Origin of the sequence: Sporosarcina sp. P19 (assembly GCF_002743165.1) — a bacterium.
Taxonomy (GTDB): domain Bacteria; phylum Bacillota; class Bacilli; order Bacillales_A; family Planococcaceae; genus Sporosarcina; species Sporosarcina ureae.
Window position 1 is genome coordinate 57,672 of sequence record NZ_PDYR01000007.1, and the last position, 57,671, is coordinate 115,342.

Consider the following 57,671-nt stretch of genomic DNA (forward strand, 5'->3'; position numbering starts at 1 on the left):
CATAACGATAGCATGGCAATAATTTGCTTCTCACTATACCATATTTATACACACAGTCTAATTATTTAAAGGAAATTAGAATGATATATGAAATTCTGCTTTTATGTAATATATTTACTATAGAAGGAATGCAGTAAATCACCTTGTATAATAATTTACAAATGAATATACTAACATGTATTGATCAGAGCGTAGAATCAGTTAGGAGGAACAGAACATGACAAATATAATTAAGAAGTTATCAGCAGAGCAACAAGAAAAACTACTCGAAACACTTCAATCACGTTTTGCTAGTAATATGGATCGTCACATAAATGTGGACTGGTCTTCGTTACATGACAGGCTATTAACAAACGTAGAAAAACTATGGACCCTCCATGAAATGGAAGTTACGGGAGGTGAGCCTGACGTGATAGACTATGATAAAACAACAGATCAATACATCTTTTTTGATTGTTCAGCAGAGAGTCCTGTGGGCCGCCGAAGTGTTTGCTATGACCGAGAAGCTTTGGAATCAAGAAAGAAGAACAAGCCGGAAAACAATGCGATGGATATGGCGAATGAGATGGGTATTGAATTATTGACAGAAGAACAATATAGGTGGCTTCAACAGTTTGGGGAATTTGACAAAAAAACATCGAGCTGGGTGCAGACTCCAGAGGAAATTAGGAAACGTGGTGGCGCTCTTTTTTGCGACCGTCGATACGATCAGGTATTTTTGTATCACAATGGAGCAGAGTCATATTATGCTGCAAGAGGATTTCGAGGGTTACTCAGACTGTGAAATACTAGGGTAATATAGTTTATGTAATTTCTATCACCATTCTATTTTCCTGTACATTCCATCTGTGGTAAGATGAGAGAAAAATGTGGTTTGATATGGGGACATAGTATGGGGTATAGAGGTAGAGTAGTGGCTGTTTGTGTTGTAATATTGTTTAATATCTTGCGTTATGGCTATTATCATATCTATTTAGGTTATCTGTTTGATAGGAGTTTCTTTGTCTTAACAGGGATATTCTTGCTAGTTGCCTGGACAGGTGGGAGACAATACGACGTAGCCAAGTTTTACGCAGAGAAAGATCCGCTAACCAATGCATATAACCGGCGTGCAATAGATAAAGTATTTAAGAAACAGATCTACCAATATAGAAGTCAAGGGAAGAAAATGGGCGTAGTCTTGATCGATCTTGATGAATTTAAAGATATAAACGATACATTCGGTCATCAAACAGGAGATGAATTATTACGTTGCGTTGCGGAACTTATTATGAACATCGCAAAAAAAGAGGACTATGTCGTGCGATGGGGTGGCGATGAATTTGTACATGTCATTCTCGATCTCAAAGAGGATACACTTTCAGACTATGTTCGGAATTTAAGAATTAAATTATCTAATTTAGACATGGAATTAGCCCAGACCGTCAGTGCTTCAATCGGAATCGCAGTTTATCCGGATGATGGAGAGACTTTTGAGGCGCTTATTCAGAAGGCAGATACATCTATGTATGAGATGAAAAAAGCATAAGAAATCCCGAATCCTTGTTAAATCTGCCAAGCAGACTTAGTGAGGATTTTTGAAACGGACGAATATCCCCATGCACCCGACAAATCTAAACTTGATTGAGTGCCGGGCATGTATAGGATAAATAGTATTTAGGCTGAAACTGCTCATGTTCTCTCAATAGTCGCCGTAATTTCCACACCTGTCAAAGCTTGCGTTGCTAGGCGGTCTGCTTCGCTGTTCTTTTTGCGTGAAATCAGTTCATACCGGGGCTGGAATCCTAAAGACTCCATCTTTTCTTCCACTTTATTCGCCCAGCTGTATAGTTCTTCTTCAATGACTGGCCATTGTTCACTTAAATGATTGATTACGACCCGGGAGTCACCCATAATTTCAATGGGTAGGTGGTGTGCTCCAAGAGTTTCGAGTTCTTGCAAGCACAGATGAAGTGCTGCATATTCAGCTTCGTTATTTGTGGATAAGTGAGTAGCCATGGCATTTTTTCGCAGTCTATAGGATTTACCATTTTGGTTATAATAGAGTACGCAACCGAGGCCAGCCAACTTGGTGTCCCAGTCAAATCCTCCATCAAAATATACAGTGATATTATGTGGCTCTGTCTCGATTCCTTTCAAATAGCCTTTTAATTCCTTAATAGTCCAGGAACTATCAAACTGATCTGTGAATAGTATTTGTTTTGTACGACCCGTTCTCTCTAAATCCTCAGCAATCAACAGCGCTTGTTCTGCAGGTAATTCCTCAGACTTGAAAACGGTTTGTACTCTTTTTTTTGATTTATAGATCCATTCAATTAGTACATTCAAAGTAATCCCTCCCATATTCAGTCTAACCAATAAAACTTTATAGAAACCTGTTATAAGTAAAATATATTTACATAAAGGAGATCACGAACATGACCCTATATAGTTGTTCGGAATGTAAGCAAGTATATCCTATTAAAGCAACGCGCTGGAAATGTGAATGTGGCGGTCTACTAAATTTATCACAAACAGAATCTGACACCCCATATGATAATTGGACGAGTCAACGATCCATTTGGAGATATGTTCCTTCGATGGCAGGTAAAGAGTATTTAAGTGGTTGGCGTTCTATTACGCTTGGGGAAGGTCAAACACCATTACTAGAATTAGATGAATCGGACCCAAACACTTTGGTCAAGCTAGACTTTATGATGCCTACACTTTCTTTTAAAGATCGAGGTGCAGCGGTACTTGTAACACTGGCAAAACAGTTGGGCGTGAACAAGGTGATTGCAGATAGTAGTGGTAATGCGGGAACAGCTATCGCTGCATACAGTGCCAAAGCAGGAATAGAGTGTGATGTTTATGTAAGTGCGGATACATCACCCAATAAATTGGCGCAAATTAAAGCGCATGGAGCAACTATTAAAACAGTGAGAGGAACAAGAGAAGATGTAGCGACTGCGGCTCAATTTGCAGTGGAAGAAGAGCAAGTGTTTTATGCAAGCCATGTTTACAATCCGTATTTTTACGAAGGTACGAAGACGTATGCTTTTGAAGTTTATGAACAATTAGGCAAAGCACCTAATACAGTGTTAATTCCAGTAGGAAATGGAACCTTGTTATTAGGGGCCTACTATGGGTTTAGAGAGTTACTGGAAGCGAAGAAAATTGAGTATATGCCGAAGATCATCGCTATTCAAGCAGAGAATTGTTCACCGATTGCTAAAGCATTTGAAGGTCAAGATTTCGAAGAAAAGCCGTTCGTGAATGAAGGAACTCTTGCAGAAGGTATTGCCATTGCATCACCAGCCAGATCCAAACAAATTGTAGAAGCTATTAGAGAGACAGAAGGTACGTTCATTACTGTTTCGGAAGATGAAATTTTGGAAGCACGTGAGATGCTTGCGGTAAAAGGTTTCTATGTAGAAATCACTTCGGCTGTTAATTATGCTGGGTACATGAAATATGCGAATTCTAGAGATGAAGTCATCGTGATCCCGCTATGCGGAGCGGGAATCAAGTCTCCAACATGAAAAAACCTGCACGGAGAGCGGTCATGTTTAGTAAACACGATAGTTTTCCGTACAGGAATTATTGAAGTTTACGCGATTTCCGTTTTCCCTTGAATCTCTTCAACATCTGGCTCGCCTAAAACATTTTCTGTTTTCGCAACGACAACCGCACATGCAGCATCACCGGTAATGTTGACGGCTGTACGCACCATATCAAGTAGACGATCTACTCCGAGAACGAGTGCGATTCCTTCAACTGGCAGACCGACTGACGTCAAAACCATAGCTAGCATAATTAGGCCAGCGCCTGGTACAGCAGCCGTTCCAATACTAGCCAGTACTGCAGTTAAAACAACAGTGAGTAACTGTCCAATAGTTAATTCAATACCATAAGCTTGTGCAATGAATATCACAGCTGCCCCTTGCATGATCGCGGTGCCGTCCATATTAATAGTGGCGCCAAGCGATTGAGTGAACGAACTGATAGACTCCGGTACTTTTAACTTCTCCTGTGCCGTTTTCATTGAAATAGGTAGTGTCGCAGCAGAACTGGCGGTACTGAATGCGACTACCTGAGCTGGAAAGAAGTTTTTGAAAAACCAAATGGGACTGCGCTTGCCGATCAATGCGACTGATCCACCATAGACGACAATCGTATGGATTAAAAGGGCTCCCAGAACAACTCCCATATACATACCCATTACCTTAAGTGCGTCCATACCCTGACTTCCTACAGCGGATGCAATCAAACCAAATGCTCCGTATGGCGCGAACTTCATCACAAATGTAATCAGATACATAATGAGTTCATTCGCTTGTTCGAATAACTCTTTCACTCTTTCAACTTTACTACCCATCATTGCCATTCCAAAGCCAACCAATGCTGCAAAGAAGATAATCTGCAACATATTACCTTCTGCCATCGCACTAATCGGGTTTGTAGGAATAATGCCTAATAGAGTTTCTGCTACTGGTGGAGCTTCTTGTGCTTCATATGTGGCGTTAGCTGTTTCGAAGTTACCTCCTTCACCAGGCTTTAGCAATAGACCGAGAGAAAGTGCGATGACAAGAGCGATGGCTGTTGTAATTAAGAAAAATCCGATCGTCTTCCCACCAATTCTACCTAATTTCTTCGGATCACCCATTCCAACCGTTCCGAGGACGATTGAAATGAATACCACGGGCACAACTAACATCTTCATCAGATTCAAGAAGATGGTACCGAGTGGTTTGAAAAGAAATGCGTCAGCTTGTGTAAAAATACTAGGTGTGAAAATATTCAATACTAAACCGACAGCTACCCCTGCAATAAGTGCAATAATAATATTTCTGGCCAACTTCATACAGATCCCTCCTTAACATAATGTATTCGATTATAAACATAAATATGAAAGCGCTTACTTACCATTATTCGATATATTTTGCAAAATGTCAACCTGTCTTGATACCTGCTTAGTAAATTATTAACTAGTTGAAGAGGATAAAGGTTAAACAAATAGATTAACTGCTTTTAAAATTCAATGTATTGTTTGGTTTTTTTAATATCTAGCTGTACAATTAGTTTATCTATTGATAATTCTTTATATTAAGATAGGAAGTGTTTTAACTGAAGAAAAGAGGGCGTCAAGTAGGAGCAGATGGCGAAAAAAGTCGTAAATTACTTTTAGAAATCTCAGCAATGCAATTCGCTATTCATGGTTTTCATAAAACAAAGATTAGTGAAATCGTGAAAGAAGCAAATGTCACGCAGCCAACGTTCTACTTATATTTTAAAAGCAAAGAAGCTGTATTCCAGGAATTAGTCAATGTATTCAAAGAGAAATTGTATCATCATGTAGCACAAAGCAAACTACCTGCAGATGTGGCCGAAGAAGGGTTAATGGAACGAATTGCTTATGGCTTGCGTGCCGTTTTTGAACTCTTCCAGCAAAATGAAGAAGTTGCCCGGATTGGTTTCGTCGTTTCCGAAGAAGCAACTACTATTAAAGCCCAAATGACTGCTCAAATAGAAAGTAATCTTACAGAAGAAGCTAGACTTGGATACTTTCATACTAATGTAAATTTCAGTGTGGTCGCTGCTGCCATGGTTGGAGCGATCGAATATCTGGCGATCACTAAACTTTGGACAGGCTCTCATACACCAGATGAGCTGGCCGAAGAGATCACACAATTATTTTTACATGGGTTGAAAATATAAGTATGATATACACAAGCGTAAGCTCACATATAGAGTTTATGCTTTTTACTTATGCAAGCCTTATTAAGATGTATTGTTAGGTATAGCATGGATAGTATCTTGGTTTTACACACACCGATGTTTGAAATAGTAGAAGTTCAAAAGATGTATAAAAACTGTTTAGTTGGAAGTGACGGGCAATGCTAAAATCAAAACTGCAAAAGAAAATATTGTTAATGGTTACTTCACTTATTTTATTTTTAATGACTCTTATGCTAATCGTTTTTGTCATCACAGACTATTTGAACTTACTTGATCGTAGTCATACAGTAGGCTTACAAACTGCAAAGATGCTTTCTCATATGAACACAGTTAAAGATGGTCTTGAGGAGAAAGGGGATGTGGAAAAGGCCGGCGATTTGGAAGCGGTAATTGAACGTTATTCCAATCAAGTGGATGCTACTTTTATTGTAGTTCAAGACAAAGCGGGGCATATTCTCGCTTCACCGGATGATAGTCAAATAGGCAAAGTGATACCATTTGAAGATGGCTATAAAGCGATTGTGTTTGGAGCGAATTATTCTATGCTGTCTAGCGAAATTATCGGTCCATCAGTCAGCAGTAAAGCACCAATTTATAATGAACAAGAAAATCAAATTATTGGTGTCGTAACAGTAGGGTATCTAATCTCAGATCTACGGGAAAATGTGCATAATCGTGTAGAAAAATTGATCTATATATCATTGCTGATCCTTGCCCTCGGAATATACATCAGTTTTCGATTGGCAAAATCCATTAGGAAAGATACATTTGGGCTGGAGCCAGAACAAATAGCAAACTTTTATATGGAAAGAAGAGCGATATTGGCATCAATCGATGAAGGAATTATTGCAGTAAATCAATCAGGTAAGATTACACTGATTAATACTGCGGCCCGTTCTATTTTAGGCATTCGTACGAATCGTAAGGGAGATGACATAGAGACAATATTTCCTAACTTGCCTTCTGTGGCAGAATTAAATGGGTCGGTCACTCAATCCTTTGAAATGGTCTATTCTGCAAAGAGACTGGTTGTCAGTGGGATGCCGCTTCAACTAGAAGGAGTACAAAAAGGCGCACTGATTACTTTCCGTGATACGACAGAGATGGTGGAAGTTGTGAACACGCTCTATGAAGTTAGGAAGTATTCGGATGACTTGAGAGCGCAAACGCATGAATTTACAAATAAACTCTATTTAATTTCAGGCTTATTGCAACTCGGCAAATATGAGGAAGCAGTTCGCACGATTCAAACCGAAATCAATGTTAGTGATAACACCAATCAATTTATCCTCGAAAACATTAAAGACGCACATGTACAAGCTATTCTGTTTGGAAAATTGGGAAAGGCATCTGAAATGAAAGTCGGATTTGAAATTGATGACAATAGCAGTTTGGAATCGTTACCAAAATGGTTGGGAACGGGTGCATTGACTGTAATTCTAGGGAATTTGATTGATAATGCGCTGGAAGTGACCGCAAACCATTCGGAAGGACATGTTTCATTTTTTGCTTTAGATTTTGGAGAAGATGTTATTTTTGAAGTGTCAGATAACGGACATGGTATTCAGACAGACCAAATTGATACGTTATTCCAAAAAGGTTACTCTACAAAATCGAAGACAGGAAGAGGTTTTGGCTTAGCGAATGTACAGCAAGCTGTACGTTCGCTAGGTGGAACAATTCAAGTGTCCAGTACAGAAGAAGGCACAATCATTTCTGTCTATATTCCGAAACATGCAGAACATGAGGAGCGTGAAGTGAAATGATTCATGTGGGAATTGTAGAAGATGATTTTCGTATTGCCTCCATACATCAGCAGTTTTTAGAAAGTGTAGATGGCGTGAAAGTAGTCTGGCAAGCGTTACGTGCAAAAGACACATGGGAAATGCTCGAAAAACAGCCGGTGGATTTGCTGTTGGTGGATGTTTACATGCCTGACCAATCAGGTATTGATTTGGTACGGGAGTTGAAAGTAGACTTCCCCTCATTGGATTTCATCATTATTACGGCAGCTACAGATCGTGAATTGGTCGCACAAAGTTTGTCGGCAGGTGCATTTCACTATTTAGTGAAACCTGTAGAATTAACCAAGTTACAAGAAGTCATTGAGCGCTATCAACAGCGACGGTTATTTCTTCAGGAAAGCCTTTACGCAGATCAAGAAGAGATTGATAAACTCTTCGTGCATGCCGCGGCAGTAAAAGAAGATGAAACAAATCTACCTAAGGGTATTCATCCTTTAACTTTGCAGAAAGTAATAGATATCGTCAATTCTTTGACCGAAGGAACGACAGCAGAAGAAGTAGGTGAAAGACTAGGTGCTTCACGTACGACGGCTCGAAGGTATTTAGAATATCTAATTGCAGAGGGGAAGATGAGGGCAGAGCTCGAATATGGAATTGTCGGAAGACCAGAACGTAAATACTTTGGATTATAAGTATATAAATGGAGTAATGGAGTATTTACTAAATAACCAATCTTTAGCATCCTTTCATAGGATGCTTTTCTTGTGAACATAATGAACAAAAAGTTGTTAAAGTCTTTTGAATTGTTAAATTTGTAAACGGTTACAATTTAGAATTGTTAAAGTACACTACATATAGATGATAAATCAGAAAGAAAAGGGGAGAACAGTATGAAAAAAATAGTAGGCGTAGCAGCACTTTCATTTGCACTTATTCTAGGCGCTTGTTCATCGGATAATGCAGGTGTAAAAGACGATTCAGATTTCCCAAAGAAGAATCTTGAGTTCATTGCACCAGCAACACCAGGAGGCGGTTGGGATGCTACAGCTCGTGCTATACAAAAGATTTTGAAAGAAGAAGACATTGTAGATCAGAGTATGACTGTCATCAACAAACCGGGTGGTAACGGTGAAGTAGGTTGGCAATATCTTTCTAAGAAAGATGCACATACAATGGCGATTGACTCTAGTCTATTGATTACAAATAACTTACTTGGACAAAGTGATCTCACATATGAGGAGTTCACGCCACTTGCTACATTAACAACAGAGTGGATTTCGGTAGCAGTCAAAAACGGTTCACCTTATGAAACAGCAACGGACTTAATGGAGCAGCTAAAAAAAGATCCAGCTTCCATAAAGATCGGTATTGCGCCTGGCCTTGGAAACAACGATCACTTGTCTTTCGTAAAAGCAGCTAAAACATTCGGAGTCGATGTTACAAAATTAAACTTCCTCGTATATGAGAGCGGCGGCGACGTTATGACCAGTTTGCTTGGCGGTCACGTAGACGTAGCAACGATGGCAGTGTCCGAATCCTCAGAACAGCACCTTGCAGGAAAATTTAAGATTGTTGCAATTTCTGCTGACGAGCGCCTTGAAGAATTGCCTGACGTACCGACATGGAAAGAAGAAGGCGTAGATATGGTCTTTCCTCACTGGCGCGGTATTCTCGGACCACCGGATATGACTGAAGATGAAATCGCGTATTGGAATGAAGCGTTCGGGGAAATGGTTGAGACGGACTCTTGGAAAGAATTGCTAGAGAACAATGGTTGGGAAGATTTCTATCAAGACAGTGCTGAAACAACTGAGTTCTTGAAAGAGCAAAAAGAAATGTATACAGAACTGATTGACGAGTCTGGTTTACAGAAGTAAGTACACATAAAAAGATTGAGTCCCGCTCAAGCGGGCTCGCTTTTTTAATTTTTCAACTAGAAGGAGGAACACTGTATGGTTCGTTACATAACCCCAATCCTGGCAACTGTCGTTGGTATCATTATGCTAATCAGTGCTATCAACTTACCTAAATCAAATCTCGGAAACCCGAACGGTCCGATGTATTTCCCGCTTTTAATCGCTAGTATTTTAATTATTTCAGGGATTGTCTATTTCTATCAAGAATTCAAGGCGCGAGGTAATGACTTTGCTGATTTCCGTGCCTTGCGAATCGGCAAGTCACCATTATATTTGCTTGTATCGCTCATTTTGATGCTAATTTATACAGTATTGTTTGAACGGATTGGTTTCTTGTATTCGACTATCCTGTTCCTTGCTGGATTATTGTTCTTATTGAATGGACGCAAGAAGTGGATGTCCAACATTATTATTGCGGTCGTATTTTCGTTTGTAACTTGGTATGCATTTGGAACACTGTTGCAGGTTAGTTTACCTTAAAGGAGGAACCGATATGGGAATAGATGTACAAGCCATCTTAGATGGATTTTTGACTACAATTCAACCAATGAATTTATTTTGGATCGCACTCGGCGGGTTCCTCGGAACAGTTGTAGGAATGCTGCCTGGTCTTGGACCCGCAACCGCAATTGCTTTGCTGATTCCAATTACATTTGGAATGGAGCCTACTAGTGCACTAATTTTAATGGCTGCTATTTACTACGGTGCGATGTATGGTGGCTCTAGAAGTTCGATCTTATTGAATACACCGGGTGACGGATCAGCAATTGCTGCTACGTTTGACGGCTATCCGATGGCACAGAAAGGTCAAGCAGGCCAAGCGCTTGCAATATCTGCTATTGCTTCGTTAATCGGTGGATTAATCGCGGTTGTCGGTTTTATTGTACTGGCTAAGCCGCTCGCCAGTTTTGCTTTGCGATTCGGCCCTGCTGAGTACTTCTTATTGATGGTTTTCACACTATCAGCAATTGTTGCATTGGCAAAAGGCCAGATGGTCAAAGGATTCATTTCGATGTGTATTGGATTAATGATCAGTACAGTAGGAATTGATTTGCAGACGGGAGTCTACCGTTTTACAATGGGCAATGTTCATCTGAGTGAAGGTATTGATTTCCTTGTCGTCATTATCGGTATTTATGCGGTAGGAGAAGTATTATACAACTTCTTATCCATCAATAAACCGGTTGGAGAGAAAAAATCTGTCGGCAAAATTTGGATTACGAAAGAACAGTGGAAGCGTTCGAAGTGGCCAATTATTCGTAATGGTCCTATTGGTTTCCTAATCGGTGTACTTCCTGGAGCAGGCGGTGCAATTGCATCGATGCTAAGTTATTCCTTAGAGAAACAAGTTTCTAAGCACCCAGAAGAATTCGGAGAAGGTGCGATTGAAGGATTGGCAGCACCAGAGTCTTCTAACAACGCAGCGGCTGTCGGAGCATTTATTCCGATGCTCGCTATGGGTATTCCAGGATCAGGAACAACTGCCGTGATCCTTGGTGCAATTGTCATGCTCGGTTTAAAGCCTGGCCCACTATTGTTTGAGAATAACCCCGATATGGTATGGACATTCATCAATAGTATGTTTATCGGTAACTTGTTCCTAGTTATCTTGAATATTGCACTTGTCGGAATCCTTGTAAAGATTTTAGACACACCGCCTCGCGTATTATATCCTGTTATTATGATGCTGGCGTTTATCGGTACCTATACACTTGGATACAGCACAGTAGACTTCTTGATTTTGATCATCTTCGGTTTCGTTGGTCTGTTCATGAAGATGCTGAACTTCCCGGTAGCTCCATTGATTCTGGCAGTAATTGTCGGGTCAGATATGGAACAAAACTTCCGAATGAGTTTGATCTCGTATCCGAACGCTATTGGTATTCTTACGGCATCACCAATTACTATTGCACTTGTTATTATGACAATTGTTTCGCTCGGATTACCTTTCTTGTCTTCTTGGTTAAAGAAGCGTAAAGCGCAAAAAAATAATAGCGAAGCAATGTAAGTGATTGTATGACAGCGATGACAAAACAGAAAAAACTATTATTCTCTTTTAGTGTGTTGCTATATATCATAACGTTTTCTCCTCTAGTGGAGACAACAGAAGTATTACGTGCCATCGCATGCCTCATCATTATCCAAGTTCTTTGGATTGGTGGGGTCTTTCCTTTAGCATTCAGCTCCTTGTTGCTGATGTTATTGCTCTCAGTGCACTTCTTTACGTATGAAGAAACATTGAGTTATTTTGCTTCAGAGATTGTCTGGTTGCTATTTTCGACGTTCATTTTAGCAGGTGCATTCATCGAATCGGGACTCGCCAGCCGCTTGTCATTGAAACTACTTTCCTTATCGAAAGGCTCGAGCCGTTTGCTAGTGTTTTTCTCATTCATCCTAATGTTCATCTTATCTCTGTTCATTCCGTCCAATGTAGGAAAAGCGAGTCTAGTATCATCAGTACTAGATAGCATCGTCAAGCATTTACAGACGATGGGTACCGTAGAAAGGTTAGCAAAGTCTTTATTCGTCGGCTTAACGCTCATTGTACCGATATCAGGGGCGATAGTGGCAACGGGTGCTAGCTCGACGCTATATGCTTATGGGTTGCTGGGCGATATGACGGAAGGGCTCTATTACGTGAGCTGGATTTTATATATGGGACCTCCTATCACTGTGTTTTTGTTGTTATTATTTCTGCTCTTTCTTTTAGTATTCCCACCTGAACAGATTGACGGTGCAGAACTTGAAAGAGTGATTGGTGATAAAATACATGCGCTCGGGCATATGTCACGTAACGAATGGAAAGTTCTTGCGATTCTTGGATTGACCGTAATATTGTGGATGACGGGAAGTCTACATAGCTTTTCGGTCTCGCTAGTTGCACTGTTTGGTGCGACATTGACAATACTTCCGGTTACGGGGATCTGGCAATGGGAGACGGCAAAGAAAAAGATTGGCTGGGATTTATTACTGTTCTTTGCAGCAACGTTGATGTTATCGAGCATGTTGATTAAGACAGGTGCAGTGAAATGGTTTGCTTCCCAGCTGATCAATTTGCTATCGATGGATTCGTATTTCTTGGTGGTATTATCACTGTTGCTAGTTACGGCTTTACTAAGACTGTTTTTCGTCAATGTACTTGGTTTTTTAACAATCATGCTACCTGTAACGCTAGCAATAGGCGAAGCATTCCCCACGCATGACCCACTGTACTTATCAATGGGCGTGTTCTTAATGGGAATCCCAGGCTTTATTTTGATAACGCAATCACCAATACATTTAATTAGTTATGAATATAGTTATTTCACGAAGCGTGATTTACTGCGTTTGGGATCAGGTGCATTTGTCATTTGGCTGCTCGTCGTACTCGCTTCAATTTATGGATATTGGATGGTATTTTATTCTTAAAAGAAAAGGGGAATTATGGATGACTTGGTTAGTTCAAGAACAGAAAACACAGAAAGAACTAGCAGGAGATTTTTCGGCTGCTATTCGTAAAACAGAAATTTTGAAAATCATGGGTGCGCATGATGGGATGGCAGCCTTGACTGCAAAAAAAGTAGGCTTTGAAGCATTGTATTTATCCGGTGCGGCATTTACTGCATGCCGAGGTTTACCCGATCTTGGGATTTTGCATTCGCAGGAAGTGGCGGAACGTGCGAGAGAATTAGTGCGTGCAACGAATTTACCCATTTTAGTAGATATCGATACTGGATTCGGCGGTGTGCTGAATGTTGCGCGAACAGCTAAAGAAATGGTCGAAGCAAATGTAGCGGCCGTACAAATTGAGGACCAAGATCTGCCGAAAAAGTGTGGGCATCTAAATGGCAAGAAGTTAATTCCTGCCGATGAGATGGCAGCGAAGATTCGTGCAATTAAAGAAGTAGCTCCTTCATTAGTGGTGGTGGCCAGAACGGATGCACTGTCTGTTGAAGGACTCGATGCAGCTATTGAACGGATGGGATTATATGTTAAAGCAGGAGCAGATGCGTTATTCCCTGAAGCGTTGACAACAAAAGAAGAATTCGAGAAAGTGGGAGCTGCATTTGATGTGCCGCTGCTGGCTAATATGACAGAGTTTGGACGGACGGAATACTATACAGCGGAAGAATTTCAGAATTTTGGTTTTTCAATGGTTATTTATCCTGTTACTTCTTTACGTGCAGCTGCGAAAGCATTTGAAACAGTATTTCAGGAAATCTTTGATAAAGGGACGCAAGTGGATGTGCTCGATCAAATGCAGACACGTCGTGAATTATACGAAACGATAGAGTTGGAAAAATATGAGTCATTAGATGGGAAAATCGCCAAAACAATCATTCCTGAGTGAAGGAGGAACTAGCCATGAAACAAAATGCTGTGCCGTGTACAGTCTATCGCGGCGGTACGAGTAGAGGTGTGTTCTTTAAGGAAAGTGATCTACCGAAATCGAAGAGTGCGCAAGAACAAATATTCATGTCTGCAATGGATGCGTATAATCCGTCCCAAGTAAACGGTCTTGGGAGCGGTACCTCTCATACGAGCAAAGTAATTGTTATTCATGAAACTGACAGTGAAAAAGCGTGTCTTGCGTACACATTCTACCAAGTAGGAATTGGAGAGGCTATTGTAGATTCAGCAGGAACGTGTGGGAATTTAATGGCAGCGGTTGGAGCTTATGCGATAGATGAAGGATTGGCGAAAGTTCCTTTAGCTGACGGAATGTGTGATGTGACCGTGCTGAATCATAATATCAACCGTTTGGTGCGGATTGAAGTTCCAATAGTAGACGGAGCAGTTCAAGTGGATGGAGATTATTTAATGGCCGGAATTGTGCATACGGGTGCAAAAATCAGCGTCTCAATTTTGTCTCCGGGCGGTGGTAAAACTGGCACTACATTTCCTGCTGAAATGCGTTCAGAGTTAGTGGCGGATGAACAAAAATTTTCGGTGACTATTAGTGATATTGTTAATCCGTTTATTTTTGTAAACGCACAAGATTTTGGATTGGATGGTTCAGAGTCGAACGATATACTCAGTCAAAACCAACACTTGCTCACGCAGCTTGAAACATTACGTGTCCAAGGTGCCGTTTCTGCAGGCATGGCTGAAACTATCGAGGCGGCCAAGGAAGTACCTTCGATACCGAAGATCGCACTAGTTGCACCGCCACGCGATTATTTTACTACGTCAGGTGTTGAGGTCAAAGCAGAGGAAATTGACATCATAGCTAGAATGATTTCCATGGGGAAATTTCATCGGACGTTTGCCGGTAGTGGTCTATACAACTTAGCCTCCACATTATTGATAGATGGCACGATTCCGAATGATTGTTACACGTCGAGCGAGCAGAAGCAGCTCCAAAACATACGAATAGGTCATCCCGATGGTATAGCAGAAGTGACTGTCGAATTAACGGAAGATGGCAAAGATGTCGCTGCAGTTGGCTTAGATCGTACAGCCAGAAGAATACTAGAGGGACAATGTTATGTACCAAGTTGGCTGTAATTTTAACTGACTCATATTAGAAGACGAAGGGGGACTACGGTATGAAAAAGCACTGCGAATGGCATCGTGATACACTGCGCGAAGAGTTAACGATTGATGGGCAGCAATACAGCTATGTTTCATTGAAGAAGTTGGAAAGGTTTGGCTTTGATACAATAGATAGCTTGCCTTATACAATTAGGTTGCTACTAGAATCTGCAGTTCGTCATGCTGACGGACTATACATAACAGATGAACATATCGCTGTACTGGCAAATTGGTCAGGTGGGACTGAGGGCCAGGAAGTACCTTTTAAACCAGCACGTATTGTTTTTCAGGATTTCACAGGGATTCCGGCTATTGTGGATCTGGCTTCTATGCGGGATGCGGTAGCAGCACGTGGTGGCAATCCTCTAGTAGTCAATCCTCAAATTCCTGTTGATTTGGTAATCGACCATTCGGTTATTATCGAACACTCAGGTGATCAGGCGGCGTTTGAACAAAATCTGTCCATTGAATATGAACGAAATGCAGAACGATATTCGTTTGTGCGTTGGGCACAGAAAAGCTTTGAAAACTTCCATGTCGTACCGCCGGCAAACGGTATTGTCCATCAAGTGAATTTGGAGTACTTAGCTACAGGTGTTAGAACGGAAACATACAATGATAGAAGGTGGTTGTACCCGGATTCTTTAGTTGGCACGGATTCGCATACACCGATGATTAATGGAGTTGGAATAGTAGGTTGGGGTGTAGGTGGAATCGAAGCGGAGTCTGCCATGCTAGGACAGCCATTATACTTTACAATTCCAGATGTAGTAGGAGTGGAGCTGACGGGTTCATTAGCTGATGGTGTAACGGCGACTGACCTTGCGTTAACGGTTACGAATACCTTACGAAAAAAAGGGGTCGTTGGGAAGTTTGTGGAGTTTTACGGTGAAGGTCTACGTCAGATACCTGTAACTGATCGTGCAACAATAGCTAATATGGCGCCTGAATATGGCGCTACAATGAGCTTCTTTCCGACTGATGAGCGAACAATGGAATATTTTCATCAAACAGGACGTGAGGATGTTGTTCCTTTAGTGGAAGGATACCTACGTGCTCAAGGCTTATTTATGGATGATGCATCTATAACTCCACGGTTTTCAGAAACAGTGGAGCTAGATTTGGCTACTATCATACCGACGGTCAGTGGACCGAAAAGGCCCCAAGATACAGTGGCACTAATTGATATGAAGCAGTCGTTTGAAACTGTTTTGATGAAATCTGTTACTGACGGTGGATACGGCAAGCAACGTGTGAAAACTGCGAAGGGTATACAGGACGGGTCTATTGTGCTGGCTTCTATTACAAGTTGCACTAATACATCCAATCCATCAGTCATGATGGCAGCAGGCTTATTAGCTGCACGTGCCGTGGAGATGGGCTTACACGTACCTTCGTATGTCAAAACGACATTGACACCTGGCTCTCGAGTCGTCACACGTTATTTAGAGAAGGCAGAATTACTAACATCGCTAGAGCAACTTGGATTTTACGTAGATGGCTATGGGTGCGCTACATGCTGTGGCAATAGCGGCTCTCTGATGCCAGAAGCGGAAGAAGCTATAGCAGAAAATGATTTGGTAGCGGCGTCAATTTTAAGTGGGAACCGGAATTTTGAAGGACGTGTACATCCACTGATCCGTGCAAATTATTTAGCTTCACCTCCACTAGTTGTTGCCTATGCCTTGGCAGGGCGTATCGATATCGACTTTGATAGCGAACCTATCGGCATTGGAACAGAAGGGCAACCAGTTTATTTAGCGGACGTATGGCCTTCTACGGAAATAGTGCAAGAAGTGATTGCGGAAACTGTCGACGCTTCACTGTTCCGTGAAGAATACGCAGGTATTTATTCAAATGAAACTTGGGAATCCATACCGGCAACGGAAGGTTTGCTATATAACTGGGATCAAGACTCAACGTATATTCAACGTGCGCCTTATTTTGATAAGGTTCATAACGTATCCATCACAAAAAACACCGAGAAGATGATTCCACTGCTGATGCTGGGTGATTCTATCACAACGGATCACATTTCACCGGCAGGACAAATTCCGATAAATAGTGAGGTGGGAAAATTTTTATCAAATAAGGGAATCAGTCCGCGTTCTTACAATAACTATGGTGCCCGCAGAGGAAATCATCATGTGATGATGCGCGGTACGTTTGCGAATATACGTCTTCGCAACCAACTCATCCCCGGTGTAGAAGGTGGCTATACAATACACAGGGGGACAGGAGAACAAGTTACAGTATTTGAAGCGGCACAGCGATACGAAGAAGAACAGCGTAATTTAATTGTATTGGCAGGGAAAGAGTACGGAACGGGAAGTTCGCGGGACTGGGCGGCAAAGGGTACTTCGCTGCTTGGTGTGAAAGTGGTGCTTGCTGAAAGCTTTGAGCGCATTCACCGTAGTAATCTATCGGGCATGGGAGTGCTGCCTCTTCAATTTGTAGAAGGAGAATCTGTGTCTGTGCTCGGCTTGGATGGAACAGAAACATATACGCTGGATGTGGAAGATCGTGCATTCGTTCCTGGGCAGCGCTGCAAAATGACAGCAGTCCGGCTGAACGGTGAAGCCATTCAATTTACTGTATTACTTAGAATCGATAACATGATGGAAAAATATGCATATATGCAAGGTGGCTTATTACCTGCAGTAGCTGAAAGCATGATGGATGTATAAAAATTCTGAAACATAGTAATTGATCACGCTACCCATTGAGTAAACAAGCTACTAAAAAGCATTGACACAACTATTTTTATACTATAAAATCAATGTCAACGCTACTTAGATAACGGTTTACTTAAAGGGGATTAGAGAAATGATGGACTCGAGAAATAAATTGAAAATGATGATTGTAACTGCGTTATTTGCAGCCATTATTGGTATTATGGCACAGCTAACAATTCCACTACCACTCGTTCCGATTACAGGACAAACACTTGCAGTCGGTTTAGCAGCGACGATTTTAGGTTCACGTTATGGAACGATCTCTGTACTAGTATATTTAGCGATGGGAGCGGTAGGTATGCCGGTATTCTCAGGCATGTCTTCGGGGTTAGGTGTAATCTTTGGACCTACTGGCGGATTTCTTATTGGTTTTATTCCAACGGCATTCATTACGGGTTATTATATGGAACGCACAAGTTTCAAACTACCCAATGCGATCATCGCCAATATACTTGGAATGTTCGTCGCGTTAGCGTTTGGTACAGTTTGGCTAAAGTTTATCGCGGAACTTTCGTGGACAGCCGCGATCATGGCAGGCTTTGTTCCATTTTTAATTGGTGGCTTCATCAAAGCGTTCCTTGCAGCATGGGCTGGTATTATGGTTCGAGGCAGATTGCTCGCTAACCGTTTATTGCTAGCATAATCTAATTTCTGAACCTGAAAAACGTTAATTCATATACTATGAGTTAACGTTTTTTTGTTGATATATAAGCCCTTTTGTTTCTCATATCAAATGCATAAGAAAAGCAGTTGGATTACTGAATACTATAGGGTACTGATATATATACTAACAATAGTAAGTATTCAAGTTAATGAGGGGCTGTTAGTATGAAAGTTGCTGTAGCTATCGATGGTTCTGAACATGCTTTTCGTGCAGCGAAATATGCGCTGACACTTTTAGAAAATGCACAAGACGCAGAGCTTGAAGTGATTTCCGTAACCGACTATAACAAAGTGGAAGTTGAACAACTCCTGTTACAAAACTTTAACAGTTTATCCTTGTAAGAAGATCGAATTGTGAGACCTGTAGTGGAATTGGCGGAAAGAGCCGGAGTTAAAACGACTATCACGCTGTTACGAGGGAATCTGGATTAAGGAATTATTAATTATTTACATACGGGAAATGTTGCACTATTAGTGCTTGGTAGTGTAATGGAGAAAGCAAATTGTCCAGTAACAATCGTCAAATAAAGAAAGTCGTCATATAGACTTGTATAGTAGACTTTTTGACGATTTTTAATGTAGATAGGAATTTTTGTTTTTTTAAGAAGCAGATAGTTGGATTTTTGTTAAGTAATTGGTAGAATGGTTTTGGATTGTTAGAGCAGATATTTAGTACTGGACTACATGATCCGTGAAGAGGGTAAAGAACATGAGAATGGATTGTTATGTCGGTGACAGAAGCTGAAAGAAGATCTCAATTGAAAAATTGAAGAAAGTAGTTGTAGGAGGTTTTATCATGAAGATTGCTGTGGCGGTAGATGGCTCAGATAATGCATTGCGGGCAACAGATTATGCGATTATGTTAATGGAACAATTTTCTGAAGCGAAACTAGAATTGATCCATGTCATCGACTTCAATAAAGAAGATGAGCGATTATTAAAACAAAGTCCTAATAGTCTTGATAAGTATCAAAAGAAGAAGTTGCAATCTGCGTTGAAGTTAGTAAAAGATAAGGGAATAGTAGCGGAAGTCACAGTACTTCAAGGAAATCCGCACCAGCAAATCATTAAGCATGTAAACAATAATGAAATTGATCACCTCATCCTTAGTAGTCGAGGCTTGCGATTACTTAAAAATTTAGTAATGGGTAGTGTCAGTCAAAAAGTAATCAAACATGTGAATAGCTCTGTCACGATAATTAAATAAATAATATAAAGCAAAACTGCCATAGCATCTCGTAAAGATATGCTATGGCAGTTTTTTTAGAGTCGTTGATTAGCTACAAGGATACTGGATATCATAATGATATTTGCAACTAGAACACTGGCTGTACTAAATGACGCGAAACGCACTCTTGCAAAAAATTACATAATTGGATTGAAAGCTAGATAAATATGATTGGGTAGGTTGCATGATTTATTGAAACGACTAACCTAATTAAAAGCATTTACGTACACATCTAGTGCCCAGTAAGATATGATACCCATATGGGTATATAAGGGGTGACAAGATGAAAGAACAATCGTATGAAAATCATACACGTGTAACACCATTGCAACACTACATTTGGCTGCCATTAAGCTTTGTATTGCTTTTAACAACAGCGATCTATGGAACTTATCAATTCGTAAAGCATGGTTTTTCAATGCAGCTTCTGCTATTATTCGCAGTTACCGTTCTCGCTATTATTCCAGGAATGCTTGCACGTATTTATGCGTTGTCTTTGCAAGATCGATTAATCGTCACGGAAGAACAGCTTCGTTACTTTATGTTGACGGGTAACCGTTTAGCTACAAGATTGACGAAACCACAATTGATTGCATTACGATTTGCTTCAGATGAGGAGTACGTGGAGCTTGCGGATCGGGCTGTGGTTGAAGAGCTATCGCCTGATGAAATTAAGAAATCCGTAAAGTCTTGGAGAGCAGATCATCAGCGGGTGTAATGAAAATGAGAGCACAGGATCTGAACTAGATCTGTGCTCTCTTTTACTGTGGTTACATATTTTAAGTGTGGCTTATCGAATGATTATCAATAAACTGATAGTAAAAAAGCCGAACATAAACTACCTATCATGACAAGTAAAAAAAACATATCTATGCCGTTATACCGTGTAGGATAATAATACGTCCTGGCAGCACCCATCTGATACTGTTTTGCTTCCATCGCAACTGCAATGCGTTGTGCGCGACGTATACTTTGGGCAAATAGAGGGACGGTATAGGATTGCAATCGCTCATACAACCCCTTTATCCCTTTTGAAAACTGGATATTCCGTACTTTCAACGCATTCCTGCGAATTTGCAGCTCTTCAGTTACAGCAGGAATTAAACGAAAAGCCGCAATAAAACTATATGCATATTTGGATGGTAGACGAAACTGCTGCATCATAGCGTAAAAGAATAGTACGGGTTGGATCGTTAAGATAAACGTAAAGCCGACGAATCCGAATGAAAGGGACTTACTTCCGAGCAAAAGCGCATGTTGAATGCTCTCTTCGGAAATCTTGAACAGCCCCCATTGCCAAAGCACCGCTTCCCCCTTACCGAACAACAACATCGTCAATCCAGTAGACAGGAAAGAAATGACTAACGGAATTGAAAGTATTGAAAGTTTCTTCAATGAATAACCGCTGAATACATAAAACACTATTCCGTATAAAACCGCTTGTGAGATAGCAAAAGGTACACTTTGATTCACAAGCGTAATAATCAAGAACGCAAAAAATACGATAAATTTTAGTGCGGGATTGACTCGGAATAACCAGGTCTCGCGTTTAGGTGTGAACCAATTGAACATTCTTTGCACCTCCTGGTATATTAGCCGTATGCAGTACGCCGTCCACTACAGTCCAAACAGCAGTGGCGAAGCTCTCTACAATTTCCGTATCATGCGTAACCATCAAAATGGTCATGCCTTCAATGCGCAACTGTTCCAGCTTCTCAAGAATGGCGAATGTGTTTCGTGCGTCCTGTCCAAAAGTAGGTTCATCGAGCAATAAGATATCTGTATCAGGAGTGAGAGCAGTTGCTACACTCAAACGACGCTTTTGACCCGTAGATAGCTGATAAGGATGGCGTGAAACAGAATCAGGTAAGTTAAATAAGCGTATCAATTCCTTCGCATAACGATCTGCATTAGCTTTTGGCATATCGTGCAAAGAGACGGTTAACTCTTCCGTAATCGAATTCGTCACAAATTGTAGTTCGGGATTTTGAAAGACAAGTGAAAGACCTTTCGGCAGTTGGCGCTTCTTCTTTTTCCACGCAATGGGCACGCCGTTCACCTCGTAGACACCGTCAGTCCGAAGTAATTGCATGAGTGATAAGAGCAATGTACTTTTACCAGAACCATTTTCTCCAACAATCGTAATCCAGTCAGCAGCTTGTACGGTCGCCCGTTTGACAGAAATCTTCTCCACTTGACCACGATAGCCGTGAAAGTCCTGAATCTGAATTTTCTCCTCGGATGTAACTGTTTGACGATTGATCATCATCGATTGAAATGCTTCAGACGCTTTATATTCTTCCCATACCCCTGGATACCAAATACCATAACGTTTCAGTTCTTCCTGAAAGTGTGCGAAGATCTCTGCAGGTGAACCGTCTGCTATCATAACCCCATGATCATTAAACAGCACTACGCGATCAACCCAGTCCGCAATCAAATCAATTTTATGTTCCACGATAATCACAGTTTTATCAGCGGTTGCTTCTTTAATAGAAGACCAAATTTGTTGCGTGCCTTCTGGATCCAGTAAGGCAGATGGTTCATCCAAAAATAGCACGTCAGGTTCCAGTAATAATACAGAAGCTAATGCTAACCGCTGCTTCATACCTTGCGACATTTCATTGATGGACGTATGTGGGTCTTTCAAATGCAAGTCTACACGTTTCAATACCTCTTCAATAAGAAGGGCCATTTCTTCACGCGGAACTTGAAGATTTTCCAATACGAAAGCGAGTTCCTCATCGACATATGTCATACAGAACTGTGTATCGGGGTCTTGGAAAACGAATCCCCATGAGTCAGGCAACTGAATGTCTGTTGCTTTCATTGGTAGTTCGATAGAGTTTGGTATAATGCCGCTCAATACTTGGAGTAAAGTAGATTTCCCGCAACCACTAGGACCGAGCATGAGAACTTTTTCACCAGGCCGAACAGAGAAGGAGAGGTCTTTAAAGAGCAAAGCATCTTCTCCTGGAAACTTTAATCGTAAATCGGTAACGCTGATGTTTTTCATAGTTGGATCATTCCTCCGCGTTTACTGATCAAGCAACGTATATTCTTTCTTATCAACAGGTCGAATTAACGATGTCACGCCTGTTGCTTCTAGCGCTCTTACAATAAATACAGCGAAAATACCTGTGAAGATGAATGCGCTGATTGTACGTAATCCGTATTTCACAATGAGTGCCCATGTTTCGAGTGCTGCGTACCCGTAAATTAAATCGAGTCCGAAACTTGCAAGACATGAAGCGATACCTGCTAACCCGGCGATTAAAATGGAATAGCGTCTATAACGGAATGCAGCAAACAGTAATTCCGCAGCAAGACCCTGTGCAAACCCATACATCAAAACCTCAATACCATGTCCGGCAAACGCAGACAAGGAAGCCCCTGCCAGACTTGCGATGAATGCAGTACCAGGCTTTCGCAATAATAAAAAGGCGAACGGTCCTACCATGAACCACATGCCGTAAAGCAGTTGACGTGCGACAGGCATGATCGGTTTGACGACAGTGTATAAATCATCCCAAAACTTCATCAGTACCCCAAACACCACGCCAATCATGATGGTGATCAACAAATCGGTAAACTTTAACTTCTTCATACTCTTCCACTCCTTGTTATTTTTTTATACAAAAAAGCCGTCTGAAGAGCAGACGGCCGAAGAAGGAAAGAGATTCCTGTATAATTCCATCGATCACGGTCTCTACGCTGGCATTACCCAGATCAGATTAACGGTCAGCAGTAGATTAATCTGCTATCTCAGCCTGTTTCTCTCAAGCACCCGTACGGACAATTATGTAAGTAATCCTAGTATACAGCACGTTGAATTGTCTGGCAACTTAAGAAATTACTACACGTTTCAATGAACTGCATACAGTTTAAATTGAACATATACTAGTGAAATCCTGATATACTAAAAGGATAGAAATAATCTTAATTGTGTTCTTAATATAATGTAAATAGAGTGTAAAAGGAGTTTTTACATGACGAAACATATAGCATTTATTGACGTGGAAACGACAGGTATGAGTGCCGAGGCCAGTGAAGTGATCGAGTTAGGCGTTATGCTCGGAGAGTATGAAGATAATCGTATTATTCGGGTGGCTGATGAGTATTGCGAGTTTCAAGAACCGTTCTATTCCATCTCTCCGACCATTACGAATCTCACAGGCATTACCGATCAGATGGTAAGAGGGAAGTCATTGGATATGGATAGAATCTTGAAAATACTAGATCAAGCAGACGGTATAGTAGCGCATAACGCATCATTTGATAGAGGATTCGTTAGTCGACTATTGCCTGAAACGCTCGACATGGACTGGTATTGCTCCGTCCGACAAATCAAATGGAAGAATTACGGCTTTGAGAACGGTAAACTGCAACAATTGCTGAGAGCGCACCGAATTCAAGTGCATAACGCTCACAGAGCGCTCGACGATGCAAAAAATCTTGCGGTCTTGTTGAACTCGTCCAATCCGCATCTGGAAGATGATACATTCATCTCCTATTTGATGAATAAAGCGCCGATGAAGAAACCAGCTAAAACAAGATTTTAATAGCAGTGAAAGATGTCCGGGAAGTACTTTGCCGGTCATCTTTTTTATTGGTGATCAGTTGTGCAATCTTTTAAGGGTGGTGGCTCTTCTTAATTATAGTTGAAAATGACTAAGACCACTCAAAAACATCCCATGTGCATAGTTTATCCATATGTTATTGCTATACTACTCTTGAAATCAACAGTAAAAGAAAAAGGGGATAGTTTGATGGGTAAAAAAATACAAACCGTTATGTTTTTAATGGGTGCTCTATTAATCAGTGGTTGTAGTAACGATACACAATCAAATGATCAGAACAATCAACAGAGCAACGAAGGAAATCATCACATGATGGATGACTCTACAATGGAACACGGACATATGAGCCATGACAATGTAGTGAGTTTAAAAGACTCGACAGGTGTAAATGAATTAAATATCCCACCATTGCTAACTAGTGATGCGACAGATAGAACTGAATATACTATCAAAGCGCAAACAGGTAAGGTAGATATACTTGATGGGATGACTACAGAAACCTTGGGATATAACGGTGATCTGTTAGGTCCGGTTCTTCAATTTAAAAAAGGTGAAACCATAAAAATTAACACAATCAATGAATTGGATCAAGAGACAACGTTTCATTGGCATGGTTTAGAAGTGCCTGGTGAAGCAGATGGCGGACCGCATACAACACTTAGTCCTGGTGAAAAAGAACAAATAGAATTTAAAGTGACACAAGAAGCGGCTACGTTATGGTTTCATCCACATCCCGAGGGAAAGACATCTGAACAAGTATACAAAGGACTTGCAGGGCTAATTTATATTGAGGATTCTAATTCAGCGAAATTAGAAATTCCTAAAGAATACGGAAAAAATGATATACCTTTAGTTTTCCAAGATCGAATTTTCGATGAGCAAGGCCAATTGGATTATAAAGCGGTAATGAACGAAGATGGAACGATAGGCGATACGTTATTGGTCAACGGCACAGTAAATCCTGTATTACCAGTAGAGAAAGAACAAGTGCGTCTTCGCTTGCTAAATGGATCAAACGCGAGAAATTTCACATTCAAATTGAATACAGGTGAATCGTTTGTTCAAATTGCGACAGATGGTGGCTTCTTGAATAAACCCGTCAAATTGAATGAAGTAACCTTGACGCCATCCGAGCGAGCAGAGATAATTATTGATTTCTCGCAACTAAACTCTACAGATGATTTATCTTTAATTAATGAAGATGGATCTATCCTTTTGCCGTTTGATGTGTCACATCAAGAAGTAGATGGTACAGAAAGATCCGAGCAGCTAAATGATTTTGCCGTAACGGACGAAGAAAAAAACATGCCGGTTACGAAGAATATAGAACTTTTTGGCATGATGGATCATGTAACGATTAATGGAAAGAAATTTGATCCGGAAAGAATAGATTTTACGCAAGAACAAGGCGTGACAGAAGTATGGGAGATCTATAATAAAAAAGATATGATGGGTGGTATGATTCACCCATTCCACATTCACGGAACACAGTTTAAAATAGTTTCACGAGATGGTGTAGAACCTAAAGAGAATGAGAGGGGATGGAAGGATAGTATTGCTGTTCATCCTGGAGAAAAAGTGAAAATCGCCATCCAGTTTAAGCATAAAGGTGTGTACATGTTCCATTGTCATATTTTAGAACATGAAGACAACGGAATGATGGGACAAATAGAAGTGAAATAAAAGTGATGCGTAAAGTAGCCAGTGAAATATTTATTTCACTGGCTACTTTACACTTTTTATGAAATAGGGCAAGTGCAAATTGAGTTCGGCAGAAGGGGATTCTAATAAGAAAGACAAAAGGAATGAATTGATTATAAAAAACCATTTTAATACTTGATACATCTGCTTTCTGAGCAAGTGACACTGAAACTACAGATAAAGATAATTAACCAGATGAAAAACTACTGCTTATCATATAATGCTGCTCGCTCATCCAAATAGCGGTAGAGTGTTGATTTACTAATACCTGTTTCTTCTTTGATATCAAATAAAGTGAAATTTTTACTATCATACATTTCAAATGCGCGTTGTAAATTATCATCAGACTTTCGTGGACGTCCAATTGTTTTACCTTGTTGTTTCGCAACTTGTAGTGAAAATGTAGAGGAATGACTGAGAAAAGTGGTTTGCAGCTTTGCAAAAAATTCTACGTTTTGAAGCAATGTGGTAGATTGCATAGTTTGATTCGTTAGCTGTTCGTCCACAAAATTAATTATGAGTTGATCACGTTCTGCCAAACGTAAAATATCCCAAAGTTGCTGAAGCGAGTCAGCTAACACTTCAATGTTTTGTACGTACAATGTGTCTCCACTTTGGACATCCATTAGTAGTCGTTCAAGCTCCACTCTTTGTTTAGCCAGTCCATGTGATTCTACATAAATCGTGTCTATAGTAAGATTTGCTAGTTGTTCAGTAGTTTGCTGATCACCTACAATCGGGCGGATATATCCATACTTCATTTTTTACTCCTTTCATCCCAAAACTGTTCACTTATGGGACTGTAAATGATATGCTATGTACATTCTAACATTGAGTTGATTTTTTCACATCACGAGAGGAGAAAAATATGCAAACTTTACAACAACAATGGTTTGGGAATGTACGTGCGGATATATTGGCAGGTATAGTCGTCGGACTCGCGCTCATTCCGGAAGCATTGGCTTTTGCGTTTATCGTCGGGGTGGATCCGCGTGTAGCGCTATATGCATCATTTACTATTGCCGTTATTACTGCATTTGTTGGGGGTCGACCCGGATTGATATCGGCTGCTACGGGTGCCATGGCACTAGTGCTTGTTAGTTTAATGGCAGATCATGGCCTAGAGTATGTACTGGCAGCGACTATCTTAACGGGTATTATTCAATTAATTTTAGGCTCACTAGGAGTGGCGAATTTAATGCGCTTCATACCGAATTCAGTCATGCTAGGATTCGTAAATGCTCTCGGAATCATGATTTTCATTACACAACTACCGTATTTAGTCGGTTCGGGTACGATGACGTATGTATTCGCGATCGCTACATTAATTTTGGTATATGCGGTGCCGCGTTTCTTCACCGCGATACCAGCTCCGCTGATTGCGATTGTTGTTATGACGACAATTGCGCTGTTCAGTGGAGTGAAATTGCAGTCAATTGGTGATTTGGGGACAATGCCGAGTTCATTGCCAACATTCTTCTTCCCTGATATCCCACTGAATTTTGAAACACTGAAAATTATTTTACCGTATTCATTGGCCCTTTCTATTGTAGGATTACTTGAATCGCTACTGACTTCACAAGTGCTCGATGATATGACAGATACACCGAGTAATAAAAATCGTGAAGCACGCGGACAAGGTATTGCCAACTTCATCACTGGATTTTTCGGTGGAATGGCGGGGTGTGCGCTACTCGGTCAATCGGTGATCAATATCAAATCAGGTGGTAGAGGACGGCTATCTACATTGACTGCTGGAGCATTTTTAATGTTTTTGATTATTGTATTAGGGGACTTGGTCGTTAAAATTCCGATGCCTGTTCTTGCGGGTGTCATGGTTATGGTGGCGGCAACGACTTTCAACTGGGGAACGTTTAAATTTCTTCGATCTGCACCACGTTCAGAATCGATTGTTATGCTGATTACTGTAGTAATTATTTTATACACGCATAACTTAGCGATAGGCGTAGTGATCGGAGTTATCCTTAGTGCATTATTCTTCGTTGCGAAGATATCACGTGTCTCGGTAACGAATGAAAAGGGTATATATAAAATACAAGGTCCTTTATTTTTTGCTTCTACGACGAAGTTTATTCAGGCATTTGATGATATAAATGACAAACAAATTATCATTGATTTTGAAAACAGTCAGCTGTGGGATGAATCGGCAGTAGGTGCGATTTTAAAAGTGATAACTAAGCTCGAAAGTAAAGGGATTGCGGTCACGATTCGTGGGTTAAATTCATCAAGTGAACAATTATATGAAAAACTATTGTGAGGGAGTGAACGATATGAAAATTGCTGTAGCGATTGATGGTTCTGAAAATGCGATGCGTGCCGCAAGACATGCGATTATGCTAGCGGAATATTTGCCTAAAGTTACGTTAGAGATTATTTATGTTCAGGATCTTAACAAAGCGAAGGATGAAAGACTGTTAGCACAAAGTCCTGAAAGCCTAGCATTGAAACGCGAACAAAAGATGCATCCGATTTTAGCTCTGGCAAAGGAAGCGGCTGTGGATGCGAAAGTAATCATGCTCAGAGGGAATCCCAGCCAGGAAATAATTAACTATGTAAATGAAAAGAAAATCGACAAACTAGTCATCGGTAGCCGTGGCCTAAATTCATTTCAAGAAATGGTTTTAGGTAGCGTCAGCCATAAGGTAATGAAGCATGTAGGGTGTCCTGTGACCATAGTGAAATAAAAAGGAGATTGTCACGCTATATCAGCGTAGACAATCTCCTTTTTGCAATGATCAGAGGATACCTACTCGTAAATCACTACCAAACAATCTAAAGCAAGTAAAGACTTATAATCTAATCTGTATGAAGACACGTAAACTCTTTAAATTCCGATCGTTTAGCATACACTTCTATTTATTTATCTTTGCGTGTGATATTAGTCGTTTTCCCGAAAGCACCTTCCGTCAACTGAATGAAGCCGTCGTATATGCAATAGTTTGTGTTCCAATAGTTCATAACCCAATACGTGATGAGCATAAACAGTAAAATGCTGGGGATGATCCACCAGGTACCATGCAAATCTAAAGGAGTTGGTGAGAAATACACCAACAACCCGGTCGCAATCAGCCAAATCCAATAAGGTCTGACTAAACTAACAAATAGTGATTTACGTGGAAGTCGATTAGCTTCCCGTACTACTTCGTAATCAACAAGCTATTCTGGAATGATACTGTATGCGCGATCTGTTGGTAAGAAAGGGTTGAGTGTACTGATTTCCTCGTCATCATCTAATCCTTTTACGTTCCGTATGACACAACGTTTTAATCGGCTAGACTTTTACAGGATAAAAAACACGACGAGAAATTCTCGTCATGTTTTCATGAAAATTAGTTTACGACCTGATCTTCGAGGTTTTTCCACAGATGGTGGGCTTCTCTCGCAATATGTTCTAACAAATCAGGCGGGGCAGTCGTAACAGCGGCACATGCTTTAATCAGTTCACTTAATTCTAACTTAAAAGCTTCCAGTGCTTTTGCTTCTTTTATCACCATTTGATTGAATGTATTCAACACGGGTGAAACTTCATTACGTGGTCTACGAATGATCGTTTTCAAAGCTTGAGCCTGTAACAGTAGGTTTTCAAACTTCCTTGTCATTGCGCGAACTTGATCATGTAATTCATAGTTAGAAGCATCTACGTAATGACTGATGAATAAGAGGTGGTCGAGCATTTGACGAAGCCAGAAGTTGTTCTCATGCAATGTCGCGTCAGCTGGCGTGATGTAAGAATTCGTTTCAATTAATTTAAACACACGCTCTGCTTCTTCCGCTTCACGAATCATGTGATCAAGAAGAGAAGTAGGAGTAGAAATGATGACGTCGCAATGTAATGCCCGATCCATTGTATGCATTAGTAGATCAGCGAACTCTTTTGTAGAGCTCTTTGCCTCATCGATTATTAATCCAATATCGCCAGTTTTGGATTCAGTCTTTTTAAAGATCTTCCCCATACGGTCGACCATTTGTTGATTAGCGCGTGCTAATTCCAACTCATGGTGACTGATTTCTCGATCGAAAAACTCCCCATGTTCGAAGTTATTGCGCACCCAAAAATCGATAATCCCATACGTATCACGTTCATAATTATCTGTATAACCAGTCATACATACATACCCCCCTAATTTACCTATCTGATATCTTTACCATCCTATTCATTCCTAGTGTTCTTTATGTATAGATAGGGTATTGAAGTAGAAAGCCATCTATTTCTTGGGAAAGTGTATATACTGAAGAAAGAGGTGTTGTAAAATGAAAATCGGCATAATTGGAACTGGCAATATTGCGCAGTATCTATTAGAAAGTATCAATAGGAACGGTAAAGTGGACGCTGAAATTGTCTCGATATTCGGACGTAACCAAGAGGTGGGGCCAAAGCTAGAATCACAGTATAGCGCAAAGTTCTATACAAACTTTGAGGAATTCATTCAATCACCTATGGATGTAGTCGTGGAAGCTGCAACGATTGGAGTTGCAATGGAGCATATGGAAGAAGTGCTGGACAATAAGAAAGACCTGATAGTGAGTAGTATAGGGGCATTCAAAGATATGGAGTATTTAAATGAAATGAAAGAAGTGGCGCGGAAGAATCAGCAACATATATATCTACCTTCAGGAGCAATTGGTGGACTGGATCTTCTGCAATCTGCAAATTCTCTTGGTGGATTACAGGAAGTACGCATTACGACTAGGAAGTCCTACCAATCACTGGGACTTGATGTGAAGCATGTAGAAGAATGCATTTTTGATGGTATGGCAATAGATGCCATTGAAAAATTCCCTAAAAACGTCAATGTTGCATTACTACTATCAATTGCAGGACTGGGCGCAGATAAAACGGCAGTACGCGTTATAGCAGATCCGAATATTCAACGAAACACACATACTATTAAAGCAAAAGGTGATTTCGGCAAAATGAATTTACTAATCGAAAATGAGCCAATGCCAAACAACCCTAAAACAAGCTATCTTGCAGCATTGAGTATAGTATCTACTTTGCAAAACAGAGGAAATGCGATTACCGTAGGAAGTTGACTAAAGAGAGGGTGTTTTATATGTTTGAAGACAAAAAGAAGAAACAGAGACCCGATTCTATGTGAAATACAACAGATGACATCCTGTCACTTGGAAGAATTACGGTTTTAGTTGATTGGAATACGGGCGTAAACTATCTCCATTTGGGGGGCAGGAAGTGGGATTACTGCTTTACTAGATCAGAACGAAGATGAAGTAGTAGACCCGCTATAGTATTAAGATTCCTACAAAGAAAAGGCTGCCCATCATGGGTAGCTTTTTTATTATGACTGTATTTAACTAATCGAGATACCGGAATCATTGCCTTTTTTCCATGATTAGCGGTTGTCTCGAAGTACGTTAGCTGGTATTTAATCTTTGCATAGTATTATGAAAACATATTGATAAAAGTACTAATGAGATGAGTGAATAAGGAGTAAAAGGGGTAAGAGAAGTAAATAGGTTACTGTAAATAATTACTAATCGCAGAACTCTAACTATATGTGAAAAGTTAGACAAAAATATAAAATGAATTATTGCATGATCAATGAAAGAATTACGGTGTAGGCGGTTAAAAACCTCATATTACAGTCACACTGTTACATAAAGAGAACAATGATTCGTTATTATGATTTGAGGGGATGTCTATTATGGATATGAATATAAAGAAGTTACATGAAATAAAAAAAGCACTAAACGCAAAATTTTTTGAACGTGAAAACGAAGTAGAGGGAATTTTAGTAGCTCTCCTTTCCAAACAGCATATGTTAATGATCGGGCCAGCTGGGACAGCGAAATCAGCATTATCAGTAGAGTTAGCAAAGATTGTGAATGGAACGTCCTATTTTCAATGGTTACTGACAAGATTCAGTACCCCGGAAGAGGTATTCGGACCGCTGTCGCTAAAAGACTTAGAAGAAGGTATATATAAGCGCAATACTGCTGCTAAAATGCCGGAAGCACATTTGGTGTTTTTGGATGAAATTTTTAAAGCAAACTCTGCAATATTAAACAGTCTATTGACTTTAATTAACGAGAGACTATTTTATAATGATGGACAACCGATTGAAGCACCATTAATGTCGGTCATTGGCGCTTCCAACGAATATCCAGAGGATGGCGAGGGACTTGAAGCTTTATTTGACCGTTTCCTATTACGTTTCGAAATCAATTTCATCGCGGATGAATCTAACTTTGTATCGATGATGAAAGATGAAGGCGAACATGTCGAAATTCCGACGATGCATTTGGACGACCTAGTGCAACTTCAAAAGATGACTAACAAGGTGCATATTCCAGATGAAGTATATGAGACATTGTCTACGATTCGAAGAGAACTTCAAGACGAAGGAATTCAGCCGTCTGATCGCCGATTCAAACAGTCTTTGAGTATCTTACAAGCGAGAGCTTTGATCCATCAAAGAGAATCTATACAGACAGATGATATGGTGATTCTTGAGAATGCACTCTGGGAGACTTTGGATCAAAAAGAGACTGTTTGCACTATCGTTCGTAGACATTCACAAGATGGATTAGCACAAAGGCTTTCAGCCATTGAAAATGAAGCGAATGAAATCTATGATTCCGCAGTACGTGATCATTCAACTGAAGCGGGTATGGAAGCAATCAAGAAAATTTCTGCTTTATCAACGGAATTAAATGAGTTGAAAGAGCAAAATACAAGCCGTGCGACTGAAGTTGATCATTTACAAAAACAAATTACTTCCTTAAAAAACGAAGTGGAAAGTAGTCGTATGGATGCTGCTTATTATGGTGAAACGAATGGAAAGAATGATGAAAATGGCGAGCAATATGGAGTCTTCTTTAGAATGTAAAAGGAGTGATATTCTATGAAAAGAAGTAAAATAATTAGAGATCATCGCTCCGTACTGAATACAGATGCATTTGATAAAAGACGTTTTAAAGAACTGTTCGAGATGTCAGATGGTTTGCAAAAGGTCAGGGAAGAAGGACAATTACCTACTACAGAAGCATTGCTTGGTGATGTTTGGGCATCACTGTATAAAATGAAACCACGGATTTTACTAGAGGGAATGGATCCAGCACTGAAACCGAATAAGACCATTATAGAAAAGCTGATGAAAGATGAACATTTTGAAGAATATAGAAACTTTACTCGATTGGACGATCTGGCCGCGACTGTCTGTACCGTGAAATTGGTTGAAATGATCAATCTATGGCTAGCGGAATCAAAAGCTATGGATGAAGACTTACTGAAGAAAATGGAAGCTGTAGAAGCGCTACAAGATGACGTGCCGATTGACCATGTGGATGAACAACAGGACGAAATAGAAGATGGACCTATCCAAGAATTAGCTGATGCTACGGATAAGTTAAATGATCGACTCGAATTTACACTTGAAACGAATGGCGAACGATTTTTGCAAGCGATCGATGAAGCGGTAGAAGAGTCGATCAAAGTGAAAGACAGCCTGATCTCCCTGATGGGTGGGAGCAGTGCAGGTAAAGGAGATGCAGAGTTAAAGAAAGTGCCGTTGCGTGAACAACTTGCAGTGGCGGATCAAGTAGCGATGGATCCCAAAATGCAGGAAATTGCAGAGTGGGCTGGTCGTTTTCAAGAAGTAGCACGTGAAAAACAGAAGACCAACTATGTGGAGGCGATCGAGAGGCGTGGAGTAACCATTGGGAATGAGATGGAACGTCTCTTGCCGATGGAATTAGGACTCTATGCAAATGACACGACGAAAAAAGATTTCTTGCGCCGCTTTGCGGAAGGAAACACGATGCAGTTTGAACAGAAGAAGCGAGAGAATCTTGGCAAAGGTCCAATTATTTTTTGTCTTGATCAATCGGGAAGTATGAAATTGCTTGATAATCAGTCAAAAGGATTCATCCTGGCGCTTCTATCAATCGCCAAGAAACAACGCCGCGATCTATGCGTTCTATTATTTTCCACGACCATTCAAAAAGAGGTATTTCTTAAAGGCAAGATCACTTCAAATGAACTTGCACGACTTGCTAGAACATATTTGGGTGGGGGAACAGACTTTACACTGTCACTGCAAGGAGCCCTTGAAGTAATAGAAGACAGTACTTTCAAACATGCAGATGTCATTTTTGTTAGTGATGGAGAAGATGAAATGAGCGAGAGTTTCCTAACAGAATTCAATGAGAAGAAAAAACAAAAAGAGTTTAATGTACTCACCCTAGCAATAGGGAAAGATACGGCCGTCGCAGAATCATTCTCAGACCGTGTACTTCATGTAACCAACTTTGATGACGAAGGAAGCTTTATCGCTTTTGAAATTTAATAGATGCATTACCTTAAACCCTTCATATGCGAAGGGTCTTTTTTGTTTATCATAATATGATGTTTTCTGGGTATTCTAATCAAAACATACAAGCTAGTTGAGGTGATTGGAATGCTAATTGAAAGATCGTCTTCTTGGAAAGAAGGGTTTATTCAACGACTTGAAAACCATGAACCATGGAATAATTCGGTGCTGTATAACTTGAGCTATACCATCGCAAAAAATAATTTAATAACGAATTTCACTGGATTGCAGTCACTTGCTTACTTACCAAACATAAAACCGTTACCCCATCAGATAGAAGCGGCTGAACGAGTGATTGAACAGATGAATGGTAAAGCGATTTTAGCGGATGAAGTAGGGCTCGGTAAGACCATTGAAGCAGGTCTGATCATTAAAGAATACTTGCTGCGAGGGCTTGTGAAAAAAGTGCTAATTTTAGTACCAGCTTCTCTCGTTAATCAATGGGTGGAAGAGTTGTATACAAAATTCCATATCCCTGCGCTGCTGTACAAAAAGAATTATGAGCTTGACTATGTCGATGTAGTAGTCATGAGTATGGACACAGCCAAACGCAGTCCGCATAAAGAGAAAATCTATGCTCAAGACTATGATTTGATTATTGTAGATGAAGCGCATAAGTTGAAAAACCATCAGACAATTAGTTATGAATTTGTACAAAGTTTGAAGAAGAAATTCTGTTTATTACTTACAGCCACGCCGATTCAAAATGATACGTTTGAATTGTTTTATTTAGTGACGTTACTTAAACAAGGTCATTTAGGAAACTATGATGAATTTTCTTCAGTGTTTTCCGCTAAAAATCGTGATGAAGAACGTGATAGTTATTTAAAAGAACTAGTCAGCCAAGTTATGGTACGAAACAGGCGACAGGACACGGGTGTGGAATGGTCCACACGGAAAGTTCATACAATTCCTATCACTTTCACGGACCATGAAAGACAAGTATACACAGCTATATCCAATCTAAAACATATATCTTCGGTATTTTCAGGTGCATTTTCCACGATGACTTTACAAAGGGAAATGTGCAGCAGCCCCGAGGCAACAATCGGTACATTGAGGAATTTATTGCCAGAATGTAAGCGAGTTGAAGAAATTACACATGTGGAAGAAGTCATTGGACAACTAGAGAAATTATCAATTCATTCAAAAGCAAAAAAGGCCACGGAACTGATCATACAAGCGAATGAAAAAGTAATTATTTTTACTGAGTATCGGATGACACAGTTGTATCTAAGTGATTATCTGTATGCGAATGGCATATCGAATGTCATTTTCAATGGAAAGCTAAGCAAAAGTAGCCGTGAATGGATTAAGCATTTGTTTAAGCAACAAGCACAAGTGCTGATCGCAACAGAATCTGGAGCAGAGGGAATTAACTTGCAATTTTGCCATCACGTCATCAATTACGACCTCCCTTGGAATCCAATGAAATTGGAACAGCGGATTGGACGTGTTCATCGGTTGGGACAAGAACACGACGTACAGATTTATAATCTTGCCGTGAAAGAAACGATTGATGATCATGTGATGAAAGTGCTGCAAGGAAAGATTGAGACATTTGAACAAGTAGTAGGCGAACTAGATGATATTTTGGAAATGAAAGAACGGTCTGTGTGAAGGAGGAGAATTTATGCATTCGACAGAGATCCATACGTACCTTCACAGATTCTTCAAGGAGAATGACTGTGAAATACTTCATGGAAATGAACATTATCTAACCGTGCAACTAACCATCGATATGGATAAAAGAATCATGAACCGCCCTTTTTATTGGAGGTATATAGAGAGCGTCAATGAGATACCGAATCCGGCACAGTTAACGCTAATTACAGATATGCAGCAGTTGCATAATGGGATGAGAGGGGAAGTAATCCACCTTGGGTCACCGCGTCTGCATCAATTATTTCAAGTAACGAAAGAAATGGGACAGTTTGTGAAAATGTATGAGCGTATAGTGGGTACTAACAACCAAGTGGTTCTGACTCCATGGGTTGGTGTAAATTATAAAGTGTCATTCACCAGTCATCAAACGAAGGAGATGTTGTATTCAGTAGGTATCAATTTGATGACGGGGGCAGTCGTCAAAGAGTTCCAGGAAACTATTAGTATGCTGGATTTATCGGACCAATCGTCTGAACAGGTATTTCATTTACCTTATATCATCACACCTGTCCGCGCGCTTGATCGATTAGATGCTGTGATCACACAAGTAATTGAAGGTGAAGATCTAACGTGGGTGGAGGAAGCAGAAAAGAGATGGAGGAAAGACCAGGCGGTACTAGATTATTTCTATGAAGGACAAGAACCTAAACCTGAGTGTTATGAGATGGAGAAGCAGGCAATGGAAGAACGTTTTAAGCCACGGATTTCAGTGGATGTTGTAAATGGTGGCTTATTTTATTTGAAATAGAAATCAAAATAGCGCGCAAGTGAATCTGCTTTCACTTGCGCGCTGTTTTGATTCTGACTGTTTATAGGATAAACTAATAGCAACGAAGAAAAGTGTGGTGAGTTCATTGTTTACAATTATGCTAATCGAAGATGATCAAACATTATTTGAGGAAATAAAAGAACGGTTAACGCAATGGTCTTACTCAGTGGCGGGGATCGGAGATTTTGGAAATGTACTGCAAGAATTCACCGAAATCAAACCTGATCTTGTAATTATAGATATTCAATTACCAAAGTTCGATGGATTCCATTGGTGTCGGATGATTCGAACACATTCGAATGTCCCAATTATTTTTCTGTCTTCGCGGGATCATCCGACTGACATGGTGATGTCGATGCAACTCGGAGCCGATGATTTCGTTCAAAAGCCGTTTCACTTTGACGTATTGATCGCAAAGATTCAAGCGGTTTTACGCCGTGTGTATAACTATAGTATCGATCAGACTTTGGAAATGAAAACGTGGTGTGAAGCCGCTGTAGATTTTGTCAAAGGTACGCTTACCAATGAGAACGGGACTATTGAGTTGACGAAAAACGAAATTTACATCTTAAAAGTATTAATAGAGAGAAAGAATGAAATTGTATCAAGAGAAGAAATCATCACAAGCCTTTGGGATGATGAACGATTTGTCAGCGATAATACGCTGACGGTCAATGTCAACCGTTTACGTAAACGGATCGCAGAGATCGGTTTGGTAGATGTAATCGAAACAAAAGTGGGGCAAGGGTATATGGCGAAGGAAAAGCAATTATGATACGAATATTTCTAAAAGAACGTGTGAGTTGGGTACTGTTCTTCATCTTCTTGCAACTACTCGTTCTAGCAATGGGTTACTTGGACACGAGTATTCCATTCTTGTCTACTGTCTATATAACATTCATATCCTGTTTGTCTTTCGTTATATTTATTGTTATGCGTTATGGAAAAGAAACGAGATTTTATAAATGCTTAGAAACAGTAGAACCGTCATTTGATCTTACTGCAATACCTGAAGCTACCAGTCCTTTCGAAGCCATTTCTTCGGAAAGAATTTCCGGACAAATACACGTGTTTAAAAAACGATTGGATGAATTGCAAATCAGTTTAGAGCAAGAGAAAGATGACATGTTGAATTGGATACATGAAGTGAAAACACCACTGACAACGCTGCAATTAATGATCGAACGAACGGAAGATCCTGTGCTTCGATCACAGTTGATGTTCGAGTGGCTTCGCATCCATTTGTTACTCGACCAGCAACTACATCAAAAGCGTATCCCATTTATCCAGAATGATTTATATATTGAAAAGGTCGATGTACAAAAGTTGTTATTTCAGGAGATAAAATCGTTAAAGCAATGGTGTATGCAAAAGCGGATTGGTTTTAATGTATCATTGGAAGCAGAAAAAGTATTGACCGATGCAAAATGGCTTGGCTTCATTCTAAGGCAATTGCTGACGAATGCGGTGAAATACAGTGAGGATTCGGACATACGTATCCGGTGTACTAGCAAGGGTGGTATCACCACGTTATCGATCGAAGATTTTGGGCAGGGTATTGCTCTGAGGGACTTATCTCGTATATTCGATAAGGGCTTCACTGGAACAGCAAACCATCAAAATCATGCGGCTACAGGAATGGGGCTGTACTTAGCAAAACAAGTAGCAGAATCTCTCTTGATTACGATTAAAGTAGAGTCAACAGTAGGAAAAGGTACGCGGTTCTCTTTGATCTTTGCAAAAGAAAACGAAATGATACGTATAGCGCGTCTGTAAAAGCATGTGACAGTATCGTCACATGCTTTTTCTAATTGTCATATCAAAGACAGGAGAAAAATTTGAACATTGATTAAGATAGAATACACAAGGAGTGATGGATATGGTAATTTTACAAGCAACGAAAATCTATAAAATATATGGCAATAAATTTAATAAACAGGAAGTGTTACGCGCGTTGGACCTTGAAGTACAAAAAGGTGAATTCGTCAGCATCATGGGGGCATCGGGATCGGGCAAAACAACTCTCCTGAACGTCCTTTCATCCATTGATCGCGTTAGCCAGGGAACGATCAGCATAGAAGGGCAGAACCTCAACGATATGAAAGAAAAGCAAATGGCGGAATTCCGAAAACGTCATTTGGGCTTCATCTTTCAGGACTATAACTTACTCGATACGTTAACAGTAAAAGAAAACATACTGCTTCCACTATCGGTGCAGAAAGTATCAAGAAAACTAGCCAATGAAAAATTTCTTGCAGTGGCGGAGGAATTGGGTATTTCCGAAATTGCTACTAAATATCCAAATGAAATTTCAGGTGGTCAAAAGCAAAGAACGTCTGCCGCACGAGCATTTATCCATGATCCAAGCATCATTTTTGCGGATGAACCAACTGGTGCTCTTGATTCAAGAGCGGCATCCGATTTGTTGAACAAACTAAGTGATCTCAATATGAAGAGAAATGCTTCTATCGTCATGGTTACTCATGATCCTCTCGCCGCAAGTTTTAGTGAGCGTGTAGTGTTCATCAAAGATGGACAAATCTACACGCAACTGAATAAAGGAGACCAAACGCGTAACGAATTTTTTAATGACATCATCAAAACGCAAGGTGTGTTGGGTGGTGTGCAACATGACGCTTAATCAGCTGATTTTCCGCAATATCAAGAAAAACCTTAAACATTATTATGTGTATATCTTTGCTTTGGTTTTTAGCGTGGGCTTGTACTTTTCATTTGTAACTCTGCAATTTGATCCAGCATTGGACGATGCAACAGGAGGAGTGAAAGGTGCTGCAGCTATTAAAACAGGTTCAGTTTTTCTAATTGTTATCGTGTCTGTATTCTTGCTATATGCTAACAATCTATTCATTAAACGACGCAGTAAGGAGATTGGATTATTCCAATTGATCGGGATGACGAAAGGAACCGTTTTCCGTATTTTAAGTGTAGAGAATTTCGTGTTATATATCGGCTCTCTCGTTATAGGGATACTCTTAGGATTTTCCATGTCACGATTACTCATGCTCATTCTATTTAAGGTCACTGGTGTAACGGATGTTGCAACTTTACGTTTCTCTTCAGCAGCATTACTTCAAACGCTGATCGTATTTGCAGTAATCTTTGTATTGATTTTGATCATGAATGCGCTATTCATTAAACGACAAAGTATATTATCTTTGTTCCGTGTAACCACCGTAACGCAACAGCGGGTCAAAAAGATGACAGTATTCCAGGCGGTTGTCGGTGTGTTCGGTATTCTACTCATTGTATTCGGCTATTATTTATCATCTCGATTATTCAGTAGTGTGTTCCTAGGCGAACAGCTATTTCTGGTGATGATCATCATACTAGCTTCTGTCGTCATGGGAACGTATTTGTTCTATAAAGGCTCCGTTAGCTTTATCTTTAACCTGATTCGTAAACGTAAAGGAGGATATCTGAACGTTAACGATGTGCTGTCTCTCTCTTCAATTATGTTTCGAATGAAATCGAATTCTCTTCTATTAATGATTATTACATCGGTATCTGCGCTATCCATTGCATTACTTTCTTTAAGTTATATTTCGTATTACTCAGTAGAGAAGTCAGTAGAGCGAACTATTCCGGCCGACTTTACTATTCCTGATACTACGCGTGCAATGGAATTTACACAGGCGCTTGAAAGTGAAAGCATTGCCTATACAGAGACAGCTATCGATCTATTGAATACACCTGTTGATTTATCGAGAGTACTATCTATTGCCGGTGGGGATAGTCAAGATATAAGTTATACCGATACAGAAATGATCGTTATTAGTGATAAAGGATTACCGGAGATAGACGTAGCAGAAAAGGAAGTGCTCTTCGTCAACTCTGATAATTTAACGGAAAACTTCATGAAATTCAAAGAAGATCAGCAAGTCGTTTTCCAAGGCAAAGAGCATGAGTATGATCTAACACTGGAAGGGACAGAAAGGGTAGTTGTTTTGCCCATACGTGTAACCTATGGTTTTGTAGTCGCGGTAGTGGATGATCAAGTGTTCCAGCAGATGAATGTAGATATAGATCCTTCCGTAGAATCCGAATTTACGGAATATCATGGAGTGGATATCGAGAATGAGAATGATCTAGAAAAAGCGAATGATATATTTAATGTGTTGGGAATAAACGACTGGGCAGGACATGAATCGAAGTTTGAGGAAAGAACGAAACAAATGCAAGGTGCAGGCATGATCATGTTCATCGTGGGATTCCTCGGCCTCGCTTTCCTTGTCACTTCTGGCTGTATCTTATACTTTAAACAAATGGACGAAAGTGAAGATGAAAAATCGAACTACACTATTCTTCGTAAACTGGGCTATACACAAACAGATTTGCTAAAAGGGGTTCAACGAAAGCAGTTATTTAATTTCGGTATTCCGTTAGTCGTCGGTCTCTTCCACAGCTATTTCGCGGTGAAATCCGGCTGGTTCTTATTCGGTACTGAAATGCTGGCGCCCACGATTATTGTGATGTTCATATACACAGCGCTTTATTCTATATTTGGCTTGCTTTCCGTATTGAATTATAAGCGTGTGATTAAAGATTCTTTATAACATAGTAACACCCCTGACACATTAAGGTCAGGGGTGTTTTATTACGAATTAGTTACTACCTACTAATTCAGCAACTACGATTTGATATGCTTTATCTAAATTAGCTAGTTGTTTGCTTTTTTCTGCAGAGTCATTTGAAGTGTCTTCAGCAATTTGTTTCTTTACATTTTCCACTAGTATAGGAAGGGGAGTAGAGTGAGTGCTCACTCGATCCGACATCAATGTGTCCTTTAATAAGTTTGTAAAATCATCAATTGTTTGATTGTGCATAATTCATTCTCCTCATCGTGTTTGTATGGATTCGTTGACATAAAAAACATCCTTCCGGTAAATACCTGGAAGAATGTTAAGTGGGAAGCCGTGACGAATTAAACGGTTCGGCAGGAAATACACATATGCTGGATCGATAGAAACTATATCGAAGCCACCTAATGAATGTCCTGATTCCGTTTTTTCGTACGTCGGCTTGTGTGTAATTTTTCATAAGCCGCACTTGACACCTCCTATCCGCGTAGGGTATTGGTGTGTACTGATCTAGGCAGGTCTCCTGGCTCGTCTTCAACGTATAATTCACCTTCCCATTTCCCTCACGGTGAAACAGTGGTAACGAATTATACTCCAACTCACAGTTGCGGGACAGCATCGGCTTTTCACCGATTTCCCTTTTAAGCGTTTAAGAAAAATAAACGCACCTATCTCTAACACGATATTCAGTTGCTCTTTCAGTATAGCACTCTTATTGATGAAAGGAACAAAAATAGTGCAACATTCTCTACTACAACACGTACTCACACTAATTCTATGGAACGCGCTGCTTAGAACAATGATTTATGTTTCTGTACTGTTCTATAGACCAACGCCTAGCCGATTAACGAATGTCGAGTAGCGTTCCTTTGATATAAATACACGCCAATAAATACGACAAGCTCAGAAGCGGGAATGGATAACCAAATACCATTCAATCCGAAGATGCGTGGCAAGATCATCAAGAAAATCAACATGACGATGATTTCACGTGAAGCGGTGATCCAAGTGGCCATCCGTACATTGCCGACAGATTGATAATAAGTCATCATGACAAAATTCGTACCTGTGAACAAATAGGCAAAGAAGAATAGATTAATTCCAGTAGTAGCCAAATCCCTGACGGCTTGTGTGAAGTCTCCGAAAATAGACACGATAGGGCCTGCTGCAAACTGTCCGACAAGGAAGAACACAGCACCCGCGATGACCACTGTGAGAGTGGCCTTTTTAACGGTTTCCTTCATCCTTATACGGTTACCAGAGCCTTGATAATAACTGATCAGCGGCTGAATGGCACCACCCATCCCGAGGAATAGCATAAGCATGACACTGTGCACATAGTTTAAAATAGAGAATGCCGCAACACCTTCTGTACCGGCCATCCGTTCGAACGCAATATTATGTGTAATGGTAAAGAAGGAAATTCCCAACTCGGAAAGGAAGCTCGGAAATCCGATGAAAAGAATGGCTAGGAACAGCTTTTTATTGAACTTTAAGCGAATCAATTTTAAGTTATTGTTTTTCTTAAAGAAGTGGGCGAGTAGTACTAACATGCCCATAAAGGATGCAATAATTGTAGCGGTTGCAGCACCGGCAACACCGTAATCCAAAATGAATAAGAACACATAATTCAAGATGATGTTGACGACCGACGTCACAATTAACCCAGCCATCGAAAGGTTCGGTGCACCATCGTTACGTACGAAAATACTAAATGTGTTTTCTATAGTAAAGATAAAGCCAAACAGTAATATCACAAATAAATATTGCGATACATATGGAAATGTAGTGGTATTCGCTCCAAGTGCGTATGCTAGCGAATCCCTAAAAATAAAGGCGGTTAAGCCTAATATAATGGTGAATAAGAAAATGGAAATGATTGCATGTGTGAAAATCGAACGAGCTTTAAGCACATCTTTAGCACCCATTGCCATCGAGTATTTTGTGGCGGCACCTATACCAATCCATAAGGAAATAGCAAAAAATATGGTATAAACGGGAGCCGAAATTCCGACTCCCGCCAATGCTTCTGCACCCAATCGATTACCGACCATGATACCATCCGCCACAATATTGATTGCCATCAGCAACATACCGACAGTTGACGGTATTAAATAACGTAAAAAGATACGTCCTACTGGCTCAGTATCCAATTTATTGAACTTGGGTGAAGAAGAACTCATTGCACAGGGCTCCTTTGAAGATCAAGTTCCATGATGAGACAAGGGAATTCACCTACATCATCAATTTTACCATTTAACTTAAAACCGAATTTTTCATATAAATGCTGTGCGGCTTTATTACTTGGATAAATACTTAAATATATCTTGTTGCATTGATACTTTTCTTCCATTCTCGTAAGTAGAAGTTTAAGAAATCTGCTAGCATAACCTTTGCCTTGGTGATGCTGATCTATCATAAAGCGATCAAGCCATACGTTGCCATCTGCTTCACGTCCATGCATAGCATAGCCGACTAATTCCTCTCCATCATATAATCCAATGGACTTCCATTCTGGTTCGAATTGAGATTGTGCTAGTGAAAATGAATTGCTTTCAATAAAGTTCTTTTGGTTTTCGTGTACGGATAAATAGGCAACATCCTGCCAATTTTCATTCGTTACCTCACATGCGTGGAGGCTCATAATTCCATCTCGCTTTCATTTTTTTGTAAAACAGTAAAACTTCTTTTGTTTTATTAGTTTATTTAGTCATCACTTTTCTTAATAAATCCGAACAACAGGATATCAACAATGGAATCCAATGCTTCGGTTACCGTCATACGATTTTCGTAGAAAAACTTTCGATCAAGTGTAGAGTTGGTTGCATCTATAATCAACTTCATAAGTAACTCTACGTTTTGATCTGCAATGATCCCTTCATGAATTCCTTGTTCAATTAATTCACGAAGTTCATCCCATTCATGAAGTGCAGCGTGTACTCGCTCCCATTGTTGGGGATGTGTTTTTCTCATTTGATCAAGTATTTGCCAGTTATAAAAGTCATTGTATTTCGGTATGACCGTAATGACTTTCTTAATCTTATCGACAAGATGTAGTTCATCGTCTTTCATAATGATATCGGTTTTTTCGTCGAACTCCTGTAATGTCGAGTCGATCATCGCATCTAAAATTTCCGTTTTCGAAGAAAAGTGTTCGTATAATGTCCGTTTGCTGATACCTAGTCTTTTGGCTAGATCATCCATCGTAAACTTCATACTTTTTTCATGAACTTCTTCGAGGAAAGCTTTCATAATACGTGCTTTCATTTATCGTACCCCTATCCGTATATACCGAATGAAAACTAAAAAAACATATACAGTTTTCATCGTTCTTATCTAGTATAAGTACTTTTAATATAAAAAGCAAAGACCGCTGCTTAAAAACAATATTATTTAATTAGATAGGCTTATAAACTCCTTATACAGGGTAGTTTTACTGTACACGTACGAGAGAGGGTGGGGGTTGTATGGGAGAAGGGAAATTGGTTGTAGCCGTTGCGGGTGCTAGTGGATATATAGGCAATAATCTATTGAAAAAGCTAAAAGGAAAAGCAAAAGTTATTGGTCTGTCACGAAATGGAGATCGGCGGGAGAATACGGAAGACGTTGAGTGGCGGTCTTGTGATCTGTTTTCTATGAAAGATGCTGAGAAGAGCTTGGCTGGTGCGGACATTGCGGTGTATCTCGTTCATTCTATGCTAAAATCAGCGAAATTATCTCAAGGTGCCTTTGAAGATATGGATGTCATTTTAGCGGATAACTTTGCGCAGGCAGCTAAAAAACAAGGAATTAAACAAATTGTCTATTTGGGCGGAATTAGCCCCGATGAAGATGAATAAGATTTATCTCGCCATTTGAAAAGCCGTTTAGAAGTAGAACGGATTTTACGCTCATATAACGTTCCTGTTACCGCATTACGTGCAGGGCTAATTGTCGGTCCAAAAGGTTCTTCTTTCCCAATTTTATCGAAGCTAGTTAGAAGACTTCCAGTAATGATTTTACCTAAGTGGACACGCTCCAATACACAGCCTGTAGCACTGGATGATGTGATGAAATCATTAAGCTCATTACTATTGGACTTTGAACCCGCGCAACGATCTATCGATATAGGCGGCCCCGAAGTCATGACGTATAAGTCGATGATGGTGAAGACTGCTGAAGTAGCGGGAACGCGATCAAAAATGTTAGATGTGCCATTCTTCTCCTTAAGTCTGTCGAGGCTCTGGTTACGTTTAGTTACACAAACACCAAAAGAGATTGTGTATCCGTTAGTGGAGAGTTTGAAACATCCAATGGTCGTCCATTCCGAGCGTTACATGGAAGGGATTAGTGATGGAGAAATCCCGTTCATTCAAGCTGCAAGAGAAGCACTGGAGGCGGAATTGAAAGAAAAAGAAGTGTCAAAGAAGAAGCCAACAATGGGGCCGCTTAAGCAAGATGTTCGTTCAGTGCAAAGAATTGAATTACCTTATAACTGGACTGCGGATGAAACTGCACGTTATTACGTAAAATGGCTTTCTACGTTCTTGAATCCTTGGGTGAAAACCGACGTAAACGACCAGTTAAATTGCCGAATCGGTTTCCTCGGTAATCGGACATTGCTCGAGTTAAGTTATTCTGCAGATCGTAGTACAAAAGATCGCTCACTTTACTATATAACGGGCGGTTTATTGATGGATCCTGATTCCAATGAACGCGGCAGAATGGAGTTTAGAAAGATTCCAGGATCGAATGAAGTAATCATTGCGATTCATGACTACTTACCGTCTATACCATGGTTTGTCTATTACGTCACACAAGCCAATATACACACGTTTGTCATGTCTTGTTTCCGCCAGCATATGTATAAGTTGAGTGCTATTGAACGTGATCGATTAGGCATTGTTGTTTCTAATGTGCGATAAAGAAAAGCTCGGATCGGCAGTATTACACTGCCGATCCGAGCTTTTCTTTATCGTCTGGGATGGATGAGCCTTGCTATATACATTCAGATGGTTATTACGTAAGTCTTCGACGGTAAGAGGTTTATGCAACAATCCCGTCAATTTATGAAATATACCAATTTTTATATACTGCGTAAACTATGGAAAGCGTAGAACAAAAGCAACGGCATCTTTCGGACTGCCTGGCTCATTATGCGTTTAATGTTTCTTGCTTGGCTTCTGCAAGCTGGCCGCCTTCTTTTAAATACTTCTCTACGCCTTCAGCTGCACGATATGCCAATGCACCGATTGTTGAAGTGGGGTGATGTCCTCCGAATTGAGGGAATGCTGAACCGCCCACTACGAATAAGTTATCCATTTCCCACATTTGAAGGTAGTTATTCACTGCGGATGTTTCAGGGTCGGCCCCCATAATAATTCCGCCCGCATAGTGACCACCCGAATATATATGATCGAACTCTTCAGGCACTTCATCTTCATCGACGATATCAGCGCCCATTTCTTTCATGATTTCACTACACTTTTCAATTCCAAATTTGGCCATGTTCCGATCATGATCTGTGTAACGATTCGTAATACGTAATAGGGGATCTCCGTATTCATCTTTGTATGTTGGATCTAGATCCACGTAATTATGCCACCATGACATAACAGCAGGAGTATACCATGCTATTAGCGAGCGATTCGCATAATGGATCGATTTTTTCTTGAACTCAGGTCCCCATTTCGGCGTGCCACTTGGGACGTGGTTTGATGCAATAGCCCCATCGCCATATTGACGTAATTCGATACCGCCACCATTGATGAAATCTACATTAGAGTGGTCAAAGTTATCACCGGCAAAGTCACTCAAAGTACCACCAAGCGCACCTGCACCCATGTAGAGGTTGAACTTCTTCTTTTCAAAGAATCCTCTTGCCCCAAGGAATGTGATATTGAATTGCCCATTAAAGTTACGTCCAATGGTTCCTTTGCGTGTTGTTGGATCATATGGTATCCCAATTTTTGACAGCATCAACAAGCGATTGTTGGTGAATGAAAATGCCCCTAATACAACAACGTCTGCTGGTTGTTCATATTCAATACCTGTCCGTGTATCAGTAAACATTACACCGGTTGCTTTACCGTCTTTATGCAGTACACGACGCACTAAAGAATTGGTACGAATTTCGCAGTTTCCAGATTTGCGCGCAGTCGGAATAACTGTAGCCAATGGATCCGATTTAGCCGTGAAATCACAGCCATACATCGTACAATAAGAGCAGAACATACAAGCATTTAATTTTTCACCGTCCGGATTGGTGTAGGCTTGTGATAAGTTACCGGAAGCGACTTGGAATGGATGATAACCCATTCTCTCCGTTGTTTCTTTAAACAGTTTCACGGCAGGTGATGCTAGCATAGGAGGGTTAGGGTAATCATTTGAACGCTTGTCGCCAAGCGGATCAGGCTCACCTGAAATTCCGGCAGTTTTCTCCCATTTATCGTAATAAGGCTCCATCTCATCATACGTAATACCCCAGTCTTGGATCGTCATGCCCTCAGGAATTTTTTCCTTGCCATACCGTTCAATGGTCTTGGAACGTAATTCAAAGTCGATAGCTCTCCAGCGATATGTAGCACCTGCCCAGTGCACACTACCCCCACCTAAATCAGTCCCAGCCATCATTTCTGCTCTTGTGCGGACTGGAAGAGCGGTGTCTTCCAGTTTCACCCGTGATGTAATCGTTTCAGGTGATAGATTTTGCATCATCTCGTAACGATCTGTATAACGTAATTCATCTTTAACACCTATATAATCTTGTCGGTCCTGCTTTTTACCCCGTTCCAGCGTTACTACCTGATAGCCAGCTTTCGCTAGCTCGGCAGAAACTACACCACCTGCCCAACCACTTCCTACTACGACTACATCTACTTTTTTTAGTTTTTTCGCCATATGAGTTCCTCCTGTTATCAGTGTCCTTGGTAATTCCGTAAGCTTTCAGGTTTCATTACGATGAAGTCCTCTTTTTCGATATCTGCTGTATAGCTCATACGTGGACCAGGGAACTCCTTCATCCTCCAGCCTTCCATATTGCGGTTCCCACCATAGACCGGATCAGCATACGCACCTTCAATAGTTGTTTGTAATAGTAGATTAAAGAACGTTGTCGAAGCGACACCGTTCATCTTCGCTTTTCCATCGTCGAACATCTGCAAAATTTCATCTTGTTGCTCCGGCTCTAGCTTAGGGAAATTTGTTTCGAATTTCTCTTGTGCCGTTTTTTCTAATGCATGTACACCTTCTAGGAAGATATCTCCTCTTGTCATAGGAGTTTGATATCTGACGGCTGGTGTAGGTACTTGCGTATCGGCGTTTGGACCTGTGTCTTGGTTCATGTCTGCTTGGTTTTCATATGCATCTACGGCACCTGTCTGTAAAAACGGCCCTTTCATATATTCTTTTCCGTTCATACCCCATTCGCCGGCAAGTTGTCGATCGATAAAGTAAGGTACACCTAATTCGATAGCACCGGGGCCTAAATCGTCTTTCGGAAATATCCTTTCAGTAGCAGCGGATAGGATAAGAAAGTCCTCGCCATTACTGAAAAAAGTCCGAGCTTCGAGTAAATGGCCAACTTCTTTCCCTGAGTCTGTAGGTTCGCCTGGTTTTTGGAGCTGATTAGTCAATAAGCCACCGAATAATGATCCGCCAACTAAACCTCCAGCCAATAAGCCGGTATTCTTCATGAAATTTCTACGACTGATCCCTTTTTGTGTATCCTCAGGTTGTCTAGGTTCTGTCACTTTGTTCTCCTCCTTGTACATACGACTTTCAAATTTTACCAATGCACTACTACGTATCATATTGTGTTGAATGTGTAGAGTTTATACATAATAAAGAGTTTTTGTAGATTGAAATAATGTAGTTTATTAAATAATTGAATATTCCGAATAAACATTGTGGAATAAAAAGCCCCTGAAATTACTTAAGCGATTTCAGGGGCTTCACGTTTTTACTATTGATTTATTTTAATTAGTTTTTCTCTTCAGCATCTTGTTCCATATCTACTTCTGGCTCATCTACATCTACGTCGTCGTTTGTAGTATCATCTGCTGGCTCATCCACATCTACGTCGTCGTTAGTAGTATCATCTGCTGGTTCATTCACATCTACATCTTCATTTGGAGTAACATCTGCTGGTTGATCTACTTCAACATCGTCATTCTCATCGATAACTGGATCATCGTCTCCACAAGCGCTTAGGACACCAACAGAAAGAATTGCAGCTGCTCCCACTTTTAATAAATTATTTTTCTTTAGCTTATTTAAATCCATTATAAATATCCTCCTCTAGATGTTTGATAATCGTTCATATACTAATAATATCCCTATTTATATTTTGTAAACATATAAAACTAGAAGTGATTCTTTAGTACTGATAACAAAATTAGCGAGAGAGATAGCAAACAGTTGTAAAGGTACATAAACTATAAGAAAACTATATAACAAGAGGAGAAAACTGAAGAATGGTGTTGAAAGTGCTATGATGGATATAGACATGCCTAACTCACATAGTGATGGACTAGATCTGTTACTCAAATGGGCTTATTTATAAAGGAGAGAATATTTCATGAAAAAAGAAGAACAACAAAATTTGTTCAAAGAAATTATGGGGAATTATCCAACTGGTGTAACAGTCGTTACTGCAGTAACTGAAGATGGCACACCAGTTGGACTGACAGTAAACTCGTTCGCCTCTGTATCCTTGGATCCAATGCTTCTTTTATGGTCTATTGATCATAGAGTTTCTTCTATTAAAGCATTCACGGAAGGCGGTAAATTTGCTGTACACGTACTTGCAGGAGATCAAAAAGAGCTTTGTAATACATTCGCGAGCCGTGTAGAAGATCGTTTCTCTACATGTGAATGGGAAATGTCGGATAATGGCGTACCAATTATTGAAGATGCATTTGGTGTGTTTGAGTGTAAGACGTTCCAAACGATTGAAGCAGGAGATCACACGATCATTATTGGTGAAGTAGTAGATCTGCAAGTGGAGAAAAATAAAGATCCTATGTTGTATCACCGTAGAGTGTTTGGGTCTGTGCCACCTGTTTTCTACCAACAAGATGACAAAGCGTAAATTTGAAGCATATAGGCCTATATATAAAGCCGTCTCCTTAACGAGACGGCTTTTCTTTATGTCACCTTTAGAAAAATTACTAGTTTCTATAGCTACACGCTCTTGCTTACCAGCAGCGCTAGCGTAGTCCATTTCTCTTTGCGTATAACTGTTATGTTGTTTTATTAACCTGAAATAAAAACAGGACTTCTGTTCAGAAGTCCTGTTTTTAAGAGTAACTCATTATTACCCTAATTTATCATCCGCTGTAATATCATTTGGTTCGCGTACTAAGTAATATTTACCTTTAGTATATATAGCGATTACTACTGTCAATATCGCGGCTAGTATGGAAGCGACAAATGCGGCTGTGGATTGTAGGAATACGCCCAGATAACCAGATGCCGCGATGGCACCAAATGCACTGGCTATCAGTAACGAAGCCACACCGACAGGATTCCATTTATACAAATATTCTTGTCTTGAAACGTAATAAGTTGGCCCTATCTTCAGCCACTTTTTGACAACCAATGCATCCGTCACAAGAATGGCAGCCCACGAAAATAGAAACACACCTTGGAATGTCATGACAGTATCTAGATGATCCACAATTCCACCGAGCATCAGTAAGATCGCACTTGTAGCTGAGATTACTACCCAGAACCTGCGGCCAGGCGTGAATCGGAACACATTCTCAAAGAAATTCGAAAGCGATAGGGAACTACTGTAAATATTGGTTACGTTAATTCGTAACTGCGTCAGCATTGTAAACAATGCGCCACCGATTCCCAGCAATAGGACGATGTATACGCCTGGATCTTTTTCCAAGAATCGAACACCGAACCAAATACCAAGTCCGCCCATTACTCCATAACAGAAAATCTGAGGAATGAAACCGATTGCAATTGAACCGAACTTTCGATCAGATGGTTTTAGGAAACGAGCATAGTCTGAAGCGAGTAGAGCGGTCAGTCCCATAATTCCATTATGCATCCCGATACAGAACAATAATGCCGTTCCTCCAAACTGAACACCTTCGGGCATATAAGAGAAGACAGATCCTGTATAAACAGCCGGTTTAATGAACGATACGACAATGGCTGCAACTAGGAATATCATAAATACTGGCATGGACCATTTTTGAAGTTTGTCCAGCTGCTCGATTCCGAACCAGTTAAGTGGAATAACAAGTGTTCCGAAAATAACAATCAGAATCCACTTAGGAAAGTCAGGCGTAAAATAGTGAACTGCAGATACGAGAATTAACCCTTCAAACGCGCAATACATAATGAAGTTTGAGGCGTATATTAATGAAGTTAGCGATGAGCCAATATAGCCAAATCCGCCACTCCGTGATAAAAGGTTAACGTTCATGCCTGATTTTGCGGATAAGTACGCAATTACGGTACCAAGCAAACCAGCTACTATGATGGCGTAAATAGCCGATACGATAGCGTTTGGTGCACCGAATTGCAAAGCCATGACGCTACCCATTTGGAAATAAAAGATGGCAGTTGCGATTCCGAATGTGATATTCGTAATGCTCAGCCAACTTTTATTACGGTCTTCTAAAGGTACACGATCTAAGGAGTAATCCTTTTCTATTTCATCATCTTCCATAGTACTCAGTACTTTTTCTTCTGTTGTCATACACATCAGCTCCTTGTAGTAAGTAGTCAACCCCTTCTGCCAGCTTAGCTAGCACGTTCTTAATCATATAGGATGGTGAAATTGGCTCGTCCTTTGAATTGACACCTTATCAGTTTAACAAAAACATAATGAAAAAATCAAGTTTATGATGACTTGGTGATAGTAACAGAGTAAGTGCATGATTTTCTAAATGATTATAGTCTTTCTAGGAAAAAAACAAAAACAAGTCATCCCTAATAATGTAATTTATTTAGTGAAAATAGTAATAATAATACTATATTGTAGTTGTTCGTATGATGTTAATCTGGTAATTTATTACTCGGCTTTATTAGCACCACGTCGCTTGGCGGATTCATTGTACGCGGCGGAACGAAAGTGTAATACGGGGTCATCACTGCATTCTATACCTTTTATAGTAACTGTTGGATCAAATACAATGGACTCTGCGTTATCTGTACGAAGTGAGTGCAATGTAAGGATTCCTGCTTCAATTAACTTTCGATCATCAGGCCAGGCGATGGTAGGATCAGCCGTTGCATCCCCTCGTTCAGCTAATTGCATAAGTAAGCGAAAACGTACAGGATGTCCTTGTTGCACTTTATGAATGAGTTCATTTTCCATAGAATTGCTAGTAGCATCATCATTTTGCGTAAGAGGTTGCCATTCAAATCGAACAGCTTGCCTCTCTAGATCAGCGTTCTTCAAAAAATAAGCATGAATAGAATAGTAATGAAGAGACTCAAAATTACGAAACGGTTTCAGTTCTTTCAAAATGGTACCAAATGTCTTGTACTCTGTATTATGCATAAGCGCATCTATTCGTTGTGACCATGTACTGTTTGAGTCGAATGCCTGTATCAGACGAATAAAGGCTTCTGGAGTTTTACTGATGAATATCGGTACATTGACCATTGTCAAATTTGTGTATGTATTATTAGGTAATTGAAAGCGCACGGCCATACCTTTAACTGGGCTCAACCGTTCATTTGGATTTGGGTTTGTAGAACTGTGAGAAAACCGTACAACAGCAGGAACTTCCGTTTTCTGTAGATGAGCGGCAGTTGTCCATGGAACAGCCGCCCCGGATGGTTGGAAAATTGCATCAAATGCGACTCCGGTCGAATGCGCACGTCGTAAATTGTTTTCTGTATGGAACGTTGATTCAATTGAATCAATTGCTTCGATAGCCGTTATTGGATTCTGATTGTTCATTTGATTTCACTCCTTTACTTACCAACATACCCTTCATGAAATGGAATTAACCGTTTAGAAAGTAGCAAAACAGGGAACCATTAAAAGTAATAACGTCTATTGGGAGGAATGTTTTTATGAAACGTTTAGTAATAACAGGAGCATCAGTCATAGCGCTAGCATTGGCAGGATGTGGAACGAATGCGACAGATGATAAAACAAAAGAAAATTCTAATGCAGTTAATCCACCGGCGGAGCAACCGCTAGAGCCGGCTACTGATGGTACGAATCAAAATACTGATGAAGCTGTACCGGATACTACTACAGATTCCTCGACTGACTCTACGACAGGAGATATGCAAGCTGAAATGGATAAGCTTTCATTTAAAGAAATCGAATTAGATGTTTCATACGGGAAAGACAAAGAGTATGAAGCGGAAATTGAACAAGATCAAAATGAACCAATTAAAGCCAAAGTAGAAGATGAACTAAATGAAATCTATTTGAAAGGTCAGGAAGCATTTGATGATGTCTATTCAAAAGTGGAAAATCTAGATGTGACAAAAGACAGTTCACAACAAGAAGCAATTGATCGCATACTAAAAGCTTTTAATCTTCAAGCGGATTATGAAAAATTCGAAGTGGAAATCAAATTCAATGACGGTAGTAAGCTTGAGGTAGAAGATCGTAAATAATTACGACATAGCAAAGATGGAAGATGGAAAGACTCAGTATCCTTGGAATAAACTATATCAGTAAACTAAAAATCTCGGCATTTCCTTTAAAGGAAGTGCCGAGATTTTTTACAGATAGTATAAAACAAGCGCAACCAACATTAAAATGAAGGTTGGCATCCCTGCAAGAAACACCCAAGCGGGGCTCGCCGACAGTACTTCGGATGGTGCACGCATTGATTCGATTGCCTCTCTTTGACCTTTTCTAGCAAATACTTTGCGCGAACTCTTCATAAAAAAGTCAAAAAAGCCAGTTCGGACTACAAACACAACCCCACCAATAAATAGCAGGAACCCACTAACGAAAAAGGAAGCATTAATATAGCCGAGTAGTGAGATTTTACCGTATACTGAATAGACAGAAATAACAATTATCAATTGAGATATGAGAAATACAATAATATTACGTTTCATAGAAATCCTTCTTTTCATATATAAAGTTTGGAACTACTGTCTATCATACAATATACGAGTCAGAATGTGTAGAATCTTCTATAATAGTTTAAAATTAAGATAATAATATTGTTAGCGTTTACATTTATAAGTTTTTCTTGTATAATTAAAAAGCTAGTACTTCAAAAACACCAAAGGGGAGGTCAACAATTTGAAGAACAATAAGTGGCTTTTATTGATGGCACTAACATTAGTGCTAAGTATGTTCTTAGCTGCATGTGGCGGTTCGAAAGACGAAGAAAAGCCAGCAGACGGGGACGACAAGGACAAGGATGCGGCAACTGAAGAACCAGAAGAAAAACAGCATGCCAAAGACGAAGAAGGGGAGCCAGATGCTGAGCAAGTACTATACTTAGCTGAATCTGCAGCTATTCCATCTGTTGACTCATCAATCGTAGAAGATCAGGTAGGCTTCAACGTATTAAACAACATCAACGAAGGTTTATATCGTTTAAACCAAGAAAATATTGCAGAACCTGCAATGGCTGCTGAAGAAGCAGAAGTTAGTGAAGATGGATTGACTTATACATTCAAACTTCGCGACGCTATGTGGGCTGATGAAACACCTGTAACAGCAGATGATTTCGTATATGCATGGCAGCGTGCAATTGACCCAGCGACGGGTTCACCTTACGGACCATTCATGATGTCTGGTGTAGTGAAAAACGCGACAGCAATCTCTGAAGAAAAAATGAAAGTTTCTGAGCTTGGCGTTAAAGCTGTAGATGAAAAGACATTTGAAGTAACACTTGAACGTCCAGTACCTTATTTCTTGTCACTTATGTCATTCGGAACATTCTATCCGCTTAAAGAAGAGTTCGTAACTTCTAAGGCAGATGCATACGCTACAAACTCTGATAGCCTTCTTTCAAATGGACCATTCGTTTTAACTAATTGGGATGGAACGAGCGATAGCTGGACTTATGTTAAGAATGAACATTACTGGGATGCAGAAAACGTAAAACTTAATGAAATTCATGTAAACGTTGTTAAAGATTCTGCGACTGCTGTAAAGCTATATCAAGATGGCAAGTTAGATCGCGCAGGAGTTTCTGGCGACTTAGCTATGCAATATCGTGATGATGAAGAAGCTGTTATTCAGCCAGAAACATCAGTTTTCTACTTTAAGTTTAACCAAGAGCGTGATGGAAAAGAAACGCCACTTGCGAACGAGAACATCCGTAAAGCTATCGCTAAATCATTTGAGAAGGAAGATATGGCTGATGTAGTATTAGCTAACGGTTCATTACCTGCAAACTTCCTAGTACCTACAAACTTTACATTTGATGAAAACGAAAAAGATTTCCGTGAGTTGAGCGGTGACCACTTGGAGTACAACGTGGAAGAAGCACAAGATCACTGGAAAAAAGGTCTTGAAGAACTAGGTGTTGAATCTCTTGATCTTGAAATTCTTGGTGGAGACACTGAGCTTTCTAAGAAAATGGACGAGTACTTTAAGTCCCAATTAGAAGGTAACCTAGAGGGACTTACAATTTCATTAAAAGAAGTACCATTCTCTGTACGTTTGGATTTAGATGGAAACCAGGATTATGATATTCAAGTATCAGGTTGGGGACCAGACTTCCAAGATCCGATTTCATTCTTGGACCTATTCGTAACAGATGGTACGAACAACTTAATGTCTTACTCTAACCCTGAGTACGATAAATTGATTGAAGATTCAAAAGGAGAATTAGCTCTTAAACCTAAAGAGCGTTATGAAGCATTTGCAAAAGCTGAAAAAATTCTACTTGATGAGGATGCTGCAATTGCACCAATTTATCAGCGTGGTTTGATCTTTTTACACAAGCCTCACTTTAAAGGCTTAGTAGATCATCCGTTTGGCGCAGACTATAGCTACAAGTGGGCATATATCTCAGGTAAATAATCGCAATGTTGTAAGGATTCAAGTTTCATAGGGGAGAGTATATGGGATCACTATCCATATACTCTCTTTTTAGTAACAGTGAATAGTTAGAATATTTAATTTCTTGTCGAAAAATGTCACGTGGTTACTTGCATAGCAAGTAAGAAACTTTTTTGGAGGTGTAACGTACCGTGGTTAAGTATATTGGAAAACGCATAGTATATATGTTCATAACGCTGTTTTTAATTGCAACGGCCTCTTTTTTCCTCATGCAAACTTTGCCAGGTTCACCGATCGCTTCTTACAACAAATTGAATGATACACAGAAAGCGATTGTTGAAAAGAAGTATGGAATCGATAAGCCTAAGCCTGTGCAATATGCAATTTATATGAAAAACTTGGCAAAAGGTGATTTGGGAACATCTTTCGTATTTAAAGGCAAGAGTGTCAACGATTTATTGGCTACGAGATTAAAACCTTCTTTAATCTTGGGAGCGCAAGCGATGGTCTTCGGGACTATTGTCGGAATCCTACTAGGTATGCTTGCCGCTTTAAAGCATAATACATTTTGGGATTACGGAAGCACCTTTTTAGCGATACTCGGTATTTCCATTCCATCCTTTGTATTTGCATCATTGCTACAGTATTGGATCGCTTCAGAATGGCATCTATTACCAGTCGGTTTATGGAATGACGGTTGGAAATCTAGTGTCCTGCCATCGCTTGCACTCGCTATGGGGCCGCTTGCGCTATCCGCGCGCTTCATACGGACTGAGATGATAGAAGTATTGAATTCAGATTACATTATTTTGGCTAAAGCAAAAGGTGCCAATGGTTTTGAAATTGCTTTCAAACATGCTTTCCGAAATGCATTAATACCTTTAATCACAGTTCTCGGACCACTCGCAGCTGGTTTGGTAACAGGTTCACTCGTTGTAGAACAAATTTTTGCTATTCCAGGAATAGGTGAGCAATTCGTTTCGTCGATCATGACGAATGACCATGCCACAATCATGGGTACGACATTATTGTTCTCTGCTTTCCTCATTTTGGTTATTTTTATAGTGGATATTTTATACGGAGTTATCGATCCGCGTATCCGTGTGTCTGGAGGTAAAGGATAATGCGCAATGAAATCGAACAAGAAAAATTAACCGCACAAGATTTTGAACGGATTACTATCGACGCGGATCAGGCAGAACGAATAGAGAAGCCAAGTTTAAGTTTCTGGCAAGATGCATGGTTAGGTCTCCGTAAAAATAAAGCGGCTATTGTCAGTATGGTCGTACTTTTATTAGTTATACTCATGGCACTCATCGGTCCACTTTTAAATGGACACGCGGGTGACGCGCAAAACTTACGCCATGCAAACTTACCGCCGAAAATACCTGGTATTGAAGCTACAGGGCTTTTTGATGGAGATGGTAAGCTGGCAGGGAAGACAGTCAATTTATACGAAATGAAAAAAGTGGATGAATATTATTGGTTCGGTACGGATGGACTAGGTCGAGACTTGTTTACAAGACTTTGGGAAGGGACTCGTG

54 protein-coding genes and 2 riboswitches (1 of these 56 only partly in view) are annotated in these 57,671 nt (G+C 40.1%); of the genes, 37 read left to right on the forward strand and 17 right to left on the reverse strand.

Annotated features, from left to right (window positions below):
• The first annotated feature begins 217 nt into the window (after positions 1-217).
• Positions 218-784, forward strand: coding sequence for a DUF4256 domain-containing protein (locus CSV74_RS09265; RefSeq protein WP_099691421.1), 567 nt, complete (start codon positions 218-220; stop codon positions 782-784).
• 108 nt (positions 785-892) lie between these two features.
• Positions 893-1,528, forward strand: a complete 636-nt coding sequence (locus CSV74_RS09270; RefSeq protein WP_158231779.1) for a GGDEF domain-containing protein — start codon at positions 893-895, stop codon at positions 1,526-1,528.
• A 143-nt stretch (positions 1,529-1,671) separates the two neighbouring features.
• Here the strand turns inward: CSV74_RS09270 and CSV74_RS09275 are convergent, their stop codons facing one another.
• Entirely contained in the window at positions 1,672-2,328 is a 657-nt protein-coding gene (locus CSV74_RS09275; protein WP_099691423.1) for a reverse transcriptase-like protein, read from the reverse strand.
• An 89-nt stretch (positions 2,329-2,417) separates the two neighbouring features.
• Here CSV74_RS09275 and CSV74_RS09280 point away from each other — a divergent pair, with 89 nt between their 5' ends.
• Complete coding sequence (locus CSV74_RS09280) at positions 2,418-3,521, forward strand: threonine synthase (protein ID WP_099691424.1); 1,104 nt, start codon at positions 2,418-2,420, stop codon at positions 3,519-3,521.
• A 68-nt stretch (positions 3,522-3,589) separates the two neighbouring features.
• Here CSV74_RS09280 and CSV74_RS09285 read toward each other — a convergent pair whose 3' ends face one another.
• Positions 3,590-4,843, reverse strand: a complete 1,254-nt coding sequence (locus CSV74_RS09285) for a dicarboxylate/amino acid:cation symporter (protein ID WP_099691425.1) — start codon at positions 4,841-4,843, stop codon at positions 3,590-3,592.
• A 326-nt stretch (positions 4,844-5,169) separates the two neighbouring features.
• On the opposite strand from CSV74_RS09285, the gene CSV74_RS09290 reads away from it, so the two are divergent.
• The 14 genes from CSV74_RS09290 to CSV74_RS09355 all read left to right on the forward strand — a co-directional run bounded on the left by CSV74_RS09290 (position 5,170) and on the right by CSV74_RS09355 (position 20,237).
• Complete coding sequence (locus tag CSV74_RS09290; RefSeq protein ID WP_255408337.1) at positions 5,170-5,697, forward strand: TetR/AcrR family transcriptional regulator; 528 nt, start codon at positions 5,170-5,172, stop codon at positions 5,695-5,697.
• Between the two features lie 179 nt (positions 5,698-5,876).
• Positions 5,877-7,484: an ATP-binding protein gene (locus CSV74_RS09295; protein WP_099691427.1), complete on the forward strand. Its 1,608-nt coding sequence runs from the start codon at positions 5,877-5,879 to the stop codon at positions 7,482-7,484.
• The gene (locus tag CSV74_RS09300; protein WP_099691428.1) at positions 7,481-8,155 is read left to right on the forward strand and encodes a response regulator; all 675 of its coding nucleotides are present in this window, start codon (positions 7,481-7,483) and stop codon (positions 8,153-8,155) included. Before CSV74_RS09295 ends, CSV74_RS09300 begins: the two co-directional genes overlap by 4 nt.
• Positions 8,156-8,353: 198 nt before the next feature.
• Positions 8,354-9,340 carry a tripartite tricarboxylate transporter substrate binding protein gene (locus tag CSV74_RS09305; RefSeq protein ID WP_099691429.1) on the forward strand — a complete coding sequence of 329 codons (987 nt, stop codon included), beginning with the start codon at positions 8,354-8,356 and terminating at the stop codon, positions 9,338-9,340.
• A 75-nt stretch (positions 9,341-9,415) separates the two neighbouring features.
• On the forward strand, positions 9,416-9,859 hold the full coding sequence (locus tag CSV74_RS09310) for a tripartite tricarboxylate transporter TctB family protein (protein ID WP_029054251.1): 444 nt from the start codon (positions 9,416-9,418) through the stop codon (positions 9,857-9,859).
• A gap of 13 nt (positions 9,860-9,872) precedes the next feature.
• Positions 9,873-11,387, forward strand: coding sequence for a tripartite tricarboxylate transporter permease (locus CSV74_RS09315; RefSeq protein WP_029054250.1), 1,515 nt, complete (start codon positions 9,873-9,875; stop codon positions 11,385-11,387).
• A gap of 8 nt (positions 11,388-11,395) precedes the next feature.
• Positions 11,396-12,787: an SLC13 family permease gene (locus tag CSV74_RS09320; RefSeq protein ID WP_233190859.1), complete on the forward strand. Its 1,392-nt coding sequence runs from the start codon at positions 11,396-11,398 to the stop codon at positions 12,785-12,787.
• Positions 12,788-12,806: 19 nt separating this feature from the next.
• A complete protein-coding gene (prpB, locus tag CSV74_RS09325; RefSeq protein ID WP_099691430.1) occupies positions 12,807-13,709 on the forward strand; it encodes a methylisocitrate lyase in 903 nt (300 codons plus the stop codon).
• Positions 13,710-13,723: 14 nt separating this feature from the next.
• Positions 13,724-14,866 (forward strand): PrpF domain-containing protein, encoded by a 1,143-nt coding sequence (locus tag CSV74_RS09330; protein WP_099691431.1) that lies wholly within the window; start codon positions 13,724-13,726, stop codon positions 14,864-14,866.
• 41 nt (positions 14,867-14,907) lie between these two features.
• Positions 14,908-17,580, forward strand: a complete 2,673-nt coding sequence (gene acnA, locus CSV74_RS09335) for an aconitate hydratase AcnA (RefSeq protein WP_099691432.1) — start codon at positions 14,908-14,910, stop codon at positions 17,578-17,580.
• A 139-nt stretch (positions 17,581-17,719) separates the two neighbouring features.
• Positions 17,720-18,271 (forward strand): biotin transporter BioY, encoded by a 552-nt coding sequence (locus CSV74_RS09340; protein WP_099634316.1) that lies wholly within the window; start codon positions 17,720-17,722, stop codon positions 18,269-18,271.
• 185 nt (positions 18,272-18,456) lie between these two features.
• Positions 18,457-18,633 (forward strand): universal stress protein, encoded by a 177-nt coding sequence (locus CSV74_RS09345; protein ID WP_099691433.1) that lies wholly within the window; start codon positions 18,457-18,459, stop codon positions 18,631-18,633.
• Positions 18,634-19,087: 454 nt separating this feature from the next.
• Positions 19,088-19,498, forward strand: coding sequence for a universal stress protein (locus tag CSV74_RS09350; protein ID WP_099670785.1), 411 nt, complete (start codon positions 19,088-19,090; stop codon positions 19,496-19,498).
• 304 nt (positions 19,499-19,802) lie between these two features.
• A complete protein-coding gene (locus CSV74_RS09355; protein ID WP_099691434.1) occupies positions 19,803-20,237 on the forward strand; it encodes a DUF6526 family protein in 435 nt (144 codons plus the stop codon).
• An 86-nt stretch (positions 20,238-20,323) separates the two neighbouring features.
• Here CSV74_RS09355 and CSV74_RS09360 read toward each other — a convergent pair whose 3' ends face one another.
• Genes CSV74_RS09360 through CSV74_RS09370 form a run of 3 tightly spaced genes read right to left on the reverse strand, consistent with a single transcriptional unit; the run spans position 20,324 to position 23,126 of the window.
• Entirely contained in the window at positions 20,324-21,091 is a 768-nt protein-coding gene (locus CSV74_RS09360) for an energy-coupling factor transporter transmembrane component T family protein (protein ID WP_099691435.1), read from the reverse strand.
• Positions 21,069-22,535 carry an ABC transporter ATP-binding protein gene (locus tag CSV74_RS09365; protein ID WP_099691436.1) on the reverse strand — a complete coding sequence of 489 codons (1,467 nt, stop codon included), beginning with the start codon at positions 22,533-22,535 and terminating at the stop codon, positions 21,069-21,071. The genes CSV74_RS09360 and CSV74_RS09365 overlap by 23 nt, the downstream gene beginning before the upstream one ends.
• Before the next feature lie 21 nt (positions 22,536-22,556).
• Complete coding sequence (locus CSV74_RS09370; RefSeq protein ID WP_099691437.1) at positions 22,557-23,126, reverse strand: ECF transporter S component; 570 nt, start codon at positions 23,124-23,126, stop codon at positions 22,557-22,559.
• Between the two features lie 82 nt (positions 23,127-23,208).
• Positions 23,209-23,320, reverse strand: a riboswitch (TPP riboswitch).
• Positions 23,321-23,508: 188 nt separating this feature from the next.
• On the opposite strand from CSV74_RS09370, the gene CSV74_RS09375 reads away from it, so the two are divergent.
• A complete protein-coding gene (locus CSV74_RS09375; RefSeq protein WP_099691438.1) occupies positions 23,509-24,081 on the forward strand; it encodes an exonuclease domain-containing protein in 573 nt (190 codons plus the stop codon).
• Positions 24,082-24,288: 207 nt separating this feature from the next.
• Entirely contained in the window at positions 24,289-25,782 is a 1,494-nt protein-coding gene (locus CSV74_RS09380; RefSeq protein WP_099691439.1) for a multicopper oxidase family protein, read from the forward strand.
• Positions 25,783-26,003: 221 nt separating this feature from the next.
• On the opposite strand, the gene CSV74_RS09385 is transcribed toward CSV74_RS09380, so the two are convergent.
• Positions 26,004-26,561, reverse strand: a complete 558-nt coding sequence (locus CSV74_RS09385) for a recombinase family protein (protein ID WP_099691440.1) — start codon at positions 26,559-26,561, stop codon at positions 26,004-26,006.
• 107 nt (positions 26,562-26,668) lie between these two features.
• Between CSV74_RS09385 and CSV74_RS09390 the strand changes: the two genes are divergently transcribed.
• Positions 26,669-28,078 carry a SulP family inorganic anion transporter gene (locus CSV74_RS09390; protein WP_099691441.1) on the forward strand — a complete coding sequence of 470 codons (1,410 nt, stop codon included), beginning with the start codon at positions 26,669-26,671 and terminating at the stop codon, positions 28,076-28,078.
• Between the two features lie 13 nt (positions 28,079-28,091).
• Complete coding sequence (locus CSV74_RS09395) at positions 28,092-28,505, forward strand: universal stress protein (RefSeq protein ID WP_099691442.1); 414 nt, start codon at positions 28,092-28,094, stop codon at positions 28,503-28,505.
• 645 nt (positions 28,506-29,150) lie between these two features.
• Here CSV74_RS09395 and CSV74_RS09400 read toward each other — a convergent pair.
• Positions 29,151-29,927 carry a DUF2935 domain-containing protein gene (locus CSV74_RS09400; protein WP_099691443.1) on the reverse strand — a complete coding sequence of 259 codons (777 nt, stop codon included), beginning with the start codon at positions 29,925-29,927 and terminating at the stop codon, positions 29,151-29,153.
• A 145-nt stretch (positions 29,928-30,072) separates the two neighbouring features.
• Here CSV74_RS09400 and nadX point away from each other — a divergent pair, with 145 nt between their 5' ends.
• The 9 genes from nadX (at position 30,073) to CSV74_RS09445 (ending at position 41,159) form a co-directional block, all read left to right on the forward strand.
• Positions 30,073-30,855, forward strand: coding sequence for an aspartate dehydrogenase (gene nadX / locus CSV74_RS09405; RefSeq protein ID WP_099691444.1), 783 nt, complete (start codon positions 30,073-30,075; stop codon positions 30,853-30,855).
• 629 nt (positions 30,856-31,484) lie between these two features.
• Positions 31,485-32,669, forward strand: a complete 1,185-nt coding sequence (locus CSV74_RS09410; RefSeq protein ID WP_099691445.1) for an AAA family ATPase — start codon at positions 31,485-31,487, stop codon at positions 32,667-32,669.
• A 15-nt stretch (positions 32,670-32,684) separates the two neighbouring features.
• Positions 32,685-34,127 (forward strand): vWA domain-containing protein, encoded by a 1,443-nt coding sequence (locus CSV74_RS09415; RefSeq protein WP_099691446.1) that lies wholly within the window; start codon positions 32,685-32,687, stop codon positions 34,125-34,127.
• A gap of 111 nt (positions 34,128-34,238) precedes the next feature.
• Entirely contained in the window at positions 34,239-35,771 is a 1,533-nt protein-coding gene (locus CSV74_RS09420; RefSeq protein WP_199170340.1) for a DEAD/DEAH box helicase, read from the forward strand.
• A gap of 13 nt (positions 35,772-35,784) precedes the next feature.
• Positions 35,785-36,564 (forward strand): YqhG family protein, encoded by a 780-nt coding sequence (locus tag CSV74_RS09425; protein ID WP_099691447.1) that lies wholly within the window; start codon positions 35,785-35,787, stop codon positions 36,562-36,564.
• A gap of 106 nt (positions 36,565-36,670) precedes the next feature.
• On the forward strand, positions 36,671-37,360 hold the full coding sequence (locus CSV74_RS09430; RefSeq protein WP_099691497.1) for a response regulator transcription factor: 690 nt from the start codon (positions 36,671-36,673) through the stop codon (positions 37,358-37,360).
• Complete coding sequence (locus CSV74_RS09435; protein WP_099691448.1) at positions 37,357-38,361, forward strand: sensor histidine kinase; 1,005 nt, start codon at positions 37,357-37,359, stop codon at positions 38,359-38,361. The genes CSV74_RS09430 and CSV74_RS09435 overlap by 4 nt, the downstream gene beginning before the upstream one ends.
• A 103-nt stretch (positions 38,362-38,464) precedes the next feature.
• Entirely contained in the window at positions 38,465-39,226 is a 762-nt protein-coding gene (locus CSV74_RS09440) for an ABC transporter ATP-binding protein (RefSeq protein WP_099691449.1), read from the forward strand.
• The gene (locus tag CSV74_RS09445; RefSeq protein WP_099691450.1) at positions 39,216-41,159 is read left to right on the forward strand and encodes an ABC transporter permease; all 1,944 of its coding nucleotides are present in this window, start codon (positions 39,216-39,218) and stop codon (positions 41,157-41,159) included. The genes CSV74_RS09440 and CSV74_RS09445 overlap by 11 nt, the downstream gene beginning before the upstream one ends.
• A gap of 48 nt (positions 41,160-41,207) precedes the next feature.
• Here CSV74_RS09445 and CSV74_RS09450 read toward each other — a convergent pair whose 3' ends face one another.
• From CSV74_RS09450 to CSV74_RS09465, 4 genes are all read right to left on the reverse strand, one after another.
• Positions 41,208-41,429, reverse strand: coding sequence for a hypothetical protein (locus CSV74_RS09450; RefSeq protein ID WP_029054226.1), 222 nt, complete (start codon positions 41,427-41,429; stop codon positions 41,208-41,210).
• A gap of 250 nt (positions 41,430-41,679) precedes the next feature.
• Positions 41,680-41,870: riboswitch (cobalamin riboswitch) on the reverse strand.
• Positions 41,871-42,019: 149 nt separating this feature from the next.
• Positions 42,020-43,366, reverse strand: a complete 1,347-nt coding sequence (locus CSV74_RS09455) for an MATE family efflux transporter (protein WP_099691451.1) — start codon at positions 43,364-43,366, stop codon at positions 42,020-42,022.
• Positions 43,363-43,827, reverse strand: coding sequence for a GNAT family N-acetyltransferase (locus tag CSV74_RS09460; RefSeq protein ID WP_099691452.1), 465 nt, complete (start codon positions 43,825-43,827; stop codon positions 43,363-43,365). The genes CSV74_RS09455 and CSV74_RS09460 overlap by 4 nt, the downstream gene beginning before the upstream one ends.
• A gap of 62 nt (positions 43,828-43,889) precedes the next feature.
• Entirely contained in the window at positions 43,890-44,450 is a 561-nt protein-coding gene (locus CSV74_RS09465) for a TetR/AcrR family transcriptional regulator (protein ID WP_029054223.1), read from the reverse strand.
• A gap of 200 nt (positions 44,451-44,650) precedes the next feature.
• On the opposite strand from CSV74_RS09465, the gene CSV74_RS16920 reads away from it, so the two are divergent.
• Positions 44,651-45,022 carry an NAD(P)H-binding protein gene (locus tag CSV74_RS16920; RefSeq protein WP_233190861.1) on the forward strand — a complete coding sequence of 124 codons (372 nt, stop codon included), beginning with the start codon at positions 44,651-44,653 and terminating at the stop codon, positions 45,020-45,022.
• A gap of 15 nt (positions 45,023-45,037) precedes the next feature.
• On the forward strand, positions 45,038-46,087 hold the full coding sequence (locus CSV74_RS09470; RefSeq protein ID WP_233190863.1) for a Rossmann-fold NAD(P)-binding domain-containing protein: 1,050 nt from the start codon (positions 45,038-45,040) through the stop codon (positions 46,085-46,087).
• A 229-nt stretch (positions 46,088-46,316) separates the two neighbouring features.
• Here the strand turns inward: CSV74_RS09470 and CSV74_RS09475 are convergent, their stop codons facing one another.
• The 3 genes from CSV74_RS09475 to CSV74_RS09485 all read right to left on the reverse strand — a co-directional run bounded on the left by CSV74_RS09475 (position 46,317) and on the right by CSV74_RS09485 (position 49,445).
• A complete protein-coding gene (locus CSV74_RS09475) occupies positions 46,317-48,062 on the reverse strand; it encodes a GMC family oxidoreductase (protein ID WP_099691453.1) in 1,746 nt (581 codons plus the stop codon).
• 17 nt (positions 48,063-48,079) lie between these two features.
• The gene (locus tag CSV74_RS09480) at positions 48,080-48,913 is read right to left on the reverse strand and encodes a gluconate 2-dehydrogenase subunit 3 family protein (RefSeq protein WP_099691454.1); all 834 of its coding nucleotides are present in this window, start codon (positions 48,911-48,913) and stop codon (positions 48,080-48,082) included.
• Between the two features lie 229 nt (positions 48,914-49,142).
• The gene (locus CSV74_RS09485; protein WP_029054219.1) at positions 49,143-49,445 is read right to left on the reverse strand and encodes a hypothetical protein; all 303 of its coding nucleotides are present in this window, start codon (positions 49,443-49,445) and stop codon (positions 49,143-49,145) included.
• 295 nt (positions 49,446-49,740) lie between these two features.
• Between CSV74_RS09485 and CSV74_RS09490 the strand changes: the two genes are divergently transcribed.
• Positions 49,741-50,253 (forward strand): flavin reductase family protein, encoded by a 513-nt coding sequence (locus CSV74_RS09490; protein WP_029054218.1) that lies wholly within the window; start codon positions 49,741-49,743, stop codon positions 50,251-50,253.
• 225 nt (positions 50,254-50,478) lie between these two features.
• Here the strand turns inward: CSV74_RS09490 and CSV74_RS09495 are convergent, their stop codons facing one another.
• Both CSV74_RS09495 and CSV74_RS09500 read right to left on the reverse strand, forming a co-directional pair.
• Complete coding sequence (locus CSV74_RS09495; RefSeq protein WP_099691455.1) at positions 50,479-51,882, reverse strand: purine-cytosine permease family protein; 1,404 nt, start codon at positions 51,880-51,882, stop codon at positions 50,479-50,481.
• A 315-nt stretch (positions 51,883-52,197) separates the two neighbouring features.
• Positions 52,198-53,094, reverse strand: coding sequence for a catalase (locus tag CSV74_RS09500; protein WP_099691456.1), 897 nt, complete (start codon positions 53,092-53,094; stop codon positions 52,198-52,200).
• Positions 53,095-53,210: 116 nt separating this feature from the next.
• Here CSV74_RS09500 and CSV74_RS09505 point away from each other — a divergent pair, with 116 nt between their 5' ends.
• Positions 53,211-53,768 carry a YusW family protein gene (locus CSV74_RS09505; protein WP_029054215.1) on the forward strand — a complete coding sequence of 186 codons (558 nt, stop codon included), beginning with the start codon at positions 53,211-53,213 and terminating at the stop codon, positions 53,766-53,768.
• A gap of 108 nt (positions 53,769-53,876) precedes the next feature.
• Here CSV74_RS09505 and CSV74_RS09510 read toward each other — a convergent pair whose 3' ends face one another.
• Positions 53,877-54,221 (reverse strand): DUF3899 domain-containing protein, encoded by a 345-nt coding sequence (locus tag CSV74_RS09510; protein WP_029054214.1) that lies wholly within the window; start codon positions 54,219-54,221, stop codon positions 53,877-53,879.
• A 190-nt stretch (positions 54,222-54,411) separates the two neighbouring features.
• On the opposite strand from CSV74_RS09510, the gene CSV74_RS09515 reads away from it, so the two are divergent.
• The 3 genes from CSV74_RS09515 to opp3C form a co-directional block, all read left to right on the forward strand.
• Positions 54,412-56,148, forward strand: a complete 1,737-nt coding sequence (locus CSV74_RS09515; protein ID WP_099691457.1) for a peptide ABC transporter substrate-binding protein — start codon at positions 54,412-54,414, stop codon at positions 56,146-56,148.
• Positions 56,149-56,318: 170 nt separating this feature from the next.
• Entirely contained in the window at positions 56,319-57,251 is a 933-nt protein-coding gene (opp3b, locus tag CSV74_RS09520) for an oligopeptide ABC transporter permease (protein WP_029054212.1), read from the forward strand.
• Positions 57,251-57,671: the start of an oligopeptide ABC transporter permease gene (opp3C, locus tag CSV74_RS09525; RefSeq protein WP_099691458.1), read on the forward strand. It continues 605 nt past the right edge of the window; 421 of the gene's 1,026 nt are visible here — the first part of the coding sequence; its start codon is at positions 57,251-57,253; its stop codon lies off the right edge, out of view. The genes opp3b and opp3C overlap by 1 nt, the downstream gene beginning before the upstream one ends.

Bases quoted from the DNA above. Each gene is read 5' to 3' on its own strand.
- CSV74_RS09265 (WP_099691421.1), top strand. From the start codon at position 218: ATGACAAATATAATTAAGAAGTTATCAGCAGAGCAACAAGAAAAACTA.
- CSV74_RS09270 (WP_158231779.1), top strand. From the start codon at position 893: ATGGGGTATAGAGGTAGAGTAGTGGCTGTTTGTGTTGTAATATTGTTT.
- CSV74_RS09280 (WP_099691424.1), top strand. From the start codon at position 2,418: ATGACCCTATATAGTTGTTCGGAATGTAAGCAAGTATATCCTATTAAA.
- CSV74_RS09285 (WP_099691425.1), bottom strand. From the start codon at position 4,843: ATGAAGTTGGCCAGAAATATTATTATTGCACTTATTGCAGGGGTAGCT.
- CSV74_RS09295 (WP_099691427.1), top strand. From the start codon at position 5,877: ATGCTAAAATCAAAACTGCAAAAGAAAATATTGTTAATGGTTACTTCA.
- CSV74_RS09300 (WP_099691428.1), top strand. From the start codon at position 7,481: ATGATTCATGTGGGAATTGTAGAAGATGATTTTCGTATTGCCTCCATA.
- CSV74_RS09305 (WP_099691429.1), top strand. From the start codon at position 8,354: ATGAAAAAAATAGTAGGCGTAGCAGCACTTTCATTTGCACTTATTCTA.
- CSV74_RS09310 (WP_029054251.1), top strand. From the start codon at position 9,416: ATGGTTCGTTACATAACCCCAATCCTGGCAACTGTCGTTGGTATCATT.
- CSV74_RS09315 (WP_029054250.1), top strand. From the start codon at position 9,873: ATGGGAATAGATGTACAAGCCATCTTAGATGGATTTTTGACTACAATT.
- CSV74_RS09320 (WP_233190859.1), top strand. From the start codon at position 11,396: ATGACAGCGATGACAAAACAGAAAAAACTATTATTCTCTTTTAGTGTG.
- prpB (WP_099691430.1), top strand. From the start codon at position 12,807: ATGACTTGGTTAGTTCAAGAACAGAAAACACAGAAAGAACTAGCAGGA.
- CSV74_RS09330 (WP_099691431.1), top strand. From the start codon at position 13,724: ATGAAACAAAATGCTGTGCCGTGTACAGTCTATCGCGGCGGTACGAGT.
- acnA (WP_099691432.1), top strand. From the start codon at position 14,908: ATGAAAAAGCACTGCGAATGGCATCGTGATACACTGCGCGAAGAGTTA.
- CSV74_RS09340 (WP_099634316.1), top strand. From the start codon at position 17,720: ATGATGGACTCGAGAAATAAATTGAAAATGATGATTGTAACTGCGTTA.
- CSV74_RS09345 (WP_099691433.1), top strand. From the start codon at position 18,457: ATGAAAGTTGCTGTAGCTATCGATGGTTCTGAACATGCTTTTCGTGCA.
- CSV74_RS09350 (WP_099670785.1), top strand. From the start codon at position 19,088: ATGAAGATTGCTGTGGCGGTAGATGGCTCAGATAATGCATTGCGGGCA.
- CSV74_RS09355 (WP_099691434.1), top strand. From the start codon at position 19,803: ATGAAAGAACAATCGTATGAAAATCATACACGTGTAACACCATTGCAA.
- CSV74_RS09360 (WP_099691435.1), bottom strand. From the start codon at position 21,091: ATGTTCAATTGGTTCACACCTAAACGCGAGACCTGGTTATTCCGAGTC.
- CSV74_RS09365 (WP_099691436.1), bottom strand. From the start codon at position 22,535: ATGAAAAACATCAGCGTTACCGATTTACGATTAAAGTTTCCAGGAGAA.
- CSV74_RS09370 (WP_099691437.1), bottom strand. From the start codon at position 23,126: ATGAAGAAGTTAAAGTTTACCGATTTGTTGATCACCATCATGATTGGC.
- CSV74_RS09375 (WP_099691438.1), top strand. From the start codon at position 23,509: ATGACGAAACATATAGCATTTATTGACGTGGAAACGACAGGTATGAGT.
- CSV74_RS09380 (WP_099691439.1), top strand. From the start codon at position 24,289: ATGGGTAAAAAAATACAAACCGTTATGTTTTTAATGGGTGCTCTATTA.
- CSV74_RS09385 (WP_099691440.1), bottom strand. From the start codon at position 26,561: ATGAAGTATGGATATATCCGCCCGATTGTAGGTGATCAGCAAACTACT.
- CSV74_RS09390 (WP_099691441.1), top strand. From the start codon at position 26,669: ATGCAAACTTTACAACAACAATGGTTTGGGAATGTACGTGCGGATATA.
- CSV74_RS09395 (WP_099691442.1), top strand. From the start codon at position 28,092: ATGAAAATTGCTGTAGCGATTGATGGTTCTGAAAATGCGATGCGTGCC.
- CSV74_RS09400 (WP_099691443.1), bottom strand. From the start codon at position 29,927: ATGACTGGTTATACAGATAATTATGAACGTGATACGTATGGGATTATC.
- nadX (WP_099691444.1), top strand. From the start codon at position 30,073: ATGAAAATCGGCATAATTGGAACTGGCAATATTGCGCAGTATCTATTA.
- CSV74_RS09410 (WP_099691445.1), top strand. From the start codon at position 31,485: ATGGATATGAATATAAAGAAGTTACATGAAATAAAAAAAGCACTAAAC.
- CSV74_RS09415 (WP_099691446.1), top strand. From the start codon at position 32,685: ATGAAAAGAAGTAAAATAATTAGAGATCATCGCTCCGTACTGAATACA.
- CSV74_RS09420 (WP_199170340.1), top strand. From the start codon at position 34,239: ATGCTAATTGAAAGATCGTCTTCTTGGAAAGAAGGGTTTATTCAACGA.
- CSV74_RS09425 (WP_099691447.1), top strand. From the start codon at position 35,785: ATGCATTCGACAGAGATCCATACGTACCTTCACAGATTCTTCAAGGAG.
- CSV74_RS09435 (WP_099691448.1), top strand. From the start codon at position 37,357: ATGATACGAATATTTCTAAAAGAACGTGTGAGTTGGGTACTGTTCTTC.
- CSV74_RS09440 (WP_099691449.1), top strand. From the start codon at position 38,465: ATGGTAATTTTACAAGCAACGAAAATCTATAAAATATATGGCAATAAA.
- CSV74_RS09445 (WP_099691450.1), top strand. From the start codon at position 39,216: ATGACGCTTAATCAGCTGATTTTCCGCAATATCAAGAAAAACCTTAAA.
- CSV74_RS09450 (WP_029054226.1), bottom strand. From the start codon at position 41,429: ATGCACAATCAAACAATTGATGATTTTACAAACTTATTAAAGGACACA.
- CSV74_RS09455 (WP_099691451.1), bottom strand. From the start codon at position 43,366: ATGAGTTCTTCTTCACCCAAGTTCAATAAATTGGATACTGAGCCAGTA.
- CSV74_RS09460 (WP_099691452.1), bottom strand. From the start codon at position 43,827: ATGAGCCTCCACGCATGTGAGGTAACGAATGAAAATTGGCAGGATGTT.
- CSV74_RS09465 (WP_029054223.1), bottom strand. From the start codon at position 44,450: ATGAAAGCACGTATTATGAAAGCTTTCCTCGAAGAAGTTCATGAAAAA.
- CSV74_RS16920 (WP_233190861.1), top strand. From the start codon at position 44,651: ATGGGAGAAGGGAAATTGGTTGTAGCCGTTGCGGGTGCTAGTGGATAT.
- CSV74_RS09475 (WP_099691453.1), bottom strand. From the start codon at position 48,062: ATGGCGAAAAAACTAAAAAAAGTAGATGTAGTCGTAGTAGGAAGTGGT.
- CSV74_RS09485 (WP_029054219.1), bottom strand. From the start codon at position 49,445: ATGGATTTAAATAAGCTAAAGAAAAATAATTTATTAAAAGTGGGAGCA.
- CSV74_RS09490 (WP_029054218.1), top strand. From the start codon at position 49,741: ATGAAAAAAGAAGAACAACAAAATTTGTTCAAAGAAATTATGGGGAAT.
- CSV74_RS09495 (WP_099691455.1), bottom strand. From the start codon at position 51,882: ATGACAACAGAAGAAAAAGTACTGAGTACTATGGAAGATGATGAAATA.
- CSV74_RS09500 (WP_099691456.1), bottom strand. From the start codon at position 53,094: ATGAACAATCAGAATCCAATAACGGCTATCGAAGCAATTGATTCAATT.
- CSV74_RS09505 (WP_029054215.1), top strand. From the start codon at position 53,211: ATGAAACGTTTAGTAATAACAGGAGCATCAGTCATAGCGCTAGCATTG.
- CSV74_RS09510 (WP_029054214.1), bottom strand. From the start codon at position 54,221: ATGAAACGTAATATTATTGTATTTCTCATATCTCAATTGATAATTGTT.